54 protein-coding genes and 4 tRNA genes (1 of these 58 cut by a window edge) are annotated in these 55479 nt (G+C 64.1%); 33 read left to right on the top strand and 25 right to left on the bottom strand.

What is annotated here, in order from left to right; all coding sequences use genetic code 11:
- Positions 1-246 precede the first annotated feature (246 nt).
- Positions 247-906: a hypothetical protein gene (locus tag JOF47_RS21430; protein WP_210002712.1), complete on the bottom strand. Its 660-nt coding sequence runs from the start codon at positions 904-906 to the stop codon at positions 247-249.
- Positions 907-925: 19 nt separating this feature from the next.
- Complete coding sequence (locus tag JOF47_RS21425) at positions 926-1675, bottom strand: ABC transporter permease (protein ID WP_210002710.1); 750 nt, start codon at positions 1673-1675, stop codon at positions 926-928.
- Between the two features lie 71 nt (positions 1676-1746).
- On the opposite strand from JOF47_RS21425, the gene JOF47_RS21420 reads away from it, so the two are divergent.
- Both JOF47_RS21420 and JOF47_RS21415 read left to right on the top strand, forming a co-directional pair.
- A tRNA-Lys gene (locus JOF47_RS21420) sits at positions 1747-1819 on the top strand.
- 273 nt (positions 1820-2092) lie between these two features.
- Positions 2093-2902, top strand: coding sequence for a siderophore-interacting protein (locus JOF47_RS21415; protein WP_210002708.1), 810 nt, complete (start codon positions 2093-2095; stop codon positions 2900-2902).
- 336 nt (positions 2903-3238) lie between these two features.
- Here the strand turns inward: JOF47_RS21415 and helR are convergent, their stop codons facing one another.
- Positions 3239-5461: an RNA polymerase recycling motor ATPase HelR gene (gene helR, locus JOF47_RS21410; RefSeq protein ID WP_210002706.1), complete on the bottom strand. Its 2223-nt coding sequence runs from the start codon at positions 5459-5461 to the stop codon at positions 3239-3241.
- A 585-nt stretch (positions 5462-6046) separates the two neighbouring features.
- Between helR and JOF47_RS21405 the strand changes: the two genes are divergently transcribed.
- Positions 6047-7711, top strand: coding sequence for a thiamine pyrophosphate-binding protein (locus JOF47_RS21405; RefSeq protein WP_210002704.1), 1665 nt, complete (start codon positions 6047-6049; stop codon positions 7709-7711).
- Between the two features lie 137 nt (positions 7712-7848).
- A complete protein-coding gene (locus tag JOF47_RS21400; protein ID WP_210002702.1) occupies positions 7849-9054 on the top strand; it encodes an endonuclease/exonuclease/phosphatase family protein in 1206 nt (401 codons plus the stop codon).
- Between the two features lie 91 nt (positions 9055-9145).
- On the opposite strand, the gene JOF47_RS21395 is transcribed toward JOF47_RS21400, so the two are convergent.
- From JOF47_RS21395 to JOF47_RS21375, 5 genes are all read right to left on the bottom strand, one after another.
- A complete protein-coding gene (locus JOF47_RS21395) occupies positions 9146-10588 on the bottom strand; it encodes an amino acid permease (protein ID WP_210002700.1) in 1443 nt (480 codons plus the stop codon).
- A complete protein-coding gene (hisC, locus tag JOF47_RS21390; protein WP_210002698.1) occupies positions 10581-11660 on the bottom strand; it encodes a histidinol-phosphate transaminase in 1080 nt (359 codons plus the stop codon). The genes JOF47_RS21395 and hisC overlap by 8 nt, the downstream gene beginning before the upstream one ends.
- 138 nt (positions 11661-11798) lie before the next feature.
- Complete coding sequence (locus JOF47_RS21385; protein WP_210002696.1) at positions 11799-12371, bottom strand: Lrp/AsnC family transcriptional regulator; 573 nt, start codon at positions 12369-12371, stop codon at positions 11799-11801.
- Positions 12372-12447: 76 nt separating this feature from the next.
- Positions 12448-13782, bottom strand: coding sequence for a D-arabinono-1,4-lactone oxidase (locus JOF47_RS21380; protein WP_210002694.1), 1335 nt, complete (start codon positions 13780-13782; stop codon positions 12448-12450).
- The gene (locus tag JOF47_RS21375) at positions 13779-15011 is read right to left on the bottom strand and encodes an alanine racemase (protein WP_342592892.1); all 1233 of its coding nucleotides are present in this window, start codon (positions 15009-15011) and stop codon (positions 13779-13781) included. The genes JOF47_RS21380 and JOF47_RS21375 overlap by 4 nt, the downstream gene beginning before the upstream one ends.
- Before the next feature lie 114 nt (positions 15012-15125).
- Here JOF47_RS21375 and JOF47_RS21370 point away from each other — a divergent pair, with 114 nt between their 5' ends.
- Together JOF47_RS21370 and JOF47_RS21365 are read left to right on the top strand one after the other, a co-directional pair.
- Positions 15126-15749 carry an alpha/beta hydrolase gene (locus JOF47_RS21370; protein ID WP_210002692.1) on the top strand — a complete coding sequence of 208 codons (624 nt, stop codon included), beginning with the start codon at positions 15126-15128 and terminating at the stop codon, positions 15747-15749.
- Positions 15750-15922: 173 nt separating this feature from the next.
- Entirely contained in the window at positions 15923-16369 is a 447-nt protein-coding gene (locus tag JOF47_RS21365; protein ID WP_342592891.1) for a DUF2871 family protein, read from the top strand.
- 101 nt (positions 16370-16470) lie between these two features.
- On the opposite strand, the gene JOF47_RS21360 is transcribed toward JOF47_RS21365, so the two are convergent.
- Positions 16471-16848 carry an SHOCT domain-containing protein gene (locus tag JOF47_RS21360; RefSeq protein ID WP_210002688.1) on the bottom strand — a complete coding sequence of 126 codons (378 nt, stop codon included), beginning with the start codon at positions 16846-16848 and terminating at the stop codon, positions 16471-16473.
- Positions 16849-17183: 335 nt separating this feature from the next.
- On the opposite strand from JOF47_RS21360, the gene JOF47_RS21355 reads away from it, so the two are divergent.
- Positions 17184-18044: a hypothetical protein gene (locus tag JOF47_RS21355; protein ID WP_210002686.1), complete on the top strand. Its 861-nt coding sequence runs from the start codon at positions 17184-17186 to the stop codon at positions 18042-18044.
- A 3-nt stretch (positions 18045-18047) separates the two neighbouring features.
- On the opposite strand, the gene JOF47_RS21350 is transcribed toward JOF47_RS21355, so the two are convergent.
- The gene (locus tag JOF47_RS21350; RefSeq protein WP_210002684.1) at positions 18048-19319 is read right to left on the bottom strand and encodes a DUF445 domain-containing protein; all 1272 of its coding nucleotides are present in this window, start codon (positions 19317-19319) and stop codon (positions 18048-18050) included.
- A gap of 114 nt (positions 19320-19433) precedes the next feature.
- On the opposite strand from JOF47_RS21350, the gene JOF47_RS21345 reads away from it, so the two are divergent.
- Positions 19434-20294, top strand: a complete 861-nt coding sequence (locus JOF47_RS21345) for a glycerophosphodiester phosphodiesterase (protein ID WP_210002682.1) — start codon at positions 19434-19436, stop codon at positions 20292-20294.
- Between the two features lie 169 nt (positions 20295-20463).
- Here JOF47_RS21345 and JOF47_RS21340 read toward each other — a convergent pair whose 3' ends face one another.
- Positions 20464-21018, bottom strand: a complete 555-nt coding sequence (locus tag JOF47_RS21340; protein ID WP_210002680.1) for an HdeD family acid-resistance protein — start codon at positions 21016-21018, stop codon at positions 20464-20466.
- Positions 21019-21153: 135 nt separating this feature from the next.
- On the opposite strand from JOF47_RS21340, the gene JOF47_RS21335 reads away from it, so the two are divergent.
- Both JOF47_RS21335 and JOF47_RS21330 read left to right on the top strand, forming a co-directional pair.
- Positions 21154-21864 (top strand): AzlC family ABC transporter permease, encoded by a 711-nt coding sequence (locus JOF47_RS21335; protein ID WP_210002678.1) that lies wholly within the window; start codon positions 21154-21156, stop codon positions 21862-21864.
- On the top strand, positions 21861-22175 hold the full coding sequence (locus JOF47_RS21330; protein WP_210002676.1) for an AzlD domain-containing protein: 315 nt from the start codon (positions 21861-21863) through the stop codon (positions 22173-22175). Before JOF47_RS21335 ends, JOF47_RS21330 begins: the two co-directional genes overlap by 4 nt.
- Before the next feature lie 27 nt (positions 22176-22202).
- Here the strand turns inward: JOF47_RS21330 and JOF47_RS21325 are convergent, their stop codons facing one another.
- The gene (locus JOF47_RS21325) at positions 22203-22748 is read right to left on the bottom strand and encodes a hypothetical protein (protein ID WP_210002674.1); all 546 of its coding nucleotides are present in this window, start codon (positions 22746-22748) and stop codon (positions 22203-22205) included.
- Between the two features lie 127 nt (positions 22749-22875).
- Between JOF47_RS21325 and JOF47_RS21320 the strand changes: the two genes are divergently transcribed.
- The 5 genes from JOF47_RS21320 to JOF47_RS21300 all read left to right on the top strand — a co-directional run bounded on the left by JOF47_RS21320 (position 22876) and on the right by JOF47_RS21300 (position 26673).
- Positions 22876-23181: a thiamine-binding protein gene (locus JOF47_RS21320; RefSeq protein ID WP_210002672.1), complete on the top strand. Its 306-nt coding sequence runs from the start codon at positions 22876-22878 to the stop codon at positions 23179-23181.
- Positions 23182-23186: 5 nt separating this feature from the next.
- Positions 23187-23876 carry an O-methyltransferase gene (locus tag JOF47_RS21315; RefSeq protein WP_210002671.1) on the top strand — a complete coding sequence of 230 codons (690 nt, stop codon included), beginning with the start codon at positions 23187-23189 and terminating at the stop codon, positions 23874-23876.
- Between the two features lie 65 nt (positions 23877-23941).
- Entirely contained in the window at positions 23942-24463 is a 522-nt protein-coding gene (locus tag JOF47_RS21310; protein WP_210002669.1) for a GNAT family N-acetyltransferase, read from the top strand.
- Positions 24456-25331 (top strand): spermidine synthase, encoded by an 876-nt coding sequence (locus JOF47_RS21305; RefSeq protein ID WP_210002667.1) that lies wholly within the window; start codon positions 24456-24458, stop codon positions 25329-25331. The genes JOF47_RS21310 and JOF47_RS21305 overlap by 8 nt, the downstream gene beginning before the upstream one ends.
- A 184-nt stretch (positions 25332-25515) precedes the next feature.
- Positions 25516-26673, top strand: a complete 1158-nt coding sequence (locus JOF47_RS21300) for a methyltransferase (RefSeq protein WP_210002665.1) — start codon at positions 25516-25518, stop codon at positions 26671-26673.
- 92 nt (positions 26674-26765) lie between these two features.
- On the opposite strand, the gene JOF47_RS21295 is transcribed toward JOF47_RS21300, so the two are convergent.
- Positions 26766-28238 carry an NCS2 family permease gene (locus JOF47_RS21295; RefSeq protein WP_210002664.1) on the bottom strand — a complete coding sequence of 491 codons (1473 nt, stop codon included), beginning with the start codon at positions 28236-28238 and terminating at the stop codon, positions 26766-26768.
- Between the two features lie 169 nt (positions 28239-28407).
- Between JOF47_RS21295 and JOF47_RS21290 the strand changes: the two genes are divergently transcribed.
- Positions 28408-29379 (top strand): universal stress protein, encoded by a 972-nt coding sequence (locus JOF47_RS21290; protein ID WP_210002662.1) that lies wholly within the window; start codon positions 28408-28410, stop codon positions 29377-29379.
- A 135-nt stretch (positions 29380-29514) separates the two neighbouring features.
- Here the strand turns inward: JOF47_RS21290 and JOF47_RS21285 are convergent, their stop codons facing one another.
- The 3 genes from JOF47_RS21285 to JOF47_RS21275 form a co-directional block, all read right to left on the bottom strand.
- Complete coding sequence (locus tag JOF47_RS21285; RefSeq protein WP_210002661.1) at positions 29515-31077, bottom strand: C40 family peptidase; 1563 nt, start codon at positions 31075-31077, stop codon at positions 29515-29517.
- A gap of 300 nt (positions 31078-31377) precedes the next feature.
- Positions 31378-32490, bottom strand: coding sequence for a C40 family peptidase (locus JOF47_RS21280; protein WP_210002659.1), 1113 nt, complete (start codon positions 32488-32490; stop codon positions 31378-31380).
- Positions 32491-32839: 349 nt separating this feature from the next.
- A complete protein-coding gene (locus tag JOF47_RS21275) occupies positions 32840-33211 on the bottom strand; it encodes a metallopeptidase family protein (protein ID WP_210002657.1) in 372 nt (123 codons plus the stop codon).
- A 185-nt stretch (positions 33212-33396) separates the two neighbouring features.
- Between JOF47_RS21275 and JOF47_RS21270 the strand changes: the two genes are divergently transcribed.
- From JOF47_RS21270 to JOF47_RS21235, 8 genes are all read left to right on the top strand, one after another.
- Positions 33397-33469: transfer RNA gene (locus JOF47_RS21270), tRNA-Glu, on the top strand.
- An 80-nt stretch (positions 33470-33549) separates the two neighbouring features.
- Positions 33550-33623, top strand: a tRNA-Asp gene (locus tag JOF47_RS21265).
- Positions 33624-33678: 55 nt separating this feature from the next.
- Positions 33679-33754: transfer RNA gene (locus JOF47_RS21260), tRNA-Phe, on the top strand.
- A gap of 312 nt (positions 33755-34066) precedes the next feature.
- A complete protein-coding gene (locus JOF47_RS21255; protein WP_210002655.1) occupies positions 34067-34516 on the top strand; it encodes an Asp23/Gls24 family envelope stress response protein in 450 nt (149 codons plus the stop codon).
- On the top strand, positions 34513-34704 hold the full coding sequence (locus JOF47_RS21250) for a DUF2273 domain-containing protein (RefSeq protein WP_210002654.1): 192 nt from the start codon (positions 34513-34515) through the stop codon (positions 34702-34704). The genes JOF47_RS21255 and JOF47_RS21250 overlap by 4 nt, the downstream gene beginning before the upstream one ends.
- Positions 34705-34766: 62 nt before the next feature.
- A complete protein-coding gene (locus tag JOF47_RS21245) occupies positions 34767-35066 on the top strand; it encodes a hypothetical protein (RefSeq protein ID WP_210002652.1) in 300 nt (99 codons plus the stop codon).
- Positions 35063-35641, top strand: a complete 579-nt coding sequence (locus tag JOF47_RS21240) for a hypothetical protein (RefSeq protein ID WP_210002650.1) — start codon at positions 35063-35065, stop codon at positions 35639-35641. Before JOF47_RS21245 ends, JOF47_RS21240 begins: the two co-directional genes overlap by 4 nt.
- Positions 35638-36252, top strand: coding sequence for a hypothetical protein (locus tag JOF47_RS21235; protein ID WP_210002648.1), 615 nt, complete (start codon positions 35638-35640; stop codon positions 36250-36252). The genes JOF47_RS21240 and JOF47_RS21235 overlap by 4 nt, the downstream gene beginning before the upstream one ends.
- A gap of 25 nt (positions 36253-36277) precedes the next feature.
- Here JOF47_RS21235 and JOF47_RS21230 read toward each other — a convergent pair whose 3' ends face one another.
- Genes JOF47_RS21230 through JOF47_RS21220 form a run of 3 tightly spaced genes read right to left on the bottom strand, consistent with a single transcriptional unit; the run spans position 36278 to position 38988 of the window.
- The gene (locus JOF47_RS21230) at positions 36278-37276 is read right to left on the bottom strand and encodes a YdcF family protein (protein WP_342592890.1); all 999 of its coding nucleotides are present in this window, start codon (positions 37274-37276) and stop codon (positions 36278-36280) included.
- A gap of 54 nt (positions 37277-37330) precedes the next feature.
- Entirely contained in the window at positions 37331-38182 is an 852-nt protein-coding gene (locus JOF47_RS21225; protein ID WP_210002645.1) for a DUF8083 family protein, read from the bottom strand.
- Positions 38183-38184: 2 nt separating this feature from the next.
- Positions 38185-38988, bottom strand: a complete 804-nt coding sequence (locus JOF47_RS21220) for an exodeoxyribonuclease III (RefSeq protein ID WP_210002643.1) — start codon at positions 38986-38988, stop codon at positions 38185-38187.
- Between the two features lie 233 nt (positions 38989-39221).
- Here JOF47_RS21220 and JOF47_RS21215 point away from each other — a divergent pair, with 233 nt between their 5' ends.
- The 6 genes from JOF47_RS21215 to JOF47_RS21190 all read left to right on the top strand — a co-directional run bounded on the left by JOF47_RS21215 (position 39222) and on the right by JOF47_RS21190 (position 45729).
- Complete coding sequence (locus JOF47_RS21215) at positions 39222-40721, top strand: CoA-acylating methylmalonate-semialdehyde dehydrogenase (protein ID WP_210002641.1); 1500 nt, start codon at positions 39222-39224, stop codon at positions 40719-40721.
- 8 nt (positions 40722-40729) lie between these two features.
- Positions 40730-41803, top strand: a complete 1074-nt coding sequence (locus JOF47_RS21210) for an enoyl-CoA hydratase/isomerase family protein (RefSeq protein WP_210002639.1) — start codon at positions 40730-40732, stop codon at positions 41801-41803.
- 14 nt (positions 41804-41817) lie between these two features.
- Entirely contained in the window at positions 41818-42744 is a 927-nt protein-coding gene (gene mmsB / locus JOF47_RS21205; protein ID WP_210002637.1) for a 3-hydroxyisobutyrate dehydrogenase, read from the top strand.
- 136 nt (positions 42745-42880) lie between these two features.
- Complete coding sequence (locus tag JOF47_RS21200; RefSeq protein WP_210002635.1) at positions 42881-43696, top strand: hydrolase; 816 nt, start codon at positions 42881-42883, stop codon at positions 43694-43696.
- A gap of 122 nt (positions 43697-43818) precedes the next feature.
- Positions 43819-44934, top strand: a complete 1116-nt coding sequence (locus JOF47_RS21195; protein WP_210002633.1) for an ABC transporter permease — start codon at positions 43819-43821, stop codon at positions 44932-44934.
- Between the two features lie 66 nt (positions 44935-45000).
- The gene (locus JOF47_RS21190) at positions 45001-45729 is read left to right on the top strand and encodes an ABC transporter ATP-binding protein (RefSeq protein ID WP_210002632.1); all 729 of its coding nucleotides are present in this window, start codon (positions 45001-45003) and stop codon (positions 45727-45729) included.
- Between the two features lie 86 nt (positions 45730-45815).
- Here JOF47_RS21190 and JOF47_RS21185 read toward each other — a convergent pair whose 3' ends face one another.
- The 3 genes from JOF47_RS21185 to JOF47_RS21175 all read right to left on the bottom strand — a co-directional run bounded on the left by JOF47_RS21185 (position 45816) and on the right by JOF47_RS21175 (position 51209).
- Entirely contained in the window at positions 45816-48704 is a 2889-nt protein-coding gene (locus JOF47_RS21185) for an exo-alpha-sialidase (RefSeq protein WP_210002630.1), read from the bottom strand.
- A 212-nt stretch (positions 48705-48916) separates the two neighbouring features.
- The gene (locus tag JOF47_RS21180) at positions 48917-49444 is read right to left on the bottom strand and encodes a MarR family winged helix-turn-helix transcriptional regulator (RefSeq protein ID WP_210002629.1); all 528 of its coding nucleotides are present in this window, start codon (positions 49442-49444) and stop codon (positions 48917-48919) included.
- Between the two features lie 49 nt (positions 49445-49493).
- Positions 49494-51209: an AMP-binding protein gene (locus JOF47_RS21175; RefSeq protein WP_210002626.1), complete on the bottom strand. Its 1716-nt coding sequence runs from the start codon at positions 51207-51209 to the stop codon at positions 49494-49496.
- Positions 51210-51432: 223 nt separating this feature from the next.
- On the opposite strand from JOF47_RS21175, the gene JOF47_RS21170 reads away from it, so the two are divergent.
- Positions 51433-52566: an acyl-CoA dehydrogenase family protein gene (locus tag JOF47_RS21170; RefSeq protein WP_210002869.1), complete on the top strand. Its 1134-nt coding sequence runs from the start codon at positions 51433-51435 to the stop codon at positions 52564-52566.
- On the opposite strand, the gene JOF47_RS21165 is transcribed toward JOF47_RS21170, so the two are convergent.
- The 3 genes from JOF47_RS21165 to JOF47_RS21155 form a co-directional block, all read right to left on the bottom strand.
- Positions 52563-53261: a peptidyl-tRNA hydrolase gene (locus JOF47_RS21165; RefSeq protein WP_210002868.1), complete on the bottom strand. Its 699-nt coding sequence runs from the start codon at positions 53259-53261 to the stop codon at positions 52563-52565. The two genes, JOF47_RS21170 and JOF47_RS21165, sit on opposite strands and share 4 nt — an antisense overlap.
- A gap of 39 nt (positions 53262-53300) precedes the next feature.
- Positions 53301-54125 (bottom strand): ammonia-dependent NAD(+) synthetase, encoded by an 825-nt coding sequence (gene nadE, locus JOF47_RS21160; RefSeq protein WP_210002624.1) that lies wholly within the window; start codon positions 54123-54125, stop codon positions 53301-53303.
- Between the two features lie 81 nt (positions 54126-54206).
- Positions 54207-54659 (bottom strand): MarR family winged helix-turn-helix transcriptional regulator, encoded by a 453-nt coding sequence (locus JOF47_RS21155; protein ID WP_210002622.1) that lies wholly within the window; start codon positions 54657-54659, stop codon positions 54207-54209.
- A gap of 149 nt (positions 54660-54808) precedes the next feature.
- Here JOF47_RS21155 and pyrE point away from each other — a divergent pair, with 149 nt between their 5' ends.
- The gene (pyrE, locus tag JOF47_RS21150) at positions 54809-55366 is read left to right on the top strand and encodes an orotate phosphoribosyltransferase (RefSeq protein ID WP_210002620.1); all 558 of its coding nucleotides are present in this window, start codon (positions 54809-54811) and stop codon (positions 55364-55366) included.
- A 12-nt stretch (positions 55367-55378) separates the two neighbouring features.
- Positions 55379-55479, top strand: partial view of a hypothetical protein gene (locus JOF47_RS21145; protein WP_210002618.1) — the start only. Its footprint extends 304 nt past the window's final position; 101 of the gene's 405 nt are visible here — the first part of the coding sequence; the start codon lies at positions 55379-55381; its stop codon lies beyond the right edge, outside the window.

The raw sequence follows: 55479 nt of genomic DNA, 5'->3' as shown, positions 1-55479 counted from the left end.
ACGGGGCAAAGGTTAACAAGCCCGGTTTCGTTGGTGGAGGGTGCCTGGGGCAGATATCCGGGAGCCCGGATGGGTGAAGTTTAGTGGTGCCGAACCGGGAGCGCCTCTCGGCGGAAGGCCGCTCGTAGCGGCTGAAAGTTGGAGCCCGGGGCTGCCGCGATCCGGCACCATGAGTCAATTTTTCTCGTATCGGGCCCCTGCTGTCAACACGAAAGGTGTCAATACGCGCTTAGCGTGAAGGAACTCTCAGTCGAGTTCCCCACGCCGCCACAACTCGGCGGAGGCTTCCAGGTCCTCGGCCGTCTTTAGCAGCGAGTGGGCCCTGCGTGTCATCACCGAGGCGCGCGACTCGTGTGAAAGTTCGGCGGCATCCGCCTGTTCGGCCTGCCCCAGGGCAATGACCCGGCAGTAGGCAGCGGTGCGCTCCAATGCCACGTCGAAGTCGCCCTCGAAGGCTCCAGTGAGGATCGAAGTTGTCATTTCGCGCAGCTCATCCGCTCCCGGGGGCTCGGCGGCCCCGGCGATGGCCCGGGCGACCTCGGCTTTCCGGGCGCCCGCCGCAAAGAAGGAAGCCATGGCCTCGGCGTTGCCCAACGTCGCGGCACGAATCGCGTAGAGCCGCCAGAGTGCGCCGGGCAGCGACCGCGCCGGGGTCTTGGACCAGAGCTCGGCAACGATCTCCAGCCCTTCGTCCTCGGCAAGGGTCACGAGCCGTTCGCGCACCTGGGGATCGGCACTGACCTTGCCGGCACGCACCAACGCCTGGGCGGTCAGGTGCGCAGCCTCGGAAATCCGTGCGGGATCAACCCCGCCCTCGAATGGATCAAAGTCCATGGGGGCGAAAGGTTTGGGTTTGTGGTGGCGGAACGTGGTTACCGGGGGAGTCGTCGCTGGGTGGCCCTTCATGGCCTTGAGGATACTCTGTTCAGCTGGATGCTTGCTCATCGAGCGGAAGCCGGGACGACCCTGCTGCGATGTGGGTTGCGACCAATGCCGTCACGGTTCCGCCCAAGGCAAGGCCGGCGAGCACCACCAGCTGGAACTGGGCTGCCTCCAAAGCGGGGGCGCCGCCAAAGAGGGCGCCAACGAAGGCGCCGGGCAGCGTGACAAGTCCGGTTGACTTGGTTTGGTCGAGGTTCGGGATCAGGGCTTCGCGCACGGCCATGCTCCGTGCGGTCTTGGTGGATTCGCGAGGCCATGCACCGAGCGCGAGCCAGCCCTCGACCTCGCCGCGCTGTGCGCGCACATTCACCAGATAGTGGCGCAGCGCCATTGTTGAAGCGGTCATGCGTCCACCAATGATGATGCCGGCGACGGCAATGACCGATTGGGCCCCCAAACCGACCAGTCCGGTTCCCAGGATGACAGCGAGGGATAGCAATGCCCCGCAGACGGTCTCCGCTATGCCGGCGCGTGCGCCCAGAGGCAGGGATGCCGCTCGCCGGGCCGTGGTGAAAGACGCCGTCGAAAGCATAAGGATGACAAAGAGCACGGCCGTCCACGGGACGGATTCGACCCCGCGCAGCAGTAGGGTGATTGCGGCCAGCTGGACCCCGGCGCGAATGATTGCCACCAGCGGAAGCGCGCCCAGTCGGATGCCCGCATGGGGCAACAAGGCCGTCGCTGCAAGGACCATCGCAAGGATGACCACGGCAAACCTGATGTATTCAAACACTTCATGAATTTACCAAGGTTGTCCAAAACCTGCCCGATTATCAGCTAATATAGGTGTTGGCCTTGTGCCATGCGCCTTTAGCTCAGTTGGTAGAGCACTGGACTTTTAATCCATTGGTCGCGGGTTCGACCCCCGCAGGGCGCACAGAACCACCCCCGTTCCCCTTGTGGGAGCGGGGGTTTTCTGTTGCTAGGACGATGTGGCCAGTCGAAACGCCGATGCCCAAGGTCCACCAGTTCAGTTTTGAATCATGATCACCACAAGCCCTTTAACGCCCTTCCCCTTCCAGACATATGCTGTTCGCGATTGCCACCCCCGCTGTTCCGCTACATTGTTCGGGACGACCGCTACAGAGTATGGCCGCATGGAAACATGGATTGACCGCCTGGCAACAAAAGCCGTTGCTAGCGTGGAGAAATGCAGTTCTGCGAACCCGCCCGCGTGATTGACGCGCAATATCTCACTCCCCATATGATCCGCATCCGCCTGGAAATTCTGGGCAACTGGCGGTGGCCGACCCACGGGATTGGCGACGATAAGATCGACCTCGCATTCCCGCGAGCAGGGGAGACCAGGGCCGACGTCGAATATTTTAACCGCGACGACTATGGCTCGGGCGCATCCACGGGCGAGCCCCCATGGCGGCATTACACGGTGCGCCGCGTGCACGACGGCGGCGCCGTCCTCGACATCGACTTCGTGGTGCACGAGGGCGGATTCGCCTCCGAGTGGGCTGCTCGCGCGGAACCCGGGCAGGTGCTCGGCGTGTTCAGCACGGACGCACCCCGCGCCTACTTCGCTCCGCCCGGCAATATGCGGCAGCTGCTGCTCGTGGCCGACGCGACGGGACTGCCCGGACTAGGGCGCATCATCGAGGGTCTGCCGCCCGGAACGGCGGCGCACGCAATCGTCGAGGTGCCGTCCGAGGATGACCAGCAGCTGTTCGAAACCGCTGCGGAGGTCACCTTCGATTGGCTCATCGGCACCGGCCTTGGACGGACCCGCAGTGCGCTGCCCAAGGCCGTCGAGGCTTGGTCTGCACCGACCGAACTCGATTATGCCTGGGTGGCCTGCGAGGCGGCCGCGAGCCGTCGTATCCGTCGTCACCTGCGCGCAGGGCTCGGGCTTGATCGCCGCAGTCACATCGCCGTTGGGTACTGGACTGATGGGCACATTGGACACTTCGAGCAGGACGAGCACCAGCACCAGCACGACGCGGCGCACTGAGATGCCCGCAAGTATAGGAATGGAGCCGGTTCAGTTGCTGGTGGCCCAACCCAAGATGCCATTCGCCATCACCTTGCCGGTGGATTTCCCGCCAACTGGCCGGGGGGGGGAAGTTGTTTACCCGCCATGTGCGGATCTTGACTGCGCCGGGACCCTCATTTTTCGGTGTTCGAACCGTAGCGAAGAGTGGTCGGCAACCGGGAATCGTCGACAGGTCCAGGTCCGTCGGCAACGACCCCGACTTCATCTGGCGAGTCGGCTCCGATGCCCGGGGCACCCCAAAGAGCAAGGGGGATCGTTTGGGAAATGCGCGGATGGGGAACATATCCGGGCAAGCTACGGCGTTGAGTTGCGGGTTGCCACATTTCCTTGAGGCGCTGCCGGGGCACTGCGGCCGGAGAGCAGCACAAGCCTTTGGGTGGCCCGGGTCATCGAGACGTAGCGGTCGACGGCACCCTCGATGCTGGTCCCGAATTCCTCCGGGTCGACGAGGACAACGAGGTCGAACTCGAGGCCCTTGGCCAGTTCCGGGGTCAGCGACCTGATGCGTGAGGTAGATGTGAACGCGGGATCCCCGATGACACAGGCAATGCCGTCCTCGTGCGCGGCCAGCCATCGCTGCAGGATCGAATCCAGTTCCCTGACGTGTGCGTGGACCACAGGGATGCCGCTGCTGCGCACCGAGGTCGGCACGTTGGCATCGTGCAGGGCGGCCCGGATCGCCGGTTCTGCCTCCATCATGACCTCCGTCGGCGTGCGGTAATTGATGTTCAGGGAAGCCATGGCGATGTCGCGGAACCCTACGCGTTCCAGGCGTTGCCCCCACGACTCGGTGAATCCGTGCCTGGCCTGGGCCCTGTCCCCGACGATGGTGAAGCTCCGCGACGGGCAGCGGCTCAGCAGCATGTGCCACTGGGCATCGGTCAGTTCCTGTGCCTCGTCGACGACGATGTGCGCAAACGGGCCGGCCAGCCGGTCCGGGTTGTTCTCCGCCAGGGCGTCCTCGTCGATGATGACCGGCTGGAGGTCCGCCTGGCGCAACATTGTCACGAGGCCCGTGCCGTCGTCGTCCGCCGCGATCAACTCGTCAACGACCCTGGCCATCTGTTCCCGCTCGGCGGCGACGGCGGCCCGGTGCGCCTGCCGGCGCCGGGAGGCTTGCGGGTCGCCGAGGCGTTGCCGTGCCGCGTCCAGCAGCGGCAGGTCGGACACGGTCCAGGCCCGGGGGTCCGGGCGCTGCAGCAGGCGGACCTCCGCGTCGGTGAGCCAGGGTGCGCATGCGTGCAGGTACCCGGGTGCGGAGAACAGGTTCGCGACGAGGACCGTTGCGTCGAAAAGCGGCCACGCCCGGTTGAAGGCCCCGGCCAGTTCCGTGTTCTGCAGCAGGGCGCGGCGCAACAGTCCAGAGGGAACGCCACCGTCTTCGCTGGCTTCCCCGTCGTTGGCGAGCTTGCCGGCCAGGATCGACAGCAGCGCCTCCCAGACCTGGTCGCGGGCCTCGTTGTGGGGCGTTCCAGGTTCCGCGGCCCCGAACGCGTCCGCCCAGTCGGCGGGGCCCAGCCAGAGTTCCGCCCAGGGGGTCTCCACCAGCAGGCCCTCGGAGGGTGGCTGCTCATACATGGCAACGGCCGGTTCGATGGCCTTCACCATGGTGGCCAGGGACTTCAGTCGGGCAATCTCCGGGTCGGATTCGACGGCGGCGGTGCCGCCCTCGGCGACCAGGTCCCGCAGGGTGCAGGTCTGCACGCCCTCCTCGCCAAGGCTCGGCAGCACGTCCGCAACATAGGCCAGGTAGGGCTGGTGCGGACCGACGAACAGCACCGAACCCCGGCGCTCGCCGAGTCGCGGGTCCGAGTAGAGCAGGTAGGCGGCCCGGTGCAGGGCCACGACCGTCTTGCCGGTGCCGGGGCCGCCGTCGACAACCAGCGCCCCGCGGGATCCGGCACGGATGATTGCGTCCTGGTCCGCCTGGATGGTGCCGACAACGTCGCGCATCCTGGGCGACCGGCTGCCGCCGAGGCTCGCGATGAAAGCGGACTGGTCATCGAGCGCGGCGTTGGATTCCAGCCCGTCCCGCGTGAACGCCTCGTCCCAGTAGTCGCCGACCCGGCCGCGGGTCCAGCGGTACCGGCGGCGGCTCGCAAGGCCCATCGTGTTGGCGTGGGTTGCGGCGAAGAACGGTTCTGCGGCAGGTGCCCGCCAATCGACAAGAAGCCTGCGGCCGTCACCGTCGGTCAGGCCGATCCGCCCGATGTACACGGGTTCCGGATCGTCGGTCATGACAAGGCGACCCAGGCAGAGGTCCATGCCGTAGCGCTGCAGAAGGCCCAACCTGGAGCTGATCCGGCGGATTTCGGCGTCGCGTTCCACTCCCTCCTGGCCCTTGCCGCCCGGTGCCTTGCGCTGGGCATCGAGGTGCCGGGCAAGGTCGGCGATCTGCAGGTCCAGGCTCCGGGCGATCGCCGCGAAGTGCTGTTCGTCGCGGGCTATCAGCATCGGGTCGGCCTTGGCGGCCAGGTGGGCGGGGAGGTTGAACGCAGTGGTCTTGACCTGGGTCATGGGATCATCTCCGGTATCGATACGGGGCGCGTGAAACGGCCGAACAGCATCCTCGGCCGGGAGGGGGAGGCCCCGTGGCGTGGGCTGGTTTCGCTGCCCGCGGGCACAAGGACGCGTTTCCGAACATTGAGTATGCGCCTTGCAGGGGTCCTTGCGGCAAGGCCCCCCGTGCGTTATAAATTGGAAATGGAGAGGAACGTTTTCTCCTGTTTTGTGGCACGAAGCAATCCCTGTTTCCAGTATTGGAACGGGGATTTTCCTTTGGGTCCGCTGCATCGACCGCTATGGCTGAACCACGCGGAAGCTGGCTGATGACCAGGCATGTGAATCACGTGCGGCGGATGTAGGGGCGTGAACCTTGCGGTAGGACTGCGCTTCGGGCCGCCGACCCGTTCAGCGGGCACGAAAGATGCACGCGAAATGCCAAATGTTGCGTGGGGCACATTTTTCCCACTATGTTTAACGGGTCAGGCGAAACACTTCTGAAGTTTCTGCCGTCGCTCTAAAAATGGGCGAGATCCGGGTTCATTGCCCGAAGACGAATATGGCCCTCACAGTTGTTTGCTACATTCGAAAGTCACAAAAATGCCTACAATTTCTGCCGCGGTTTCCCGCGCCCTTTTAACCTGCACTTCCGAAATCTTCGGGGTCATGGGCAACGGAAATGCGCACTTCCTTGACGCCTCGGTTCGCACCGGATTCCGCTTCACCGCCGTCCGCCACGAATCGGCCGCAGTCACCGCCGCCGACGCCTACTTCCGGATCACCGGCAAGCCAGCGGTTGCCACAACCACCTACGGGGCCGGATTCACCAACGCCATCACCCCGCTGGCCGAAGCCGCAGCAGCAGGAATCCCCATGGTCCTGGTGACCGGCGACCAGCCAACCACCGGCGCCCGCCCCTGGGACGTGGACCAGACGGCAATCAACGCCGCAGTCGGCGCCACGACCTTTGTGGTTGACGCGCAAAACCCAGTGGCAATCACCCTCGCGGCGGTGGCCTATGCATTGCGAGAACGCGTACCCGTTGTCATCTCCCTGCCCTATGACATAGTGGCCGACGAAGCGGCAGACGAGCCGGACCTGACGCTCGCGGACTTCAACCTGGACCCCGGCTACCCCGTGGCGGCGCCGGAATTGCTGGCCCAGGCGGCAACGGCACTGAGCGCGGCCAAACGTCCACTGGTCCTCTACGGGCGCGGCGCACGCCTTTCCAACGCCGCCGAGGCAATCGGCGCGCTCGCCGACAAGCTCGGTGCCCTGAGCTCCAGCACCGTGCTGGCGGCAAACCTCTTGTCTTCCCGTCACGGCGACCTGGGCATCACCGGAGGCTTCTCCTCCGAAGAGACCGCGGCGCTGATCCACGAGGCAGACACCGTCCTGGTGCTTGGCGCAAAGCTGAACCAATTCACCATGCGCTTCGGCGACCTCTTCAACGATTCGGCGCAGGTCTTCCAGGTGGATGTCGCACCGGCCGCAACAAACCCGCGCGTCGATGCGTTCATCCGCGCCGACGCAGCCGCCGTGGCCGCGGCGCTGGCCGGCATGGTCGAGGAACGGACCGGTGAAGGATCCTGGCTCGGCCAGGTCGGCGACCGCCTCGGAAAGATCAACGAGCACGCCCGGGGCGACGAAACCGCCCCCGACGGGCTGCTGGACCCGCGCTCGGTGGCCCGGACCCTCAACTCGATCCTCCCGGCGCAGCGCCTGGTGGTCCAAGACGGCGGACACTTCATCGGATGGGGACCCATGTACTGGGACATCCCGGGTCCGCAGGCGCTGAACCTGGTCGGGACCGCCTACCAGAGCATCGGCATGGGCCTGGCCTCGGCGGTCGGTGCCGGCGCCGCGGCCGGGGAAGGCGAGACCGTGGTCCTTGCCTCCGGCGACGGGGGTTTCCTCATGGGCCTTGCCGACCTAGAATCGGTGGTCCGCTCGGTGCGCAGCGGCGTCATCGTGATCTACAACGATGCCAGCTACGGGGCCGAGGTGCACCAGTACGGCTCGATCGGCCTGCACGAGGAGCCGATGCTCATTCCCGAGGTTGATTTCGCCGCAGTTGCCCGCGGACTCGGCGCCGAAAGCACCAAGATCCGCTCGCTGGAAGACCTTGCGGAGTTGCGCCAGTGGGTTGCGGACGGCGCCAACGGGGTGTTCCTCGTTGACTGCCGCATCAGTGCGACGGTCAGGGCCCCGTACATGGAGGAAGTCCTCGAGGCCAACCGCAAGACCGCCCTGGCCCGCGGCTAGCGAACAATCCCTTGGGGAGGGTGCCCGGCTCGGCGCATGTATTTGGACTGATCCGGGCACCTTTTTGTTTCACGTGAAAACTTTTTGGGCGGTCCCGAAAAAACCTACCAAAAGGTAGGTTGGACGTTTAGTGTGGGATGGTGCGATACCTGAACCTGCTGGCGCTTGGCGCGGCAACCCTCACCGCGGCGGCGGCAATGGGGCTTGCCCCGGTTCATGCGCAATCCATTCCCGCAGTGAAGGCGGCCCACGTGAACCAAGTATCCACCAGACCAGCGCCGTACCCCGAGTCGCTCGAAACCCCGGCGCGCGGCCTGCGCGTTGCCACCTTCAACGCCTCGCTGAACCGCGGCAGCCAGGGGCAGCTGAAGCAGGACCTGGCGGGTCCCGAGGACCCCCAGGCGCGGGCAGTGGCGGAGATCGTGCAGCGCAACGCCCCCGACATCCTGCTGCTCAACGAATTCGACTACGACGCGGCGGGCAACGCGGCCGGGCTGTTCAAACAGAACTACCTGTCGGTTCCCCAGCGGGGCCAGCCCGCCATCGACTACCCCTACGTCTATCTGGCGCCATCCAACACCGGGATTCCCAGCGGAGCAGACCTGGACGGGGACGGGGTCGTGGGCGGAGCCGCCGACGCGCTGGGCTACGGCGACTTCGAGGGCCAGTTCGCCATGGTGCTCTATTCGAGGTACCCCATCGACACGGCAAACGTCCGGACCTTCCAGGAGTTCCTGTGGAAGGACATGCCGCACTCGCAATTGCCGACCACGTACTACGACAAGGTGGTGCAAGGCGTGTTGCGGTTGCCCAGCAAGTCAATGTGGGACGTTCCCGTGAAAGTCGGGAAGGACACCGTCCACATCGTTGCCGCGCACCCCACGCCCCCGGTCTTCGACGGCCCGGAGAAACGCAACAAGCGCCGCAACCACGACGAGATCCGGCTTCTCAACGACTACGTCGGCGGAGCGGCAGGGGCAGGCTACATCTACGACGACGAGGGCGTCCGCGGGCCGTTGAGGCCGGGAAGCAAGTTCGTGGTGATGGGCGACCTGAATTCGGATCCCGCCGCCGGCGACTCGGATCCGTCGTCGATCAACGCACTGCGGAAAAATCCGCTTCTAGTCGATCCCCTGCCCGCCTTGGACACCGCCGATTTCGGCCGCGGAGCCGACGGCATCATGCGTGTCGACTATGTGCTGCCCTCGACCGCGCTGCAGGTGAGTGACGCCGGGGTCTTCTGGCCCGGGCCCGGCCAAAGCGGCGCGGACCTGGTCGCCGGATGGCCCCCGCCGAGCAGCGACCACCGGCTTGTCTGGGTCGACCTGGACGTCCTCGGGTAAGCGGTCCGCATCCGGGCGGATGCCTCGATGAAACGCCGGAGGGGCGGCCGGATCGGCCGCCCCTCCGGCGTTTGCGTTGGTGCCCGCGGTGTCAGGCGCGCTGCCCCGCCTCGGCGGGTGCGGAGGCCCCGTCCGCAGGCAGGTCGCTGCCAGAATCCGGGCCGTCACCCTCGAGCCTTTTGCGCCGGCGCTGGGCCAGGGCGTTGAGCACGGCAATGGCGATGATCAATCCGGTGGTGGCGATCAGCTGGGTGCGGCTGGCCGGGTCAAAGAGTGCCAGCACCACAATGCCCGCGAGCATGGCCAGGGCCAGCAGCGACAAATATGGGAACCCGGGCATACGAACCGGAAGGACCACGCTCGGGTCCTTGTCGGCGCGCAGGCGCAGCACCAGCTGGGACACCGCAATGAATCCCCAGGTGACAAGCAGCGTGGAGCCCACCGCGTTGAGCAGCATCGGCATGACCAGGTCCGGCGCAAGGTAGTTCATGACAACCGCCACGATGCACAGGACGACCGAGCCGAGCACGGCGATGTACGGGGTCTTGTTCTTGTTCCGCACCATCACCACGCGCGGGGCAAGCTTGCGCTCGGAGAGTGAAAGAAGCATGCGCGATGCCGCATATATGTTTGCGTTCATCGCCGAAAGCAGTGCAACGACGACCACCAGTGCCATGATCGTGTCGATCCACGGAATGTGCGCGGCGCCCAGCACTGCCACAAACGGACCGGCCGCAAGCTCCGGTGAATCCCACGGCAGCACCGCGACCATGACCAGCGCCGAACCGATGTAGAAGACCAGCACGCGCACCAGCACGCCGCGAACGGCCTTGCGGATGCTCTTGCGCGGGTCGTTGCTTTCGGCCGCGGCGATCGCCACGATCTCGATGCCGCCAAAGGCGAAGACCACCATCAGCAGGCCCGCGCATAGTCCCACGATGCCGGTGGGCATGAACCCGCCGTGGGCCACGAGGTTGCTCAGCCCCTTGGCCTCAACGCCAGGCACCAGGCCGAGGACCAGGGCCGCGCCGACGGCAAGGAACACGACGATCGCCGCGACCTTCATGAAGGAGAACCAGAACTCGAACTGGCCGAACTTGGACACGTGGGCCAGGTTGATGGCCGTCAGCAGCCCCACGAAGATCAGCGACCAGGTTCCCTGCGAAACCCCGGGTATCCAGCCGCCGATGATCGCCGCGGCCCCGGTGGCTTCCGCCGAAATGACGATGACTGCCTGGATCCAATACAGCCAGCCGATCACCGCCCCGGCGTTCGGGCCCAGCGCCTTGGTGGCATACACGGAAAACGAGCCGGACGACGGGTTGGCTGCGGCCATTTCGCCGAGCATGTTCATGATCAGGATGACCAGGAAGCCGGCCAGCGCAAAGGCCAGGATGACGCTGGGTCCGGCCACCGCAACGGCCTGCCCCGACCCGATGAACAGGCCGGCCCCGATGGCGCCGCCAATGCCCATCATGGTGATTTGCCGGGTGGTGAGGTTGTTTCCGGAACCCGTGGTGGTGCTGTTAGACATGCGCTGGGGACTCCTGCAATGCGGCGATGACGGCGCTTGCAATCAGCGCGTTGGCAGGCTCCGAACCAATGGAAATGCGGATTCCCTCACCGACGAAGGCACGGGCCCAGATGCCCGCGGCGCGCAACGAGGCGTCGACGGCGGCTGTCCGCTCCCCGGTGTCGAGCCAGATGAAGTTCGCGTGCGAGTCCTCCAGCTCCACGCCCGCCTCGCGGAGGGCGGCGACCAGCTTTGTGCGCTCTTCGATCAACGTGTCGATGCGCACCTGCAGTTCCGGTTCGTTTTCCAGGCTCAGCACCGCTGCGCGCTGGGCCAGGGCCGTCACGCCGAACGGGACGGCGGTCTTGCGCAGGTTTTCCGCCACGGCGGGAGGCGCGATGGCGTATCCGATGCGCAGGCCGGCCAGGCCGTAGGCCTTGGAGAAGGTGTGCAGCACCGCAACGTTGGGGTAGCGGCGGAAGAAGTCCATGCCGATCGCGGATTCGCCGTGCACATTGAAGTGCACGTAGGCCTCGTCGATGACAACAAGCACGCGGGCCGGGACCTTGGCCATGAAGGCGTCGACCGCGGCGGAGTCCACCACGGTGCCGGTCGGGTTGTTGGGGTTGCAGATGAAGACCAGCGACGTGCGCTCGGTGATCGCAGCGGCCATGGCCTCGAGGTCGTGGGCGCCCGCGGCGTCCAGCGGAACCATCACGGGGACGGCGCCGGCAACGTGGGTGAGGATCGGGTAGGCCTCGAAGGAGCGCCAGGCGAACATGACTTCGTCGCCGGGGTTGGTCGTCGCGTGGATCAGCTGTCCCGCGACCTCCACGGATCCGGCACCCAGGGCGATGGTCCCCGGGTCTACGCCGAAGCGCTCGGCCAGCATGCCGACCAGTTCGGGGGCCGCGGCGTTGGGGTATTCGTTGATGCGTCCCAATTCGGCAGCGAGGGCGGTCGTGACGGCGGACAGCGGCGGGAACGGGTTCTCGTTCGAAGAGAGCTTGAACGCCTGTTCGTGCTCGCCGGGGGTGGCCCCCTGCTTGTATGCAGGGATCGCTTGGAGTGAAGTGCGCTGGGCGATTGTCATCGTGCCTCCGTGGAATATACCGGGGGCGCGTCGTCGGTGACGCGCCTCACATAAACTACGAAGCTGGTGTCCGCCGGTCAACTGCCCAGCGAAAGACCATACAAGATGTACACGAAGAGTAGCGATGGCAGTTAAATGTTAGGCATTGTGCCCAGCATTTTTCGTAGCCGAACTTAGCCTACCGCCATTGCGGGCCGAAGGTTCACGCGGTGCGGTTGGCGCTTCCTCGTCGTCCGCGGAGTTTTGCCGGACGGCCTCCCAAGCCAGGGGAAGGGTCCGGTTTTCAAAGTGCGTTTCCAGCACGATCGAGGACGAGGACCTGCTCATTCCCTCGGTAACCGAAATCGCATCCAGCACCCGCTGAAGGTCCTTGGTCGACCGGGCCACGATCTTCACCAGCATGTCGCTCGAACCGGACACCGTGTGCATTTCCAGGATCTCGGGGATCTTGGCCAGTTCCGCGGCGACCCCGACCTGCCCGCGCCTCTGTTGGATCTTCAGCGAGCAGAAGGCGGTCACGGGGTATCCCATGGCCGTGGGGTCGATTTGCGGTGCTATGCGGGTGATGACACCCGACTCGTGGAGCCTGTTCAAGCGGTTTTGCACCGTGCCGCGGGCAACGCCCAGCCGCTTGGAGCACTCCATGACCCCGATGCCCGGTTCGTCGGTGAGCAACTCGATCAAAGACACGTCCAGCGAATCGATTCTCATGCGCCCTAGTATGGGACGCTTCGCGCCGTTGACGCGAATTTGCGCCGACCGGAATCCGTGTTCCGCCCTTCTCGTCTCAGCGCCCCAGAATATGCCGCAGATGCTCGTTGAGCATGGTGCCCTGCGGGTCCGCGGCATCGCGCTGGGCCAGGAATTCATCGAAGCGCGGGTAGACGGATGAGAGGTAGGAGGAATCCCTGGTGTGCAGCTTGCCCCAGTGGGGCCGTCCGCCGTAGTGCACAAAGACCTGCTCCATCGCCTGAAAGAATTCCCGCGAGGGTTCGCCCGCGTAGCGATGCACGGCAATGTAGGCGCTTTGCCTTCCCGAGGCGGTGCCCAGCCAGGTGTCGTCGGCACCGGTGGCCCGCACCTCCAGCGGGAAAGAAATCTTTTGCGGGTGGGACTCGAGGGCCGTGCGGACGGCTGCGAACACCTCGGGCAGCGCGGCCAATTCGACCGAGTACTCCATTTCGCGGAAGCGCACGCGGCGGGGAGCGACGAAGACCCGCTCGGACTGGTCGGTGTAGCTGCGCACGGCCAGCGCCTTCGCCGCGAGTTTGTTGATCGGCGGAACCGTGGCGGGGATCTTGGCACCCACCTGGCACAGCGCGGCGAATGCCGCATTGCCCACCAGCTCGTCGCTGATCAGGCGGCCGTGCCAGGGCACGGGGTCCAGCGGCGCGTCATCGGGCAGGCGCATATTGGTCTTGGCCAGGGCCGTATCCGTGTAGGGGAACCAATAGAACTCCAGGTGGTCGCTCAGCACCACGCGGTCGACAAAGGATTCAAGCATCCCGGCCAGCGGCTCGGGTTCCTCGCGGGCATGGAGCTTGAAGCGGGGCACGCATTGCAGCGTGATCTCCGTCAGCACGCCCAAGGCGCCCAGGCCCACCCGGGCGGCCTGGAAAAGCCCGGGATTCAGGGTGGGGGAGCACTCGCGCGCCTCGCCGTCGGGCAGGATGATCCGCAGGGCGGTGACGGCCCCGGAGAAGCCGGTGAAGGCAAGGCCCGTTCCGTGGGTCGAGGTGTTGATCGCTCCGGCCAGCGACTGGTGGTCGATGTCGCCCATGTTGGCCAGGGCCAAGCCGTAGGGCTCCAGAAGGCGCCCGATGTCGCGCAGCCTGGTTCCCGCGCGAAAGCGCACCTGGTTGGTGGGCAGGTCAACGCGGATGATGCCGCTGAAATGATCAAGCGAGAGCAGCGTCCCGCTGGTTGCCGCGAGGGGCGTGAATGAATGCGCGCCGCCAACCACCTTCAGGGTGGAACCAGTGTCATTTGCGGCACCGAGAAGCTCCATGACTTCGGCTTCGTCTCGCGGCATGGCAACGGTGTCCGGGGTGGCCATCGCGCTTGATGCCCAATTGCGCCATGTCCCGGATTTCGACAGGCCCGGAATGCGTGGATTCCTCACAGGAATGCCTTCCCCTCTGCCCTGTAGGTCGGCCAGGAATCAACGATGTGCCCATGCGAGTACACGGCAATCTCCTCTAGCCGTTCGGCAACCTCGCCGGCCTTGGCGTGCCGGAAATACACGGTGTCGCCGAGTGCCAGCTCTCGTGCGGCATCGCCAACCAGGGGTGTCTGTACTTCGCCCGGCCCCTCGGTGCCGCGGTACTTCAGGCCCGGCGGCCACGCGGGGGTGGGCAGCCGGTCTTGCCCGGCGGGGCCCGAAGCCACCCAGCCGCCCCCGAGCACCGTGACGGTGGACGGGCCCGGCCGCCGGACCACATTCAGCCCGAAGTAGAGGGCGGGCTTCGGCCGGAAATGCCGGTAACCGTCGAAGAGCCCGGGGCCGACGAGTCCCGAACCGGCGGCCACCTCCGTCACCGCGGATTCCCGGGTCGTCGACTCCAGGGAACCCGTGCCTCCGCCATTGACGAATTCGAGGTCCACGAGCGTTTCCAGTGCGGCCACGGCTTCTGCGCGTCGGGTGCGGATGTCGGCCGCCGACGCCCGCTGCATGGCGCGCACGGCCGTACCCTTGGCTCCCGCTTCGCCGTTGCCCACGCCGGCTATCTGGCCCTCGTAGGCCATGAGTCCGACCAGCCGGAGGTTCTTGCGCCGCAGGATCTGGACGGCGAGTTTCGTGACATCCGCGGCGCTGCGCAAGGGGGAGCGCGCGGCGCCGATGGTGACGCCGCGGACCGGCCTGTAGGAGGCATCCATGTCGATGGCGACCCTGACGGGCGGGTGGCCGGGTGCCGCCCGTTCCAGCAGGTCTAGCTGCTCGATGTCGTCGACCATGAGCGTGACGGCCTCGCGCGCCACGTCGCTGGATGCCAGGGCTTGAAGCGCCGAGGCATCCGCGCACGGATAGCCCACCACCACATCGCCGATTCCGGATTCGGCAAGCCAGATGGCCTCGGGGACGGTGAATGCCAGGACGCCGGAGAAGCCGGGTTTGCCTAGGGTGTGCTCGAGGGCGCGGCGAATGCGCAAAGACTTGGAGGCGACCCGGATCGGCTTGCCCGTGGCGCGCTGCACCAGGTCCTTGGCGTTGGCCTCGAAATGTTCCAGGTCCAGCAGCCCCACCGGTCGCGAGACGAGGTTGGCCTCGGCCAGTGCCTCGTCGTACGCCGCAAAGCGGGCGTCAGCAGCCAGCTCGCCGGCCCGGTTCGCTGTTGGTTTTGCGTTGAACACAAACGCCTCCTTAGGCAACCCCTTGCGAGTGATCCCCGTCACCACGGGTTGACCTCAACTTACCGCATGTCCGGGGCGAAATGGCGAAGTGAAACAAGCGGTTACGCTGGGTGCATGGACGAGGCGATCTATTCCCGGGAGGCCGGCCAGCGGGGCAACACCGACCTGGTGGTCCTGCTGCACGGCTACGGGTCGAATCCCGAGCGCATGCTGCCGTGGTTTTCCGCGCTTCCCGCCGGCGCTACCGGTGCCGCGCTCCGCGGACCGTTGGATGTCGGGGGAGACGGGGGCTGGTTCCGGCTGGACTATTTCCTGGCAAACGATTTCGCCGAAGTGGTCTCCGCCGCCCATCGGGTCTTTGACTGGCAAGACAAGTACGCAATCGGCTACCGATCGATCAGCCTGCTGGGCCATTCCCAGGGGATGGCCATGGCAACCACGCTGCACAGGCTTCGCCCGGGGACCTACAAGTCGCTGGTCGGGCTTAGCGGGTTTGTGTTGTCCAACGAACTGTTGAACCTCACCGACAGCGAACCGGCCCCGGGGCGGGGCGCCCCCTTCTTTTGGGGGCGCGATCCGCAAGACCTGGTGATCAACACCGAAGCGGTGGACTTCACAGCGGACTGGCTGGAGAAGCACACGTCGCTGACTGCACGCAGCTACCCGGGAATGGGGCATGGTTTCGGGTCGGATGAGAACCGGGACGTGGCGAGTTTCCTGAGGCACTACCTGCGGTAGCCGGCGGGCGTTGGCCGGTTCGTGTTGGCAATCAACCGGATGGTTGATTCGCCGCCCGCCGTTTCGCGGCAGGGTGGAGCGTGAGGCGGTTGCGCTTTAAGCCCGAGAGCCAACCGGCTGATTGTTGAACTTGTCGGGCGCCACCGAATGGGAGTGTCACCAAGATGATGCGCATGTTGTACACGGCTTTTACCTTCGGGATCACCGGGGTCCTCTCCGGTCTCTACTACCGGGAGCTGACAAAGGGCAATGGCTTTGTGGACCGTTCGGCATCCCAGCTTCCGCTGGTGCATACGCATCTTTTGATCCTGGGGTTCATCTTCCTGCTGATCATCATGGCACTCGAAAAGATCTTCAGCATTTCGTCCATCGCGCCCCGGGCCTTCGCCTGGTTCTACTGGCTGTGGACTGTGGGGGTGGCGTTGACCGGCGGCATGATGCTGGTGAAGGGAACCCTGGTCGTTGTCGGTGCCGACGCGAGCTCTGCGGCGTTCGCCGGAATCGCAGGCCTGGGGCACATCGCCCTCACCGTCGCCATCGTACTGCTCTTCGTGGCGATGCGTGCGGCGGTCAAAAGGGACGTTTCCGTTGTAGCGCAAAAGGCTGCGCAAGCCGCATAGGTTTCGGCCGACCAAGCAAGGCGGGGCGTGGGTGTTTTCAAGACACCCAGGCCCCGCCCTGTTTGGTGCCGAAGGGGCCGGTAGGCCCATTGCTTAGAGATCTAGGCCAGGGCCTTCGCCTTCAACGTGGCGAATTCATCGGAGGTGATGGCTCCGTCATCGAACAACGCCTTGGCTTCCGCGATCTGCTGGCTTGGAGACGTGGCGGTCGCCAGCGAACGGATGTGGGCTTCGGCGCTGTTCGCGGAATCCTGGGCGCGAATCTCCTGTCGAGCCGCCATGCCTTGGCCGCGAATGATGAGGTAAACCAGCGAGGCGAGGATCGGAAGCACGATGAGCAGGAGTGTCCAGAGCGCCTTGAACCAGCCATTGAGATTGCCATCGCGGAAGAGATCGGTAACGATATGGAATAGAACAATCAGGTATGACAAAAGCAAGAAAATAATGACCAAGGACCATAGTGTTTCAGCGAAATTCATGATATTTCCATCCATAGATATCGATGGGAGCAATCAAAATATCGCACCCAGAAATTTCGGGGTAACCGGAGATTCTACAAAGGTTGGAATTATGTGAAGCGTGAAAATTTATTAACTGCGCATTGATTGTTCCAATAATTTTATGCGACCTTTCGTGATGTATCTAGGTGTGTCGGTCGCCGGTGGATTTCTGGAGGGCAATTAGGTTGATGGCGATGGGGTTTCCGGTTGCCGGCAAAGCCAGGCGATTGCCCCTCCAAAAACTGTCTGCGCTTTCGCCCTGCGAATAACACCCGTGCCCGGAAGGCGCTGCTGCCCCTAGAGTTGATCCCAGAATGAAAAAGAACCCGATCACCTCCAGCGTTATTGGCCCCGACGGCAAGCCCGTGGCTGGAATCCAGGGTGCCATCATGAAAGCCGTGGGTGTTCAGCGACCACTCGTCCTGGCTTACCTGCGCCGATTGCGCCGCAAACACCCCAATTACACCGCTGCGGAACTCGCAAAGCTGGTGGAACGCGACTACTTGTTGGCAATCACCGGTTCGGGCGCGGCAGTAGGAGCCACCGCGGCGCTCCCTGCGGTGGGGACCGCCGCCGCCCTGGGTTTTTCCGCCGCGGCGACCGTGGGGTTCCTCGAAGCCAGTGCTCTCTACGGGCAGTCACTGGCCGAACTCCACGGAATCGCGATCGAGAACCCGGACAAGGCGCGCCTGCTCGTCATGGCGATCCTGTTGGGTGACGAGGGCAGTTCCATGATTTCCGCGCTGACCCACCAAGCTGTCGGGCGCGGTGCGGGCCCCGTCAAGGGGTGGGCCGCCATGTTTGGTGCCAACAAGCCCGCCAGCCTCTGGAGCACCATGCAGGGGGCCATGCAAAAAACCTTCATGAAGAAGATGCTGACAACACAGGGCGCCTCGATGCTGGGCCGCATCGTGCCTTTCGGGATTGGTGCGGCCATCGGCGGGGTGGGCAACCGCTACCTGGGCAAACGGGTTGTTGAAGCGGCCTCACTTGCGTTTGGCACGTTGCCCACGACGATTCCCAAACAACTGCTCAGCGATCGCGATCGGGAATCCGGAGTGGTCGTCGTGCCCCCGCGCACCCACGCCACTGAAGCCGATGCGGCCGCGGAAGTCGAGGCAGCGATCGAAGCCGAGCGTTCCCGTCGCATTCAAAATGCAGGTCAACAACCGTAAGGACTAGCCCAGCAGGGCGTTGGCCAAGGTGAATATCGCCAGCCCGGCCAGCGACCCGACAACGGTGCCGTTGATGCGGATGAATTGCAGGTCCCTGCCAACCTGAAGCTCGATCTTGTCGCTGGTCTCCTTGCCATCCCATCGGGCCACGGTGTCGGTGATCAGCGATGTGATTTGTCCACGGTAGTTGTCAATGAAGTAGCCTGCGGCATTGGAAACCCACAAGTTCACCTTCGCCGCAAGCTGTTCGTCCTCACTGAGCCTGCGGCCGAGATCGCGGATTCCGGCAACCATCGACCGGCGCAATTCGGATTCGGGGTTGTTCATTGCATCCACCAGGGCGGCCTTGACCGATGACCAGGTCGTGGCCGCCAACTCACGCAATTGCGGATCGCCCAAGAGCGATTGCTTCAGCGCTTCGACCTTTTCGACCATCAACGGGTCGTTCTGCATGTCAGTGGCGAAGGTCTTGAGCCAGACATCGATACTCAAGCGCATGGGATGGGTCGGATTGGCTCGAACGCCTGCAACGAATTTGGTCAATTCCCGGTGGATTTTTTCGCCAAGCAACGCATCCACCAGCGAGGGAACCCACGACGGTGAGTGTTGGGACACCGTGGAGATGAGCATGGCGCGGTTGCTGGCGACCCATTTTTCCGCGCGCTCTGCGAGCAGGTCGATGGCGGGTTTGTGGTGCCCGTCCTCGATGACACGCTGCATGATTCGACCCAAGGTGGAAGACCATTCCGGGGCGAGCATATGTTTCTTGGCCAGGGATTCAATCAGCACCAGGACATCCCGGTCGTCAAGCACCTCAAGGACCGCGCCGATGACAGTTGCCGCTTCCTGGGCGACCCGCGTGGCCGATTCTTCCTTCGCCAACCAGCGGCCGGCGCTACCGGCCACGTCAAGCTGCTGCAGCTTCACGTCGACAACCTCCCGCGACAGGAAATTCTCCTGGACGAATTCGCCGAGGCTTTCGCCGATCTGGTCCTTTTTGCGTTCAATGATTGCCGTGTGCGGAATCTTCAGGCCCATGGGGTGGCGGAACAGCGCGGTGACGGCGAACCAGTCGGCCAATGCGCCGACCATTCCGCCCTCGGCGGCGGCCCGCACATACTCAAGCCACGGGTATTGGGGTTGCAATGCGAAGGCCACGGCAAAGATGACTGCCATGACGATAAGCAGACCGGTGGCCAGCCGTTTCATGTGGCGCAGCGACGCGGCTTTGGCCGCATTGTTTTCCGCTGCAAGGGACGGTCTGGTGGTTGACATTGGACGTGGCTCCCGCGCCTGAAAGATGGATGGAACAGGATTCCACGATAGTTCACCTGCCGGTTGGAGCGGACGGGTACGCGCCAACCCGGAGCAGGTTGTAGCGTGAACGTCATGCGCACCCTCGTCTATGCCCACCGCGGATCATCGAAGGCCTATGCCGAAAATACCCGGGCGGCCTACATGCAGGCGCTGGTCGACGGCGCCGACGGAATCGAATGCGACGTGCACCTGAGTTCCGACGGGTTTGTGGTGTGCCACCATGACCCCACCGTCGACCGCACCTCCGATTCCACCGGAAGGGTCGGCGAAAAAACGCTGGACCAACTGAGAAACCTGGATTTCTCGTCTTGGAAGAACCCCTCGATCCCGGAGGAATTCGGTGCGATCAACGAACAGCTTGTCACCCTGCGGGAGCTCGTGCTGCTCATGCAAAAGGCGGATCGGGATGTTGGCTTGGCGGTGGAAATCAAGCATCCCAGCCCCTTCGGGCGGAGGCTCGAGGATGCAACGCTGGCCGAACTCACGGACCTGGGCTGGAACGCCAAGGACTCGATGCTCGGAAAGATCTATGTCACGTTCATGAGTTTTGATCCGGGGTCCGTGCGTTACCTGCTGGAACGGATCCCCGCGCGGCACCTGTGCCAGTTGGTCACCGAGGTCGACGAGGAATGGATCGACGAACTGGTGCGCTCGGGTGAAACCGATCGCGCGGGAGTCGCAGCAGTCCTTGCACAGGCAATGACCCAAGGTGTTGAGCTGCTGGATTCAGGTGTTCCACAGTTGGCGGGACCCGGTGTTGCCTATGTGCGCAAGCATCCGTCAGTCATCGCCGCCTGGATGCGCCGGGGTGCAACATTCCGGGTCTGGACAGTTGATGATCCGGAAGATGCGGGTTTCCTTGTAGACCTGGGTGTCGAGCAATTGACCAGCAATGTCCCGGCGTTCATCAAGTCACATCTGGGGATTTCCTGAACACGCAGCGAGCCTGAAATCCCCGGGACTGCCCGAGCCCGTAGACCCGGGCGACCGCTGCCCGCGGACTTCTGGAATGGCTGGACGAACTGATTGCCACGACGGAAACGGTGAATTCCTGGACAAATTCGGCCAAGTCCGCAGCCAGATACCTGTCTAGGTTCGGCGTCTAGGCGGAGGCAGTGCGAAGTGTCTTGAATCCTTCGAACAACATTGCCACGCCGGCAAGGATCAGGAACGTCGCAATGACCACGAGCATCGCCAAGATGCCCGTGCCCGGAGCAATCACCAGCCACAACCCGAGCGCCAGGGTGATACCGCCACTGATCAGCCCCACCCACCAGAACGGGAACATCTTGCGGGCGGCCAGTGCCGAAACAAGCTGGAGAACACCGAGGATCAAGGCCCACCAGCCGATGATCAGTACGACGATAATCGCGGTCTTGTTGGGCCAGATCATGGCAAAAAGGCCGGCAAGTACCGAAACGATGCCCAATGCCAGTAGCCATGGGTTCTTGGTGCCCTTGCTGGAAGCGAACCACAGGCCAAGGCTCAGCGCCCCGTCCAGCAGGGTGAAGAGCCCGAAGATGAAGACTACTGCGGCGACGGTGATGTCGGACCAGATAAGAATGACCAGCGCGAAAATCACGGCAAGCGCTCCGCGGAGGATCAGGGACCATCCAGTTGGTTTCGTCGGGACAACCACAATCGTTCCTTCAAGCATTGATATTCCTTGTCTTTGGATACATCCAGTTCAAGCTTCGGTTTTCCAGTCTATGACCGGTGAACTCCCTCGAGTTGCGTCCGTGCCTAATGAAAACCCATTTGCCATGGCTAAGCTTGGTCTGTGTTCCCTAAAATGACTCCCGCGACCAAGGTTGGCCTGTCCATCGCCGTCGCCACGGGCCTCTACGCCATTTCCTATGGCGCATTGGGAGTTGCCGCAGGACTTAGCGTTTGGCAGGTATCCGCCTTGAGCCTGCTGATGTTCACTGGCGGTTCGCAGTTCGCGTTTATTGGTGTTGTTGCAGGAGGCGGCGCCCCCGGCGCGGCGTTTGGCGCTGCAACACTGCTCGGGGTGCGCAATGCCGTGTATGGCATGCAGATCAAGTCGATGATCAAGCCCCGCGGCTGGCGCAGGCTTGTTGCGGCACAGGTAACCATCGATGAATCGGTTGCCACGGCCGCGGGACAAACCGATCCCGCGGAACAAAAGCGCGGATTCTGGGTTGCCGGCATTGGCATATACGTGATGTGGAATATCTTTACGATCGTGGGCGCACTCCTCGGTGATGCGCTTGGAGACCCCAAAATGTGGGGTCTCGACGGGGCTGCCGTCGCGGCATTCCTGGGCCTGCTGTGGCCACGGTTGAAGTCGGCCGAACCTATTGCCATCGCCTCGGTTTGCGCCTTGGCGACGATTCTTGTGATTCCGTTGGTGCCGCCGGGCATGCCCATCTTGGTTGCCGCGGTTGTCGCGGGCGTCTGGGGCTACTTCGGCAAGGGGCCTTCGGATGAAGGTCTTGAACCCGATGTTGAACCGCATGCCAGTGAAGGGAAGACGCTATGAGCGAGATGTGGTGGTGGATCCTTGCCGGATGCGCTGCAGCCTACGGGATCAAAATGCTGGGCTTCCTGGTCCCCGAAAAGCTGCTGGAGAACGAGAAGGTGACGCGGGCTGCAGGCGCGCTGACCATCGGCCTGTTGGCCTCACTCACGACGGTGAACACCGTGGCCAGCGGCGGCAACGTGGTGTTTGATGCGCGGATCGGAGCCCTGGTCGCAGCGGGTATTGCATTGCTTCTGCGCGCGCCGTTCCTGGTGGTAGTGATCGCCGGCGCGGCCGCCGCAGCCTTGTTGCGGTGGCTGGGCTGGGGCTAAGCGCGGAAACCGGAGTGACCGGCTCGGCTAGTCGATAATGGTTTCGGTGTTTGCTTCCTGGTAGGCGGCTACGGAGTACGAAGTGCCGGCGGAAACCGTCAGTTCCATTTTCAGGGACTTGAAACCCTGCACGATCTCAAATGAATACCCCTGTGATGACCCGTCACATTGGGTGCCGAGGCTGCCGAGCGTGTCATTGCCGAGGGTTATCTCCCCGTCGACACATACAAATTCCACCGTCAAGATTCCGTCTTTGACCGGTTTTGGCAAACGCAGGGAGCGCTGAGTCTTGGTGGCCTCAAGGTCGCCCAGCGAATCCGCATTGATGACTCCTTCGGGGACAAGCTCCGCAGGATCCGGCAGCGATTCCTTGGTGACGGGTTCTTGGGTTTCCTCGGGAAGACCGAATCCATATTCCGCTGAGCTTTCCAGCCATGCATTTGCCGTCGCACTTGGCGCCGTTGAGGGGGTCGGCGTGGGCGTGAAGCCGTCCGCATTGGTCAGCTGAGTGCATCCCGTGAGCGCGAACAACAGCACCGGCGCAACCGCCCAGCGAATGAAGCGTAGTGTCATGGCCTTCATCCTATGGAAGCGATGGACCAGGGAATGCACGCGACATGGGCGAATCGAGGATGAATGGAGGTGCGTCATTCTGACGGGCCGCCGTGACATGCAAGGTGCGCAGTGGCACAGTTGAACCATGATTGTTGCCTTCTCTCTTGCCCCCAGTACCGACAACGCCGACGGTTCGGTCCACGATGCAGTGGCCGCGGCCGTCAAGGTCGTTCGCGATTCGGGACTGCCAAACTCCACCTCCTCGATGTTCACCGAGATCGAAGGGGAATGGGATGAAGTCATGGACGTCATCAAGCGAGCGACGGAGGCCGTTGCGGCTTACGGGTCGCGGGTTTCCCTCGTGCTCAAGGCGGATATCCGTCCCGGCTACAGCGGGGAATTGACAGGAAAAATCGAGCGCCTGGAAAGGGCTCTTGACGCACAGGAGTAGTTCCCATGGATAGTGCAGCCAAGCCGGTCACGCCAGCCGAGGTAGATGCGTATTTCGTCGAAAAGCTTCTTGACTCGGAGCCCGAAATGGATGCCGCCCGCCGGCGGGCGCATGAGGCGGGGCTGCCACGCATAGAAGTCAGCGAGGTCCAAGGCAAATTCCTGATGTTGCTGGCCCAAATCGCCTCGGCCAAACGTGTCCTGGAAATCGGAACCCTCGGCGGCTACTCAACCACCTGGCTTGCCCGCGGTGTGGGGGTCGATGGATACGTGGTGACCTGCGAATTCGAACCCTTGCATGCCAGGGTTGCCGCGGACAACCTTGCCGCGGCGGGGGTTGAGGACCGGGTGGATATCCGCATTGGGGCCGCGCTCGATACCCTCGACGCGCTGTTGGCCGAGGGTGGTGAGCCCTTTGACCTGATATTCATCGATGCCGACAAGGAAAACAACGCACACTACATCCAGTCCGCAATCACCCTGGGCCATCCCGGCAGCGTCATTGTTGTGGACAATGTGGTCCGCGAAGGCGGGGTGCTGCGCCCGGGGGAACCCATTGATGAGAACGGCCGCATGCTCAAGGGAGTCCGCGACGGCATAGACATGCTGGGTGGGAATCCCCGGCTTGATGCCACGGCCTTGCAGACAGTGGGAGTCAAGGGTTGGGACGGATTCGCCCTGGCCGTGGTGCGCTGAAGCAGCGATTAGACGCCCAACGTGCCGCGTTGGGCCGGTTGCCACAAAACACATAGGCTTGCAGCGTGACTACCGAGACCTACACCATCCGCCTTGCCACCCCCGAGGACGTCAAAGCTACCCTGGACATGAAGCTCCGGGCCTGGCGCGAAGCCTACAAGGAACAGCGCCCCGAGTCCTTCTTTGCCGATGCCGAAGCGCGCCTGGAAATGGAAGCCGACTGGTGGGCCCGCGGATTGGCGCAGGGAGCCGAACTCTGGATCGCCACCGACGGGCAGTCCAACGTCATCGGCGTGGCGGGCGGCGGCCCGGTGGCCGATGAGGACTCGGATTCCGGGGTCGGCATCGAATTGCAGGTGCTCTACGTCTTGGCTGAACACCACGGTACCGGCCTCGGGGAAAAACTCCTCGAAACCGTGCTCAACGGCCGCGAAGCCGTGCTCTGGGTTCTGGAAGACAATCCACGCGCCCAGGCGTTCTACGTCAAGCACGGCTTTGCCGCCGACGGCCGCATCGAGGCACTCGCGGACGCCTGGGCCGGCCTGAACGAAATCCGCATGGTCCGCCGGGGCGCCAACCGTGGCTAAGGGACGCGGTAAACGCACCAAAAACACCGGCGAGCAGCCGGCCACCGCCGAGTCCGCCGACACCGGACCGGTCGAGGGAGACTACCCGATCGACACCGGCACGGCCAAGCTGGAACGCGACCACTATTCGCCCGAGGGCTGGGTCCTCAAGGTCAATGGCGTTCCCTCCTCCCACGTGGATCTCGCCGAACCCGAGCGGCTGGACTTCGAGTACATGCGCTGGATCGCCGCACTGATTCGTTCGCGCTTCGCCCCGGCGGTCTTTGACGGGAACGAGTCCAAGCTGAGGGCGCTGCACTTGGGCGGTGGAGCCTGCTCGATGGCCCGTTGGGCCGCCGCAACCTACCCGAACGCCCGCCAGGTGGTGGTGGAACTCGACGGGAAACTCGCCGAACTCGTGCGTGCCTGGTTCGACCTGCCGCGCGCCCCGTTGCTGCGCTTGCGCGTGGGGGAGGCCGGGGATGTGCTTCGAAGCCTGACCGATGCCACCCGCGACCTGGTCATCCGCGACGTGTTCGCCGGAGACCAGACGCCCAAGGACCTGACAACCCTCGAATTCACGGCGCATGCGGCACGGGTACTGGTCACCGACGGCCTCTACGTGGTCAATTGCGGGGACACCCCGGCGTTGGACAACGCCAAGCGTGAGGCCGCAACCATCGGATCGGTCTTCAAGCACGTGGCGATCATCGCCGACCCGCCCATGCTCAAGGGCCGGCGCTACGGCAACGTCATCATCGCCGGTTCCAACGCGCCGATCCCGACGGGTCCCGAATTCACCCGGGAACTGCTCGGCGGCGGGGTTCCGGCCCAGCACTGGGAGGATGCCACGGTCCGGGCCTTCGCCCGCCACGCAACCGCCATATAGTCCGCGTTCTCCCCGAATCCGGTTCGGGGACGCAGGGGGTTTCCGGAGCCGGCGCACCTATAGGCTTGGAGTGCGTCGAACATTCCTGTTCGATGCGGCCGGCCGGGCCGGCGGATCCGCAACAGGATTCCGCAGATTCCGGGCGCAGGGTCGATTTTCAACAGCAGGAGCACCCCCGAACCCCATGAAGACGCCAACACTTGTTTCCTGGGAACAGGACGGCCAAACCCGTACCGCACTCTGGTCTTCCTCCAGCGGGGCCAAGCCGCCGGCGCGCATCGTTCCTGTCGATGACACCCTCACGGCCCACGACGCCCACAAGATGGCATCGCAGGGCATCGGAATGCTCTGGACCGGCGACTACCACAACGCCCGCCAGCTGCTCAGCGCCATGGGACGGCGCGCGCCCGATGCCGGCAAGCCAAAGCGCAAGGCCGAATCGGCAAGCACCGCCGAACGCTTCTACAAGTACCGCCAGGCCCGCACGCAGCGCTCCCGCATGCTTTCGATGCTGCTGGTCCCCGTCGAACCCGGGCCCGTAGTGGCTTTGCGCCGGGCACCGGACATCGCAGAGGCCTGGGTGAACGCCTTCGGCGCGGTCGGCGAAACGACGCTTGTCACCCTGCAGGAGCTGCTCGGCGCCATCGGCGCCCAGCAGTGGCGGTCTACCGGCCTGCAGGTGCCTGCGCTCGGGGCGAAGATCCACCCGCACTACGGGACCTTCGCCCCGGTTCGCGGGGAATACCTGGACCTGGTGGCCGAGGCTGAGCTTCCCGGCATGGACCGCGCCTTCGACATCGGCACCGGAACGGGTGTGCTGGCGGCGATCCTGGCCAAGCGCGGGGTGGCCGAGGTGATCGGCACCGACTCTCAGGAACGCGCGGTGGCCTGCGCCCGGGCGACCTTTGCGGAGCTGGGTCTGGACGACCGGGCCAAGGCCATAGTGTGTGACATGTTCCCGGAAGGGCGTGCCTCGCTGGTCGTCTGCAACCCGCCATGGCTGCCCGGCACGCCGCAGACGCTGCTCGACTACGCGGTCTATGACCCCAAGTCGCGCATGCTGCGCGAATTCCTCAACGGGCTGCCCGGCCACCTGAGTCCGGGCGGCGAAGGCTGGCTTGTCATTTCCGACCTGGCCGAACGCCTCGGGTTGCGCAGCCGCGAGGAGCTGCTTGGGTGGATCGACACCGCGGGGCTGGAAGTCGCCGGGCGCGCGGACACTGTCCCGACCCACGGCCGCAGCGCGGACACCACCGATCCGTTCCACGCCGAACGCTCGGCGGAGATCACCTCGCTGTGGAAACTGCGCGTGCGCCAGGCCGCAGCCGGCCTTGCCGGTTAAACGGCAAGGCCGGGGCCTGCCGCCCCGTTCCACCCCCGTCTGCGGGAGTGGAACGGGACCGCGCGGTCCCCGGCCTGCATGGCCCGGCCGGGCTAGATGCCCACGGCCTGCTCGATCACGCCGATGCCGAAGAAGAGCACGAACGCCCCGGCAACGACCCACATCAGCGGGTGCACCTCGCGGGCGCGGCCCTGGATCGCGCGGATGAAGACGAAGACAATGAAGCCGGCGCCGATGCCGTTGGCGATCGAGTAGGTGAACGGCATCAGGACAAAGGTGAGGAACGACGGAATGGCGACGCCCCAGTCGTTCCAGTCGATCTTGCCGACCTGGGAAACCATCATGAAACCGACGACCACCAGGGCCGGGGCGACGGCCTCGAACGGCACCAGGTAGATCAGCGGGGTCAGGAACATCGCGGCGATGAACAGCAGGCCGGTCACGATGGAGGCCAGACCGGTGCGCGCACCCTCGCCGATGCCGGCACCGGATTCAACATAGATCTGGTTGGAAGAGGTCGAAGCGGCGCCGCCGACAATGGCGCCGAGAGCGTCCACCAGCAGGACCTTGTCCACGTCCGGGATATTGCCGTCCTTGTCAACGGTGCCGGCCTCGTTGGCCAGGCCCACCATGGTGCCCATGGCGTCGAAGAAGATCGAGAGCAGGATGACGAAGGCCAGCAGCAGGGCCGCCGTCACGCCGAGGTGCTCGAAGGCGCCGAAGACATTGACCTGGCCCAGCAGGGAAAGGTCGGGCGCCTTCCACTCGGGCAGCGACGGGACGACCAGGGACCAGCCCTGCGGGTTGACGTTTCCGGTGGCTGCGTCGAATGACGGGCCGATCTTGAAGACGATTTCGAGGATGTTTGCAAGGATGGCCGATGCCACGATGCCGATGAGGATCGCTCCCTTGACCTTGCGAACCACCAGGGCGATGGTGAGCAGCAGGCCAAAGACGAACACCAGGATCGGCCATCCGGCCAGCGTGCCGTCGGAGCCCAGGCCCACCGGGACGGTGGTGCCCGCGGCATCAGGGATGCGTCGCACGAACCCGGCATTGACCAAGCCAATCAGGGCGATGAACATGCCGATGCCGACCACGATCGCTGTCTTGAGGCTCGACGGAACGGCGTTGAAGACCGCGGTGCGGAATCCGGTCAGCACCAAAATCAACATGGTGATACCGGAAATAACGACTAGGCCCATGACATCAGGCCAAGTGAGCGAGGGGTTTGTGGCCACGGTGATCGCGACGAAAGCGTTGACGCCGAGCCCTGTTGCCATTGCGAACGGGTGGCGGGCCCAAGCGCCCATCAGGATGGTCATGATGCCTGCCACCAGTGCCGTCACGGCGGCCACCCGGGAGAAACCAAGCTCGTTGCCATTGGCATCGGCACCGGCCAGGATTAGCGGGTTGAGGACCACGATGTAACTCATGGCAAAGAACGTGGCAAAGCCGCCACGGATTTCTCGCGAGTAGTTGGAGCCACGCTCGGTGACTTTGAAATAACGGTCAAGACGTGAAACTTCCGTCTTGAAAGTGAGGGAGTGATCCTGTTTGGGCATGGGGGAATTATAGTTCGGCATTAAGCCTTTAGGCGAAAGTTCTGTCGAGAATTGAGCCACACGCAACTGTGGATAGACCCACGTCACACTGTGGTGAACAATGGAAGATACGGGCCCCGCACGGGAAAACCCGTGTTGTCTCAGGCCGTGACACGTAGGAGTGAAGACGATGAGCGAAAAATCCGTGCCTCAAGAAGACACCGAGGTCATCGAGGGAATCGTCGTTGGCGTCGACGGTTCGGACCAGGGACTGTGCGCACTGAAATGGGCGGCCCAGGAAGCCAAGCGGCGTGGCAGCATCCTGAACATTGTCACCGCCTACACGATCCCGGTATTCGCTGCTTCCTCCATGGATGCGGGCTATGCCACATTGGACGACCAGCTGATTCGCAACGGTGCAGAAGAAGTCGTCCGGCAAGCCAGGGCGGCCATCACCGAGGAAGGCCTGACGGTTCGTACCTACATCGAATCGGGGGATCCCTCGGGTGTCCTGCTGGACCTCAGCCGCCAAGCCGAACTCATTGTGGTCGGCACCCGCGGGCGCGGCGGTTTCGTCGGACGTCTGCTCGGGTCGGTTTCCAGCGCGCTTCCGGCCCATGCCAAGTGCCCAACGGTTGTTGTGCCACTCTGTGTCGCCAAACGCCCCGAAGACGACCCGGAAATCCAGGACAGGATTGTCGTGGGCGTGGACGGTTCCGACCGTGCTCGCTTGGCCGTGTTGGTTGCAGCCGAAATGGCAGCTTCCCGCGGGTTGTCCATGCGCATTGTTTGCGCCTTGGCTCCGGTCAGCGGCGCATTGGCTTGGATGCCTGCGACGGTCGACCAGGAAGCCGTCACTGCGGACGTGCGCCATCAAATGGGAATCGGCAAGGCCTGGCTGCAAAGCTACTTCCCCGAGCTGAAGATCGAGACCGATGTCATCGAGGGCTCTCCGGTTGAGATCCTGATTCGCGAATCGCAGACCGCGCGACTGTTGGTGACCGGTTCGCGTGGACGCGGCGGATTCGCCGGCATGCTGCTGGGATCCACCAGCCAGGGCGTTTTGCACCACTCAAAGGGCCCCGTGATGGTCGTTCCGGATGGGAAAGACCCGCGTCTGGAAACCCGCCAGCAGTTCGAGGACAGGGCCAACGGGCTGTAGACCCCACGGGGCCGGTGGCTCCCGGGCTCGACGGGACGAAGCGAAACCGCCTGGAAAACAAAAGTGAAGTCGGCTGCACCGGTAAATTCCGGTGCAGCCGACTTCACTTAACGCTAAGGGCCGGTGGCGAGCTGACTAGTAGCGGCCTGCGTACGGATGAATGTTGTTGACCCACGACAAGGGGGTCACCGAAATTCCGCTGGAGGGGTTCCGCGCATGGATGACCTGGCCATTCCCAAGGTAGATGGCCACGTGATAAAACGAGCTGCCGCCGTTGCTCGAAGAGAACACGAGGTCGCCGCGGCGAAGCTGGCTCAACGGCACCTTTTTGGGGGCCGCGGCGTACTGTTGCGACGAGGTGCGGGGCAGGTAAACGCCGGACTTGGCGAAGGCTGCTCCCGTGTAGCTCGAGCAGTCGTAGAGGTCCGGCCCGTTCGCACCCAACTTGTAACCCTTGGAATCGTCGTTTGCGATCACCTGCGCCCAGGAGATGGCGGCGTTGAAGCTGTTCGACGAGGGGGGAACCACCTCATCCACCGGTGGTTTGGGCTTCTCCGGCGTCGGTGTCGGGGTCGGCTTGGGCTTTTCCGGCGTGGGCGTCGGCTTTGGCTTTGGCGCTTCCGGTGTCGGCTTGGGCTTTTCCGGCGTGGGCGTCGGCTTCGGCGCTTCCGGCGTCGGTTCGGGTTTTACCGGCGGGTCTTCCGGTTCGGGGACAACGGCAATGTTCTCGGGCGGCTTGGGTTTTGTTGGCTTGGGAACCAGCGAATCGCCCTGCGGCCGTTCCGTAGGAACCTTCGGCGGAGTGGCCAGGGGTTTGATGTCCGCAGGTTCGCTGGAATTTTCCCGGACAGGCGGAGCCGGTGGGGTGTTGTCGATCAGCTCCTGCAGACGTGCCGACTCGGCCGCTTCTTCCTTGGCCGCGATTCGTGCAGCTTCTTCCTTGGCATCGACATCACGCAGGAATGCCAGCTGGTCGATGAGTTCGGAGCGGAGCTTTTCCTGCGGGGCAATTGAGCCCTCGTAGGTTGACATGGTGGAGGAGGCTTTGCCTGCTGCGGCCAGCTGGGCCGCGGTGGCTTCGTTCGCAGCGGTTTCCGCCGCATCTGCATAATCCTGCCACGCCTTCCACAGGGCGACGGCTTCTTCCGCGGTGCTTACGGTGCGCGCACGGTTTGCGCTCAACGCGCCCATGGTTGATGCCTTGTAAAGGACGTCACTGTCGTCATCGCTGTCGAGCAGGTTGACCACACCGGGGTTGATTCCGCCATTGCGGTAGAGGTCGGAGGCGAGCGCCCCCACGTTTTTCTTGCTTGAATCCAGATACTCCGAGGCCTTTTCAGCCTCGGAACGTGCTTCCGTGGCGGTCCGGGCGCGTTCTTGAAGCAATTCGTCGGCGGCCAGCAGGCCATCTTGTGCGTCAAGGGCCAGGGCCTCGGCGTTTACGAGCCGCGAGCGTGCTTGCTCAATGGTGGCTTCAAGTTGGTCCACCATGGCCCGGAGCTGTTCCGGATTGGACTTGGCCGCCTGCAACTGGGCCTTGGTCGGCAGGGGTGATTCGGCAGGGCCGGGTTCGAACGGAAGCATGATGCCGCTCAGGGGCGATGCCGATGCCGCTGTCGCTGGAATTGCACCAGTGAGGCAGGTGACAGTCAGCGCGATTGCGCAGGCGGTCACGCCCAGGGTTTCCCGGAAAACCATGCCGTGTGTTCCTTACCGCGGCGATCCGCTGAAGAATCTCCCGACATACGCGGGAAAAACGGCCTGAAAATACGGCCTGATCGCTGCTTCTCTTTAGCACCATATGGGATATCCATTCCCACTGGCAACATCAGTCTCACAAGTAACAGCAATTACAGCAGTGTAATTATTCGAAGCTTGGGCATGGCATTTTGAAAACTATTCCGGGCATGCGAAGGCCGCGCTGACGTGGATGATCCGGAGTCAGCGCGGCCTTGGTTCTGCCAAACGGAATTGCGTAGAGGCGTACGGGATAATTTCTTAGTAGCGTCCCGCGTACTTGTAGATATTTCTCATTCCTGCATAGTTCAGGTTGTTTACGGAAATACCGGCGCTTGGGTTGCGTGCATGAGCGATCTTGCCGCCGCCAATGTAAATGGCTACATGGTAGAAGGACCGGCCGCTGTTGGAGCTCCAGAAGACCAGGTCGCCCTTCTGCATTTTTGAGAGCTTGACCTTCTTGGGTGCTGCCTTGTACTGGGATCCCGAGGATCGCTGCAGCTTCTTGCCACCCGTGGAAAATGCCTTGCCGGTGAAGCCGGAGCAATCGAAGTACATCGGGCCACGGGCGCCATAGCGGTACTTGTACTTGTTGTTGCCCGCCACCTTTTTGGCCCACTTGATCGAGGTATCGATGCGCTTCGCGCGGGAAATCGCGGTTGGGAGCTTGACTGTTGACCCAGCAATGGACGCAGCGCCCAGGGCGCCGGTCGACATGGCGGCTTTGTCAAGGGTTTCCGGGTCGAGGCGCGGGTCATTAACAGGATCGGGAACCGTGGATTCGGACTCCGCCAATGCGGCCATGAGTTCTGCTTCGCCGCGGCTTTCCGATTCCTTCTGCAGGCGGGCGGTTTCAACGGCTACGGATGTGTTGTGTGCTTTCGCGGAGGCGGCTATAAGTTCCGTGCGCTTGGCGGTCAACTGCTTATCGGCCTGCGAGTACAGCGACTGCGCTGAGGCGGAGAGCTCAGTGGCCTTTTGCCGATCGAGTTCGGCTGAACTGGTAGCGAACTTGGAAAGCGAGGTGCCGGACAGTGATGCGGTGTCTGTTTTGGCCTGCGCGGCCACTTCGCCGGCAACAACAACGTTCCCGGCGGCTTCAAGCGCGGCGGCTTCGGCGTTCTGAAGCGCAATGTCGATCCGGGCTATTTCGGAGTCTAGTGATTTTGCGGATTTGGCCGGCGAAATTGAGGCAACAGCCAAGCTTGCGGTGATGTTTTCGATCAATTTTGGATTGATCGCGGAATCGATCGAGGTCTCTGTGGACGCCACTGACGGTGTTGGTGCAGGGGCCGCCGTTGCGGCGGACGCCAGTACGGAACTGGCTACGAGCGCGGTGCTGGTCGCAATGACCATGTGTTTAAGAATTGACATGGATTTCCCTAACTGCCTTGCAACACAACCGGGTTTTGGAATCGTGGCCGGGCGAACCCTATTAGCAGCATGGGCCTGCTGAGTCGCCGATCGTTCTTGGTCACGGGTTGAGTTACTTCCCCAAGAAGTAGGAGTGGTGGGGTGGCTAATGCAACGAATGCATAACGATCATGCAAGACGAATTGGGCGCTTGTCGAGGTTTAGATCTCGAAAAGGTCTCGAACAGTACAATTTTCGTGATCGTTTCGTGACCTTCTCCATTTTGCGAATCGTGGTCTCATGTGGGGGTATGCGCTGAATTGTCAGGTGGGGCGCGGATCACAAAAATTTTTTTCGGATTTAATGCGATTCAGCCCCAGCCGAGCTCATGGAGACGCTGATCGTCGATTCCGAAGTGGTGGGCGATTTCGTGGACGACGGTGATTCCCACTTCCTCGACAACCTGTTTTTCAGATGAGCAGATCTCCAGGATCGCGTCCTTGTAAATGGTGATTCGATCGGGAAGGGCCCCCGCGTCCCATCCTCCGTCCCGGTCCGTCAGGGAGGTTCCTTCGTAGAGGCCCAGCAATTTGGTGTCCGGGGCCTCGCCGGGCATCGGGGTGTAGGAGTCCTCGATGAAAATGACGACGTTGTCCATCAGGGCCAGGAGGTTGTCCGGGATTTCATCCAAGGCCTGTTCGGTGAGCTGTTCAAATTCATCGTCAGTCATTTCGAATGCCATGATTTGAACTCTATCCGTAGGCCCCATGTGGAGCCGGAGGGGTTGATTGACGTGAAAATCCTTGAGTTGTCGGGGTTTTCATGGTTTTTTGGCCCACAAGGAACTCTCGTTTTGCGCGATCGGATTTTTACCTCTATAGTTATTGGAGTCCGCTGCGGCGAAGAAATTCAACGCAGAGGTTCCTGGCCCCCATCGTCTAGCGGCCTAGGACACTGCCCTTTCACGGCAGCGGCACGGGTTCGAATCCCGTTGGGGGTACGCATGAAATGCGGATTTTACAAGAGCGAAAAGCTCTGGTAGAGTTCTTGTCTTGTGAGCGAGGGAGACTTCGCAAGTAAGGCCCTGTAGCGCAGTTGGTTAGCGCGCCGCCCTGTCACGGCGGAGGTCGCGGGTTCAAGTCCCGTCAGGGTCGCTTTGATTTTCTGGTTCGCCGGAAGATCGGGTGATCATCTAGCCTGATGATGCCAGGCTCTGTAGCTCAGTTGGTAGAGCGTTCGACTGAAAATCGAAAGGTCACCGGATCGACGCCGGTCGGAGCCACCATCTAAAACCCCCTTGGAAACAAGGGGGTTTTTGCTTTAACTAGTCGCGCCGGAATCCGGGAGCGCCACCGTGAAGGCTGCCGGGATTTCGATTTACCTGGCTCTGGAAGCTCGCGCCGAAAATCCCTTCCGCGCCGATCCCGGGATCGCCGGCCGGCTTTCGCGACACTGCGCCCCATTTTGTTCCTATATATAGGCATCTATATGAGCAACGTCAGCCCCCCAATTCTTGCCGAGCACCCATCTTGCGACGCGGATCACATTCGGTTGTAGGCTGGGGATAGGCAACCGGATGACCGTGAGGAGCGCAAACATGGTTGAACCACTCGACCACGACCTACCGCTGCGTGGTGCGCAGCCAGCGGGAGCTAGTGGAACAACCAAGTTAACGGATTTGGCCATCGCCAAGGTCGCGGCAGGAGCCGCACGCGATATTCCCGGCGTGCATGCGCTGGGGCTTGGAACCTCGCGTGCGCTGGGGGCGATCCGCGACGCCGTTGGCTCAACTTACGAACCTGCCCACGGGGTCAGTGTGGAAGTCGGGACGACGCAAGTAGCCATCGATATCGTGCTTACCGCCAGCTTCGGCGTTCCGTTGCACGAACTGGCCTCGAAGGTACGTGAGTCGGTTTTTGCCGCAGTGCAGGAACTCACCGGGTTGCAGGTCATCGAAGTGAACATCGAGATTGGTGACGTGCACATCCCCGTCCCGGACGAACGCACGGCCAAGCAACATGAGCCAAGGCGGGTGGAACACGAATGAAACCGACATTGATTGGTGCACTTTTAGGGGCAGTCCTGGCGTGGGCTGCACTTTCATATGGTTTTGGCGGATTTTTGTTCATGGCGTTGTTCATGGCCGTTGGGGCCCTTGTCGCACGTGTCCTGGAAGGACGTTTGGACATTCGAGCATTGAGGGACGCCCTGACAGGTCGGCGATCCTCGTCATGAATGCCCGTGTCGAAGAAGTAGCTCCGCGTCAAAAGTCCGAACTGCGTCCCGGATACACAAGGGTGAGCGCGCAGGCACTGAACAGTACCGCTAGGGTAGTCGCAGGCGACCTATTCGGCGTTGACCCCTATCTGGTTCGGGTGTTCATGAGGGACGACGCGGGATTCCTGGCGTTGGGAATCAACTTGCCCTTGCCCATCGTGGCGGTTGCGGGCCGGACCACCGGTTCGCTGATGGACAGGGCGCGGGCACAACGCACATTGCTGGGTGAGAAATTCACGGAACTGACCGGAGCCGTGGTGAGCAGGGTGGACGTCCGTATCACCGGCGTGGTGAATGCGCACCCCAAGGAATCCCCATGACCCTTGAGGAATATGCGAAAATCCGCGAACGCGAACTGACCAGTGGCCGTTCGCCGGCGGCAATCGTGATCGCCAGCCTGGTCATGCTCGTTGGCATCTACGCACTTTTTGAAGCGGTGCTCAAGGCCATCGGCCAAAAGCCCCTTCTGGCCATGCCCGAAATCTGGTGGCGCTGGATTGCGACCCTGCCCGGAATCGTGGATCCAGTTGTCGTGGCGTTGGCGGGGTTGGCAAGCGTGTTTCTCGGTGTGCTTTTCCTTGCACATGCATTCAGAAGGGGCCGTTTGGCGAAGCACTCGATGCGGTGCGAAGATGCCGTGTTGATCATGGACGACCAAGTGCTTGCCGCGACCTTGGCGCGCAGGGCCCGACTGGAAGCCGCGGTCGGCCCGGGGCAGGTTCTGGTGGTGGTCAAGGGCGAACAAATCGACGTGCAAGTGCGCCCGACGTCCGGGACCCCTCTGGGCCCCTCGGCGATCGTGGCGGGCTTGGAGGATGAATTGCGGATCAACGCCGTGGAGCCGACGCCGCACATCAGCGTACGGATTGCCGAAAGCGGGGTGATCGGACAGTGAACCAGACGCCGCGACTGCTCAACCGGATCCTGATCGGGATCTTCGGGGTGTTTTTACTGGCCCTGGGCATCCAGCTGCTGCTCATCGCCACGATGCCCGACTATGCCCGCGGGTGGCAGGGCCAGGCCGAAACATTTGGCGGAGACTTCCAGCGGCTTCTGCTGGCCACCACGCTTTCCGGGCAGAAGGACTCCTGGCTGTGGATCATCGTGGCAGCACTGTTGCTTGTTGTCATCCTGCTCATGATCTGGTGGATTTCCGTCCAGGGCCGGGGACGCACCAATGAATACGTCAGCGCCTACTTCGACGACGAGCCAATGCCCGGCCGGGTGGAAATATCGGGCGAGGCGGTGGAGCAGGCGATTCGTGCCATGCTGGGCCACCGCGCCGACGTCGTTTCCATCAGTGTGAGCATCTGGGAGCGGGTTCCCGTGCCCGGCCTGAAAATCAAGGTGCAGCCGCGCAAGGGCGTGGAACCTGGGCGACTGGGGCGTGAAATCATCGACGCGGCACGGGCGACGCAGGAATTGATGGGTGCCCGGGGCCCGGTTGTTGTCTATCTGGCGGCCGGGGCAAGATCGCGGTTTGCGCGCAGCGAACGGGTCCAGTGACCGTCGGCGGGGATGCCCGGGCGACTCAGCCTTGGGCCAACATGGCCATGATGAGCATCGCGGTGAAGGCGACAAAGGGGATGCAGAGGATCAGGTGCAGCCATTTGTGCTCAACCAGCACCGCCACGAATTCCCGCAGGAACGCGCTCGGAAGGTAGTATCTGGCGGTCGGGGCGCCGACCACTTCTGCGTCCAATTTCAGACTTCGGGCCAATAGTGCGGCGCGCAGCACGTGGTAGTTGTTGGTTACCGCAACAAGCGCCCCGGAACGGCCCGACGCGGCAAAAAGTTCGGATGACAACCGCAGGTTTTCCTCGGTGTTCACGGCCTTGTCTTCGACCAATATGTCGGCCGGGACGACTCCGGCCCCGAGCAGGTATTCGGCCATGGCCGTGCCCTCAGCGCGGGATTCGTCGTGCCCCTGGCCGCCGGAGGGAATCATCACCGGCCGCGGCGTGGTCGACCTGTAGATTTCAAGCGCACGGTCCAGGCGGCTGCGCAGCAACGGCGGGACCTGGCCGTCCAGCAACCGGGAACCCAGCACCACGATTCCCGCCGGTTTGTGCAGGCCCGGCATCCGGCCGTAGGCGATGGCGTAGGAAAGGAAAACGACAAAGACCACGCCGAAATAGCTGCACAGGAAGAAGAGTAGCGCGGCCAGGCCGATCGCCCATGCCTTCATGCTAAAGACCAGGACTGCGGCGAGGATGGGCAATGCGATCAGCAGCAAGCCCAAGGCAAGCGACATGAGATTGCCCAGGCTCCGGCCCTCGGAACGCATCATCACCACGCCGTTGCGGATCAACGTCGCCGCCAGCACCATGATTGCCAACGGGACCAGGGCCAGCAGCACCAGGAAAACCATCGAGAATCCCGGGAACCATGCGGCCAGGAGACTGCTGAGGGCGGTCAGGGCGAAGTAGCATGCGGCAACCAGCACCACCCCGTTGCGCAGCATCCGCCGGTCCTTGCGACGCAGGTAAAAATACAGGGCAAAGAGGAGGATTGCTGGAATCAATGACACGCCTAGAGCCTACCAACGCCTGCGGTCTGCCCAGTGGTCCGGGAGGCGCGGTTCCTAGTTCGCGCGTGCGAGCTGCCGCACCGCTAGCCAGCGGTTTGAAAGCCGGCGATAGGCGGCGGCTGCACCCGCCATGTCTGAGTCGGCCAGGGATTCGATGCCCAGGCGCAGGTCATGCGGGGAGTCGTCGGGCCACACCAGTGCCGCGATGCGGCCGTAGTCGAGTTCGACCATCGAATCCTTGTCGAAGAGCAGCAGCCATTCGCTCAGGGCGGTGAGTTCGTCAAGCAGGTCCATCTCCGGGGCATGGATCGCCAGGGTTGCCGCCGCATAGCGCGCCCGGTTCAGGGCCTGGTGCAACGGCGTGTAGATCCTGCTGGAAAGCAGCTCTTCCTCGTCCTCGATGACCTCATACTCGTCGTCCTCGTGCACCAGCACAAACCAGCCAAAGGGGATGCCCCAGGTTGCCGTGCGGGTGTGCAGGTGCGCAAGGTCGTCGGTGAATTGCTGCTCGTCGACGCGCAACGCGTTCGCCGCGCGCGCCGCGTTGGGAACCAGCAATTCAAGCAATTGCGGGCGCATCGAGCCGTCGAGTTGTTCCGATGCCAGGATGGCCCGCGTTGCCAGCTGGTCGGGGCAATACAGTGTGTGGGGCGCCCCGTCCCAGCCGGTGATGCTCAGCTTGCGAAACACCTCGTGGTGCTGGTGCGGGAAGGGGTCGGAAAGCTGTCGGGTGAGTCGCTTGAGTGCGTTGGAGGCCGTTTCGTCCTCCAGCGTTTCACGGTCGCCGTGCCGTGTGCCGGTGATCAGCAGCTGGTCTTCGTCGGAGAACGCGCTCAGCGGTTCGTAGACGCGCAGGTAGGAGGTCGGCGGAAGGGCCCGTCGGTTTCCTCCGTTGACCTGTTGCATTCCTAGTCCAGCTCCACGATGACGGGGGTGTGGTCCGACGCGCCCTTGCCCTTGCGCTCTTCGCGGTCGATGCTCGCCCCGGTAACCCGTGCGGCCAGGGCGGGGGAGGCGAGGGTGAAGTCGATGCGCATGCCTTCGTTCTTGGGGAAGCGCAGCTGGGTGTAGTCCCAGTAAGTGTAGGTCTTCGGGGTGTCGGTGTACGGGCGGACCACCTCGACGAAGCCCGTCTCGATGAACGCCTCGAAGGCGGCGCGTTCCGGGGCCGTAACGTGGGTCATGTTGTTGTCCCGGAAGAAGTCGATGTCCCAGACGTCCTCGTCCCGCGGGGCGATGTTCCAGTCGCCCATCAACGCGACCTGGGCCTCGGGGTTCTCGGCGATCCAGCCGGCGGCCTGCTTGTTCAGGGTGTCGAGCCAGGAGAGCTTATAGGGCATGTGCTCGTCCTCCAATGCCCGGCCGTTCGGGACGTAGAGGCTCCAGATTCTCACGCCGCCGCAGGTCGCAGCGATGGCGCGGGCCTCTTGGACGGGGTCCTTGCCGCCCTTGCCGAACGCCGGCTGGTCGGTGAAGGTGCGCTGCACATCGTCAAGCCCCACGCGCGATGCGATGGCCACGCCGTTCCACTGGCTGAGGCCAAAGTGGGCCACCTCGTAGTCGTTGTTTTCAAACAATTCCCACGGGAAATTCTCGTCCTTGCATTTGGTTTCCTGGATGGCCAAGACATCGACGTCGGAGCGGCGGAGCCAGTCCTCGACGCGATCGGCGCGGGCACGAAGGGAGTTCACGTTCCAAGTAGCAATCTTCACCTCTCCAACCTATCAACTCTGGCTCCGGCGGTCAGGTTTGCAAGCCCGATTCCCGGGTCCGGCTTTGCCGTGCGGCGGGTTGCCCGCTTCCGAAAGGCCAAGGGCGGGGACGCGCAGCCGGCGGGCAACACCTAGCAATTTAGTAGGAAGTCCGAGTACATTTTTGTCTATCGAGTGGCGCGCATCACAGGGCGCGGCTGTGGCTAGGCGTTTTGCGAAGGAGCAACAACCTCATGACCCGTGAACTTACTCATTACGTGGGCGGTGCCCATGTAACCGGTGCCTCGGGGCGTTTTTCGGACGTTTACAACCCGTCGACCGGCACCGTGCAGTCGCGTCTTCCCCTTGCCTCCGCGCAGGAGGTGCGCGACGCGATCACGGTGGCCGAGGCCGCGCAGGTCGAGTGGGAGGCCACCAACCCGCAGCGCAGGGCCCGCATCCTGAACAAGTTCGTGGACCTGGTCTACGAGAACATGGATGAGCTCGCCGCCTTGCTCACCAGCGAACACGGCAAGACCTTCGCCGATTCCAAGGGTGACATCCAGCGCGGACTCGAGGTTGTCGAATTCTGCGCGGCTGCCCCGCACCTGCTCAAGGGCGAATTCTCCGACAGCGCGGGCACGGGCATCGACATTCATTCCATGCGCCAGCCGCTCGGCGTGGTTGCGGGGATCACGCCGTTCAACTTCCCCGCGATGATCCCGTTGTGGAAGGCCGGGCCTGCCATCGCCGCAGGCAACGCCTTCATCCTCAAGCCCTCCGAGCGCGACCCTTCCGTCCCGCTGCGCCTGGCCGAGCTCTTCACCGAGGCGGGCCTGCCCGACGGCATCTTCAACGTCGTCAACGGGGACAAGGAGGCCGTCGACGCGCTGCTGGAAGACCCGCGCGTCAAGGCCGTCGGCTTCGTGGGATCCACCCCCATCGCCCAGAGCATCTACGCCACCGCGGCGGCGCACGGCAAGCGCGCCCAGTGCTTCGGCGGAGCCAAGAACCACATGGTCATCATGCCCGACGCGGACCTGGAGATGGTTGCCGACGCCCTGATGGGTGCCGGCTACGGGTCCGCGGGCGAACGCTGCATGGCGATCTCGGTGGCCATCCCGGTCGGCGACGAAACCGCCGACGCCCTGGTCGCCAAGCTCACCGAACGCATCGCGCAGCTGAAGGTGGGCGACGGCATGGACGAAAACGCCGACTTCGGCCCCGTCGTGGCGCAAATCGCCAAGGAACGCATCGAGAACTACATCCAGACGGGCGTCGAGGAGGGTGCCTCGCTGCTGGTCGACGGTCGCGGGCTCAGCGTGCCGGGCCACGAGGGTGGCTACTGGGTGGGCCCGACCTTGTTCGACCATGTCACCGACGATATGCGGATCTACAAGGAAGAAATCTTCGGTCCCGTGCTGTGCGTGGTCCGGGCCAAGGACTACGAGGAAGCGCTGCGGCTTCCCTCCGAGCACGAGTTCGGCAACGGCGTCTCGATCTTCACCCGCGACGGGGACACTGCGCAGAACTTCTCCTCCCGGGTGCAGGTGGGCATGGTCGGGGTGAACGTCCCCATTCCCGTGCCCATCGCCTACTACACCTTCGGCGGCTGGAAGGCCTCCGGCTTCGGGGACCTGAACCAGCACGGCGCGGACGCATTCCGTTTCTACACCAAGACCAAGACCGTCACGACGCGCTGGCCCTCGGGCATCCGCGAGGGCGCCAGCTTCATCATGCCGGCGGGAAGCTGACAGCCCCCATGAATGAACCTGAAGTCATCTTCGAGGTCCGCGGCAGCCTGGGCCTGGTCACGCTGAACCGGCCCCGGGCGGTGAACGCATTGAACCGCGCCATGGTCGAGGCCATGCTTGAGCGGCTCTCCGCCTGGGCGACCGACCCGTCGGTGTCACAGGTGCTGGTGCGGGGGGCGGGGGAGCGCGGGCTGTGCGCCGGCGGGGACATCGTCGCGATCTACCGCGACCTGCTTTCCGGCGGCGGTGAAACGGCCGGGTTCTGGGAGGTCGAATACCGGCTCAACGCGCTGATCAACTCCTATCCCAAGCCCTACATCGCCTACATGGACGGGCTGGTCCTCGGCGGGGGCGTGGGGATCTCGGCCCACGGTAGCCACCGCCTGGTCACCGAACGAACCCGCAGCGGCATGCCGGAAACGACGATCGGCTTTGTCCCGGACGTCGGGGGAACCTACCTGCTCTCCCGCGCGCCGGGCCAAAGCGGCGTCCACGCGGCGCTCACCGGCGCACACCTGGGTGCTGCCGAGGCCATCTACCTGGGGCTGGCGGACCACCTTATCGATTCGGGCAGGTCCGCGGCGCTCTTCGAGGCCCTCGAAACCACCCCCGTCGACGAGGTTCTTCCGGACTTCATCCGGCCCGCGCCGGAATCGGCGCTGGCCGCTTGGCGGCCCTGGCTGGACGAGTCCTACGGCCGGCCGCGGGTGCAGGACATCGTGGCCCGTCTGCGGGAACTGGCGGCGGACGGCAACATCGATGCGGCAAGGACGGCCGAAACCCTGGCCGGGAAGTCGCCCACGGCCCTGGCCGTCACCCTCGAATCGCTGCGCCGCGCCACGGCGCTGGGTTCGCTGGAGGCCGCCCTCGGGCAGGAATACCGTGTGGGCTTGCGCTTCCTTGAATCCGCGGACTTCCCCGAGGGCATCCGGGCGCAGGTCATCGACAAGGACTACGAGCCGGCATGGCAGCCCGCAACGCCGTCGGAGGTCGGCGACGAACTTGTCGCGGGGTTCTTTGCGCCGCTCGGCGACCATGAATTGAAGCTCGGCCCAAGCGCCCTCAGCGACGCGATCGATTGAAAGTGGAGGACACCATGACAGAGACAAGCCCCTCGGATTCCGGCCGCATTGCATTCCTGGGCCTCGGCCACATGGGCGAGCCGATGGCCGTGAACCTCATCAAGGCCGGATTCGACGTCGTCGGATTCGACGTGGTGCCCGCGGCCGTGGAAGCCGCGAGGGGCGCCGGGGTTCCGTGCGTGGACACCGCGGTCGAGGCGGCCACCGGGGCCGAGATCGTGCTGACGATGTTCCCCTCCGGGGAGATCCTGCTCGACGCCTACCGCGGGGTCGACGGGCCAGGGCTGCTGGAAAGCGCGCCCGCCAACACCATGTTCCTGGATTGCTCGACGATCGACGTGGCCCAGGCCCGCGAGGCCGCGGAACTCGCGCTGGCCGCCGGGCACCGATCGGCCGACGCCCCGGTGTCCGGCGGGGTGGTCGGCGCCGAGGCGGGGACCCTGACGTTCATGATCGGCGCCGAGGACGCGGACCTGGAGCACATCATGCCGCTGCTTGAGGTCATGGGCAGGAAGCTTGTCCACTGCGGCGGGCATGGCGCGGGGCAGGCGGCGAAGGTCTGCAACAACATGCTGCTTGGCATCTCCATGATCGGTGCCGCGGAGGCCTTCGTGCTCGGCGAGAAGCTCGGGCTGAGCCACCAGGCGCTCTTCGACGTGATCTCCACGGCGTCCGGGCAGTGCTGGTCGGTCACCACCAACTGCCCCGTCCCCGGACCTGTTCCGACCTCCCCGGCCAACCGCGACTACACCCCCGGATTTGCCGGGGCGCTCATGGCCAAGGACCTCGGGCTGGCGCTCAACGCGCTTGAGCATACGGGCGTCGCCGCGCAGCTGGGCCCGCTGGCCGCGCAGATCTACCGGAAGTTCGCCGACGAGGGCGGTGCCGGGAGGGATTTCTCCGGCATCATCACCGACATCAGGGGGCGTTCGCAGGACTAGTCCTGCCACAAAGTACCAAGTCGCACCCGGTGTTCGCGTTTGTGACGCGAACACCGGGCGGCGGCTTGACCGCAACCGTTGTTGAGGTTTGTAGGATGTTGCCGACCGCCCGCACCCCGACGAAAATGGAAACACCGTGACCATCTTCAGCTGTTCCACCTGCGCCATCGAGCACGCCGATGCGCCCCGCCCGCCCAGCAGCTGCGAAATCTGCAGCGACGAACGCCAATTCGTGCCCCGGAGTGGACAGTCCTGGACCACCCGCGACGAACTCGAAGCACGCGGCTTCCGTCTGGTTGTCCGGGAGCTGGAACCCGACCTTTACTCAATCACCACGGAGCCGGAACTGGGCATCGGACAGCGCGGGCGGCTGGTCTGCACGCCGCACGGCAATGTCCTGTGGGAGCCGCCGGGATTCATCGACGAGGCCGGAGCCGCCCGGATCGAGGCGCTTGGCGGGGTCGCCGCCATCGCCTCAAGCCACCCTCACCTGACCGGCTCCTCGATCCAATACAGCCACCGGTTCGGGCGGGCGCCCGTATACGTGGCGCGCGCGGACAGGGAGTGGATACGCCGACCCGATGCGGTGATTCGACTCTGGGAAGGGGAACTCGAATTGCTGCCGGGCTTGGTGATGCACCAGTGCGGAGGGCACTTTGCGGGCAGCAGCGTGCTCCACTGGCCCGCGGGAAATGCCGGCCAGGGCGCGCTGCTGACCGGGGACACGCTCGGGGTCGGGGCGGACAGGAAGTCTGTGAACTCCATGCGCAGCTTCGTGAACAACATTCCGCTGCCCGAACGGGCAATCCAGCGCATCCTGGACACGGTGCTGCCCCTGGACTTCGACCGCCTGTATTCCGCGTTCGGGGAACTGCCCGGGGACGCGCACGTCATCGTGGAGCGCTCGCTGCGACGCTACATGTCCTGGGTGCGCGGGGACGAGCCGGAATAGTTGACACCAATCGACCAAATGGTTGATGTGCGGGTGGACCCGAAAACGGAGGATGGGAGATAAGAAGGGGGATCGTGCCTGTGGCAGGAGCCCCGATCATCCACCGAAAGTGAACCTCCCACGTGTTTCTCGCCATCCGCGACATCCGCTTCGCCAAGGGCCGCTTTGCCCTCATGGGCGGGGTCGTTGCCCTCATTTCCCTCCTGCTTGTCATGCTCTCGGGGCTGACCGCGGGCCTGGGAGACCAGTCCACCTCGGCGCTGAAGAACCTGGGCTCCGCGAACCAACTGGTCGACAACGTCGCCTTCGGCGCGGCCACGGGCAACGCCCCCAAGGCCTCCTTCACCGAAAGCCAGGTGACCAACGAGCAGGTCGACGCCTGGAAGAAGCAGCCGGGCGTGGCCTCGGCCGAGCCGCTGGGCATCAGCCAGACCCGATTCCAGGGCGGCGCCGCCGGATCCGACACAAGCACGGGCACCACCAACGTTGCGGTCTTCGGTGTTCCGGCGGGCAGCGGATTGGCGCCGCTGCCTGTCTCGGAGGGCGAGGCCGTCATCGGTGAATCCGTGGCGAAGGACCTGTCACTGAGCATCGGCGACACCGTTTCCATGGCCGGCGTCGACCTCAAGGTGAGCGGGATCGCGGCGGACAGCTGGTACTCGCACACCTCGGTCGTCTACACCGCCCTGGACTCCTGGGCGAAGCTCGCCCACCTGGGTGAAACCACGCAGGTCGGCACCGTCATCGCCGTGACCAACGAACCGGGGGCAACGGTTGACCAGGACGCAGCCAACGCCGCGGCCAACACGGTGAGCACCACCCGCACCGGCTCCTTCGCCGCACTGGGCTCCTACAAGAGCGAAAACGGATCGCTGCTGATGATGCAGGCCTTCCTCTACGGCATCTCGGCCCTGGTGATCGTGGCGTTCCTGACGGTCTGGACCGTACAGCGCACCCGCGACATCGCAGTGCTCAAGGCCCTGGGTGCCTCCGGGAACTACGTGCTCCGCGATGCGATGACCCAGGCCGGCATCGTGCTGCTGCTGGGCGCGGGCGTCGGCGGCGGCATCGGATTCATCGGCGGCAGCTTCGCCGCCAAGGCGGCGCCGTTCATGATCAGCCCGGCCACCACGCTGGTGCCGATAGTTGGCGTCGTCGTCCTGGGCCTGGCCGGGGCAGCGCTCGCCGTTTCCCGAGTGACCAAGGTCGATGCGCTCATCGCCCTCGGCGGAAACTGATTTCCGAGCCTCCCTCCCGGCCCCGCGCCCTCCCTATCTTTCCCGTCTGAAAGGACACAGCGCACCATGACCTCCTACACCAGCGACAGCGACAGCGCCACCGGCGCCAAGGCCCTGCAATTGATCGACGTGACACTCGAGTACCCGGATGGCCAGGAAACCATCAAGGCGCTGGACTCCGTGAACCTCGCCGTGGGCGCGGGCGAAATGCTCTCGCTCATCGGCCCGTCGGGCTCCGGCAAGTCCTCGCTGCTGGTGGCCGCCGCAACGCTGATCCGCCCCACCCACGGCCTGGTCATCATCGACGGGACCACCGCCAGCGACCTGAACGACAAGGAAATGACAACACTGCGCCGCGAAACGGTGGGCATCATTTTCCAGCAGCCCAACCTGCTGGCCTCGCTCACGTCCGCCGAGCAGCTCATGGTCTCCGACCACCTGCGCGGCAAGCCGTTGAAGGAAGCCAAGGCCCGCGCCCTGGAACTGCTGGACGTGGTGGGTCTCGCCGACAGCGCCAAGAAGCGCCCGCACCAGCTTTCCGGCGGCCAGCGCCAGCGCGTGAACATCGCCCGCGCGCTGATGGGCCAGCCCAAGGTGCTACTGATCGACGAGCCGACGGCCGCCCTTGACCACGAACGCAGCGAGTCGATCGTGCGCCTGCTGGCCCAGGTGACCCGGGAGTTCGCCGTGGCCACCGTGATGGTCACGCACGACACCGAGTTCATCTCGCTCACCGACGCGGTGGCCACCATGCGCGACGGCGTGTTGGGGGCAACCGAGCTCGTCGCGGCCTAGTTCCGGGGAACCGGAAGCACGACGCCCGGTGCCAGGAAGGTTAAATCCTCCCCGGCACCGGGCTTCACTTGTTGTGAGGGGTCCGGCTACTTGACCTTCACCACGAGGGTCTTGCTCTCGGTGGATCCTGCCGCGTTGCCGAGTACCGCGGTGTACCTGTAGGTGCCCGGGGCCTTGTCCGCGAAGGACGTGCTGGCCTTCTGGGCCGCCGGGGTGGCGGCGGCCAGGGTCTGCTGGTCAACGACCGTGCCGTTTTCATGGAGCGTGTATTCGGTGGCGTTGGTGCCCCACCACAGGTTGGTGGTGAGCGTGTAGTCCTTGGCGAACTTCGCGCCCTCGAGGGTCAGGTCCGGCTTGGCGGGATTCGCGTCCTTCACCTTCACGACAAGCGTGGCGGTCTTGGTGGTTCCGGCGGCGTTGGCCAGTTCCCCGCGGTAGCGGTAGGTGCCGTTTGTCTTGCCGGAGACCTTGACCGTGGCCTTTTGGGCCGCGGGGGTGTTTGCGGTGAGCTTCTGCGTGGAGATCTTCACGTCGTTCTCGTACAGCGTGAAGGTGCTGGCGTTGCTGCCGCTGGCGAGGTCCATGGTGACCTTGTAGTCGCCGTCCGCCAGACCGGTGTCCCGCCCGTTGTCGTGCGAGAGCACGGCCTTGGCCGGGGCGCTGGTTGCAGTGTCTTCCGGGGCGACAGGGAGCTTGTATACGCCGAGTGCGGCTGTTGCCTCGAGGGCGGTGGCGCCGTTGGCCGCGCTGAACGCGAGCGAACGCCCGGCCAGCTTGCCGGCGGCCAGATCGTCCGCCGTGAGCGTGTGCTTGACGGTGTAGTCGGTGGATGAACCCACGGCCAGTTGGCCGGCGATGAGTCCGGCATCGGAAATGCCGGTGAGCCGGACGTTGCCCGCGTTCTTCAGGTTGACCACGTGTGTCACGACGTCGCCGACGGAGGCGTAGGAGTCGGCGTCGACGTCCTGAAGGGCCGGCGCGCCGGCCGATGCCTCGAGCCGGGGTGCGCGCACCAGCAGGTCGACCTCGTCGCCCACGATGTCGTAGCCGTTGACCACGTCGTAGTTGGCGTTGATGCGCCCGACCGTCCACTTGGTGGTGGGGACGAAGAAGCCGTCTGCCACCTCGTCGGCGGTCACGGTGTGGCGCGGCGTGGCGCAGGTGTAGGAGGTGCCGGCACCCAGGTTGCCGTAGCGGCAGTTGCCGGCGGGGCTCGCCTCGCCGACGGGCTTGGCCGCGAACGGTGTGAAGTTGCCTTCGGTCGGGACGACCCATTGTGCAATGTTCGAGGCGCTGGTGACCTTGAAGGAGTAGGGCAGCGCATCGCCCGCGGCGTAGGGGCTGACCGCGAGGTCGCGGCCAGTGTCGTTGCGGTTGCCCTGGACCTCGATGCCGGTGACTTCCTTGCCGGCGATGGTGGCACGGAGGTTGCCCTGGGCGGTAGTTCCGTCCGCGGCGGTGAAGATCGTCTGCAGCAGGTACTTGCCGTTGGCCGTGACGGGAACCTTGACGTCGAGTTCGACGGTGCGCGATTCGCCGGCCGGAAGGTTGGCGATGTCCACGCTGTTTGAGGCGAACTTCTGGCTGGCCGCCAGCGCGAGCGCACCGTTGAGCACGGTGTCTTCCTGGTTGGTGACTGTCACCGAAAGCTTGTGCGTGGCGCCGGCGTCGGCGGTGAAGTCCTTGGAGGCCTGCGGGGCGCAGACGTAGTTGAGCCATTCCTCGTCGAAGGACGCGAACGGCATGGAGTCGGTGTAGTTGCCCTCGTAGAGCACGCCGAACTTGCCGTCGGCCAGGGCCGCGGCCGAGGAGTAGGCGGAGAAGCCGTGGCGGATGGTGCGCAGGCCGGGCCAGCTGGCGCCGTCGTCGCAGGAGACGCGGGCCGAGACGTTTTCGCGTCCGGTCTGCGAGTTGGCGCCGGTGTAGAGAAGCTTCTTGGCGTCCTTGCTGCCGGCCGCGGCGCCCGGGTTCAGCTGGGTGATGTGGGCGTTGTTGGTGGGGTCGGGCAGGTTCGTGTCCTGCTTGACCTCCGAGTAGCTTTCGCCGCCGTTGGTGGAGATCGCGACCTTGCGGTAGCCGCCGTTGCCCGAATCGCGGGAGTTGAGCATGACGCGGCCGTCGGAGAGTTCCACGACCTTGTTCTCGTCCATGGCGCTGCCGGTGAATTGGCCGCGCTGCCACGTGGCACCGTGGTCATCCGAGTACACCGAGTAGGACTGGTAGGTGCGCGATCCGTTGGCCAGCTGCACGTCGCCCGCGTACTGCTGGATGAGCCGGCCCGCATACTCGCCGCGGGTGAGCTGGATGCCCTGGCCGGAGGTGGCGAACATGCTGCGCACGGCGCCGGCGGTGGGTGTCGAGCCGGAGCCCGGCTTGACGACGTCGGTGATCAATCGCGGTTGACTCCAGGTGAGGCCGCCGTCGGTTGACTCGACGACCGCGGCGCTGATGACCTGGCGGTTGGCGTCGTCGTTGCCCCAGGCGCTTCCGTGGAAGCCCTGGTCCTTCGAGTAGACGAAGAAGGCGAAGACCTTGCCGGATTCGGCATCGACCACGTAGCTGGGGTCGGAGTAGCCGTACTTGGGTCCGCTGGCATCGCCAATGTGGCCCGCTGCGATGGTGGTCAGTGGGCCCCAGGTCTTGCCGTTGTCGGTGCTGCGGCGCTGCACGATGGTGTTGGGGTTCGGTGAATCGGCCGCGTTGCCGGGACGCGCGTCCCAGGACGACAGCACGACGCCGTCGCCCAGGTGGGCCAGCGCGGGGATGCGGTAGAACCAGTTGTTTTCGGTGCGGTCGGCAGCGAGGTTCTGCTCGGTGAAGCTTCCCGGGGCGGCCTTGGGGTCGGCGCCGGGGATTGCTGTCGATGCGAACGCGGCGCCAGCGGTCGAAACCGGGACGATCAGGCTGAGCGCGGCCAGCGAGCCGAGCCAGAAGGCCTTTCTGGGCGCGCGCGAACGACGGGTGGAATGTGTCATGGTGTGCGGATTCCTTTCACACAGAATCATCTTGGGGCTGATTCGATCAGGACATACGACATGGGATGTCCTATGTAAAAGTATGTGAGCACCATCACTGAACGAGGTGGATGTGGCGTTTTCTCGGCGCGTCGCGTTAAGCCATCAGGTTGCATAAATACAGGTCAAGACCACCAGGGGAGGACGTATCGGGATGCCGGCGACCGCCGGGGCTATGCTCCTGCGGTTTCCCCGGGCTGGCCGAAGTCGCCTGCGTCGCGGCGGAACTTCGCAAAGATGCGGATCAACGTTCCGATGTCCCGATCGGAGAATCCCGAGTCGGCAAAGACGCGGCCGTTGAGCTCCTCGGTTGCCGCCGCGGCCAGCTCCCGTCCTTTGCTGGACAGGGCGATCAGCGTGGTGCGCTTGTCGGTCGGGTGCTTGGTGCGGGCCACGAGCCCGGCGCTTTCAAGCCGGTCCACCGCGTTGGTCACCGACGTGGCGTGAACCTGAAGTAGTGCGCTGGCCTTGCTCATGGCCAGTGAGCCGTCCCTGGCGAAACTCAGCAGGGCCAGCAGTTCGTAGCGCGCAAAGGTCAGCCCGAAGGGCTTGAGCACCGCTTCCGCGCGCTGCAAAATGATCTGCTGCGTTCGCATCAGCGCGGTGATCGCCGCCATGGGTTCTGCCACATCGCCCCACCCACGACGCTCCCAGTTGAGCTGGGCGTCCAAGATGGGGTCGCGCGGTAACGGCTGGCTCATGTTCCCTCCGGGTGAAAGTGTTGCCCAAGTTTACCGAAACCGGCAACGGCTAGGACTTTAGTGACGGGAAATCGCTTTCGTCGTACTCGATCCCGGGGAAGTTCCGCGACGCATCGGCGCCGTGCCGTGCCTCCTCGTTGCGGCGCAATTCCACGCGGCGGATCTTGCCGGAAATGGTCTTGGGAAGCTGGGCAAACTCGAGCCGACGGATCCGCTTGAACGGGGCGAGGTGCTCCCTGCAATGGCGCAGGATGCTTTCGGCCAGGGCGGCGGATGGCTCGTACCCCTCGGCCGTCACCACGAAGGCCTTGGGCACCGAGAGCTTGAGCGGGTCGGGGGAGGGGACGACCGCGGCCTCGGCCACCGCCGGGTGCTGGATGAGCACCGATTCCAGCTCGAACGGGCTCAGCCGGTAATCGCTGGACTTGAAGACGTCGTCCCCGCGGCCCACGTAGGTGATGATTCCCTGCTCGTCCTTTTCGGCCAGGTCCCCGGTGTGGTAGTAGCCGTCCCTGAGGGCGTCCGCGGTCTTTTTCGGGTCGCCGTAGTAGGACTTCAGGAGCCCCAGCGGGCGCGGATCCAGGCGCAGGCAGATTTCGCCTTCGTTCCCTTCCTGGCCGGTGTTCGGGTCTACGAGGACCACGTCGTAGCCGGGCATCGGCCTGCCCATGGCGCCGATCTTGATGGGCATGCCCGGCGGGTTGGCCGTCTGCACCGTGGATTCGGTCTGGCCGAACCCGTCGCGGATCGTCTGCCCCCAAGCGCGCTGGACCTGGTCGATGACCTCGGCGTTCAGGGGTTCGCCCGCCGAAACCAGCTTGGCGGGCGGGTTTTTCAGGGCCGTCAGGTCGGCCTGGATGAGCAGTCTCCACACGGTGGGAGGGGCGCAGAAGCTGGTGACGGACTCGGCGTCCATCTGGGCCATCAGCGCCGTGGCGTCGAAGCGGTCGTAGTTGTAGATGAAAACCGTTGCCTCGGCGATCCAGGGGGCGAAGAAGTTGCTCCATGCGTGTTTGGCCCAACCCGGGGATGCGACGTTGAGGTGCACGTCGCCGGGTTCCAGTCCGATCCAGAACATGGTGCTCAGGTGCCCTGCCGGGTAGGAAGTGTGGGTGTGCTCGACAAGCTTGGCCTTCGAGGTGGTCCCCGAGGTGAAATACAGCAACAGGGTTTCATCCGCCAGCGTGGGCTCCCCGGGAACGAACTCGACGTCCGCCCGGTGGCTGTCGGAGTAGTTGAATCCGGCCTCCGGGGCGCCCCCGTCAACGTGCACGATCCGGTAGTCGCCCGCGACGCCGTCGAATTTTGCCGTATCGGCAGCTCCGGCAATGACCCAGCGGGCGTTTCCGCGGTCGATCCGGTCCTGCAGGTCCGGCCGGTTCATCTGCGTGGTGGTGGGAATCATGACCATGCCCAGCTTGATTCCGGCCAGCATGATTTCCCACAGCTCCACGCGGTTTCCGAGCATGACGATGGTCTTTTCACCGCGGACCATGCCGATTGACCTCATCCAGTTGGCGAGCTGGTTCGAGCGCAGGGAGAGTTCGGCCCACGTCCGCCGTGTTGAGCTTCCGTCCTTTTCGACAATGATCAGGGCGTTGGCGTCGGAGCGTGCCGGATCGGCGGCGACGGCGTCGAACCAGTCGAGGCCGAAATTGAACGCGGTGAAGCGGGGCCACCGGAATTCCGTGCGGGCCAGCTCGTAGTTGGTGCGCAGCCCAAGGAGCTGATCGCGTGCGGCGCGGAATTCTTCGGTAGTCGTCATTGCTGCCTTTCGCGCGGAAACCAGTTAGTAGGAAGCCCTAGTGATTCAAGTCACTCGCAAATATACTTGGATATCCAAGCGTTTGGAAGTGTGCGTTGCAGCCTCCGAACAGGAAGACAAGCGAGGGAGTCCCACCGTGCCATGGAGCAAAGACCGCGGCTATGACGAAGGCGGCATCGACACGATCCGCACCCGACCGCAGCCCTACCCCGAAGCCGATCTGATGCATACCTGGCAGCTGTTGGGAGATGCCGAACGCGAACGGCTCGAGGGAATCCGCGCCTTTCTCCAAAACAGGGTGCGCCCGGAGAGCATCGGCTATTGGAACCGCGAGGAATTCCCGCACCACTTGTTGCCGGAAATGGCCGCATTCGGGCTCGGTGGCATCCAGACCGACGGAAGCAGCGACCTGTTCAAGGGGCTGGTCTACGTCGAGGCGGCACGCGCGGACGTCTCGCTCTCGGCACTGGTCGGCATCCACAACGAACTGATTGTCGGCATGATCCACGAGTTTGGGTCGGCGGCGCAGAAGGCGCGGTGGCTTCCCCGTCTCACGAATTTCGCGGCGCTTGGCGCTTTCGCCCTCACCGAGCCCGACCACGGATCAGACATAGCCGGTGGCCTGTCAACCACTGCAACGCGCGAGGGCGGGGAATGGGTGATCAGCGGCTCCAAGCGGTGGATCGGGTCGGGCACCATCGCCGACTTCGCACTGGTCTGGGCTCGGGACACCGGCGACGGCCAGATCAAGGCATTCATTGTCGAATCGGACCGCCCCGGTTTTTCCGCGACCAAGATCGGCAACAAGATCGGCCTGCGCATCATGCAGAACGCCGACATCGAGCTGGATTCCGTCCGCATTCCGGAGGCCAACAGGCTCCCCGGCGCGACAAGCTTTGCCAAGGCCAATGAATTGCTGATGCATTCGCGGGCGTGGGTAGGCTGGCAGGCTGCCGGCGTCCAACTGGGGATCTTCGACATCGCCAGGGACTACGCCCTGGAACGCGAGCAATTCGGTCGGCAGATCGCCAAGTTCCAGTTGGTGCAGTTGCCGCTGGCGGAAATCCTGGGCAATGCCATGGCCAGCCTTTCCCTGATGGTGGACGTGGCACGCCTGCAGGAAAGGGGCCAGCTGGAAATGGTCCAAGCGGCAATGGCCAAGTCAACGACCACCCGGCTGGCCAGGGAATCGGCAGCCAAGGGACGCGCACTGCTGGGCGGAAATGGTGTCACCACTGATCACGAAATGGCCAAGCTGTTCGGCGACGTCGAAATCCTCCACACCTATGAGGGAACCTACGAAATCAATTCACTGATTGTGGGCAGGGCCGTGACCGGGGTTTCGGCCTTCGTCTAGCCGATTTTCACGAACGCGGTGGCCGAGCCGGGAGTGATCTCGGTTCGGCCCGCATCGTGGATCACCGGGCCGTTCGCTTCGCGGGCCTGGCGCCGGAATTCCGCTGCGCCGAGGCGCTCAACCGACAACCCGCAGCCGTCGCCGCGCCATTTGTCGACGTCGCGCGGTTCCCCCTCCAGCACCCAGGCGAAAAGTGCATGGGCGGCCTGGGCCGCGGCCTTGCCGGTGCTCATGCCCAGTGAGTCATTGAGTACGATCCGCACGTTCGTTGATTCACCCGTGGCTCCTGCCGGGAGCGTTGTCCCCGAAACCTGCAGCTTTGCCAAGCGCTTCGGCAAGGAATCCGCCTGCATCGGGGCAAAACCCAGGGCCTTGGCGTCCCCGATCTCGGCCAATGCATGGTCGGGGAATTCGCTGGCAACCTTCGCGAACATCTTGGCGTCTGCCCGGCGGACGCTCTTGGCAAATGCCCCCTGGGCCCAAGGCTTCCAGTAGGGGTGGCGTGGATTCGCAAGCAACGCAGTGACCGAGGCGAGGGCGGCAACCGCAATTCCCCGGTCTTCGGCACACGGATCCTCGCGGTCCACCAGCAAGATGATCGGCTGAACCAGCTCCCCGGTCGGAACGGGACAATCCGGTTCCGGCGCTTGCCGGGTTTCCTCCGGCGAGGTCACGGGGGCTGCTGCGTTATCCATGTTTTCCACGCTTCTAGCCTAGGCGTGATTCGAGATGGCTCAGGCCTTCCACCACGAATCGAAGATGGTGACGGGCGTCGTCCGCTTGTGCCGCGAACGCAGGAATTTGCGCTCCAGGTTCTGGGCGGCGTCCTCCGGGATGTCCCGGCCCTCAAGATAGTCGTCGATGTTGTCGTAGGAGATGCCGAGCTCGTCCTCGTCGGTGCGCAACGGCCGTCCGTCGAGCAGGTCCGCTGTGGGAACCTTTTCCCACAGGAATCGCGGAGAGTCGAGGTGGCGCAGCAGTTCGCGGTTCTGCCGCTTGTTCAGCCCAAAGAGCGGGAGGATGTCCGCCCCGCCGTCGCCGAATTTCGTGAAGAACCCGGTGACGGATTCGGCCCCGTGGTCGGTGCCGAGCACCAGCAGGTTTTCTTCCCCGGCCAGCGCATACTGGGCAATCATGCGCATGCGTGCCTTGATGTTGCCCTTGTTGAAATCGGAAATCTGCGCGCCCGTCGCGGAGAGGAAAGCATCCTCGAGACCGTCGACACCGGCTTGCACGTTTAGGGTGCGTTCAATGTCCGCGGCCACGAAATCCATGGCGGCCTGCGCGTCTGCCTCGTCGAGTTGTTGTCCATAGGGCAGCCGCACGGCCACGAACTTGGCACTGGCGCCCGAGTCGCGCAGTTCTTCGGCGGCAAGCTGCGCCAGACGCCCGGCGAGCGTTGAATCAAGTCCGCCGGAGATGCCCAAGACAAATCCTTTGGTGCCGGTGGCAAGCAGGTACTCCTTCAGGAAATCGATGCGGGCGCGCACCTCTGCCGCCGGGTCGATGTGGGGCTTGACGCCCATTTCCTTGATGATCAGGGCCTGTAATTCGCGCATTCACCTAGCCTAGCGTGCTCGGCTTCGGGCGCGGCGGAACGACCGGCAACGTGACGCAACAGGGGGTTTGGGAAGCCGTTTTCAGGCGTCGGCCGGGGGCTTGTCCGGGTCCCAGCCAAGGTTTGTTGCCATCTGCTGCAGGGAACGCACGGTGATTGCGTAGTCTTCGGCACTGATGCCGGCGCTTGATTCCTCGCGCATCCCGTCGACGATCTCCTTCAGGCGGTCCAGTGACACCGCGCCGCGCTCGGTCAGGGCAAAGGTGTGGCCCTGTTCCGAAACCCAGCCGGAATCCACCAGCTCGGCCAAATGCTCTGAGGGACTCGTGGGTTCATCTTCCGCCTGGGCCTCACCGAAGAAGGGGGCAAGCGCCGCAGTGAGTTCCCCGCCGGTGGCGGGGCCGCGGGACAGCACATTGAGCAGCTGCCATTGGCGGCGCGTGACGCCGTGCTCTTCGAGGGAGTTGGCGAACTGCTCAGAAATGAGCGAGTCAACCAATTTGAGCCAGTAACCCAAGGGGCGAAGATCGTTCATGGCCTCAGCCTATCCCTGCAACCGCTCGCCTGTCTGTAGCGAGTTTCCGGATCGCCTCCCGGTGCCGAAGAATCGCGTGAAGTGCCCGGACGCGGCGTGCGTCCGCGGCGGGATGCAAGCACCGTTGCCCACAAACTAGAATTGAAGCTATGACCAACACTGCCGCTCGCGCCCGCTTGCTTGAACTCGTTAAGGAACTCGCCGTAGTACACGGCAAGGTGATCCTCTCCTCCGGCAAGGAGGCCGACTACTACATTGACCTTCGCCGCATCACGCTGCACCACGAGGCTGCACCGCTGGTGGGCTCCGTCATGCTGGAAATGCTCGACGAGGCAGGCATCGAATTCACCAATGCCGGCGGCCTGACCATGGGTGCCGACCCGGTGGGCACCGCGCTGATGCACGCCGCGGGCCAAGCCGGCCGCGCCATCGACGCGTTCGTGGTCCGCAAGGCACAGAAGTCCTACGGCATGGGACGCCAGGTCGAGGGTCCGGAGGTGTCCGGCCGCAACGTCGTGGTCCTCGAAGACACCTCCACCACCGGCGGCTCGGCGCTGACCGCGGTCGAAGGCGTGCGCAAGGCCGGCGGCAACGTCGTTGCCGTTGCAGTCATCGTTGACCGCGACACCGGATCCAAGGAACGCATCGAAGAAGAGGCCGGCGTGCCGTACCTATACATCTTCGGCAAGGAAGAACTGGGCCTCTAGGCCCCGAGCTTCATGAATCATTCGGATGCGCCCGTCATTGTGGCCATCCGGCGCGGGGACCTCGAAGTGGTGATCGGACTCATCGAGTCCGACCGCTCCGGGGTCCTTGCCGT

This window comes from Paeniglutamicibacter kerguelensis (assembly GCF_017876535.1).
Lineage (GTDB): Bacteria > Actinomycetota > Actinomycetes > Actinomycetales > Micrococcaceae > Paeniglutamicibacter > Paeniglutamicibacter kerguelensis.
The sequence above is the reverse complement of the archived record's forward strand: the minus strand, read 5'-3'. Positions and strand labels throughout refer to the sequence as shown.

Excerpts from the sequence above, each read along its gene's own strand:
- JOF47_RS21355 (WP_210002686.1), top strand. The coding sequence starts at position 17,184 with ATGAAAAAGAACCCGATCACCTCCAGCGTTATTGGCCCCGACGGCAAG.
- JOF47_RS21360 (WP_210002688.1), bottom strand. The coding sequence starts at position 16,848 with ATGAATTTCGCTGAAACACTATGGTCCTTGGTCATTATTTTCTTGCTT.
- JOF47_RS21280 (WP_210002659.1), bottom strand. The coding sequence starts at position 32,490 with ATGTCAATTCTTAAACACATGGTCATTGCGACCAGCACCGCGCTCGTA.
- JOF47_RS21285 (WP_210002661.1), bottom strand. The coding sequence starts at position 31,077 with ATGGTTTTCCGGGAAACCCTGGGCGTGACCGCCTGCGCAATCGCGCTG.
- JOF47_RS21290 (WP_210002662.1), top strand. The coding sequence starts at position 28,408 with ATGAGCGAAAAATCCGTGCCTCAAGAAGACACCGAGGTCATCGAGGGA.
- JOF47_RS21165 (WP_210002868.1), bottom strand. The coding sequence starts at position 53,261 with ATGGATAACGCAGCAGCCCCCGTGACCTCGCCGGAGGAAACCCGGCAA.
- JOF47_RS21385 (WP_210002696.1), bottom strand. The coding sequence starts at position 12,371 with ATGAGAATCGATTCGCTGGACGTGTCTTTGATCGAGTTGCTCACCGAC.
- JOF47_RS21240 (WP_210002650.1), top strand. The coding sequence starts at position 35,063 with ATGACCCTTGAGGAATATGCGAAAATCCGCGAACGCGAACTGACCAGT.
- JOF47_RS21340 (WP_210002680.1), bottom strand. The coding sequence starts at position 21,018 with ATGCTTGAAGGAACGATTGTGGTTGTCCCGACGAAACCAACTGGATGG.
- JOF47_RS21350 (WP_210002684.1), bottom strand. The coding sequence starts at position 19,319 with ATGTCAACCACCAGACCGTCCCTTGCAGCGGAAAACAATGCGGCCAAA.
- mmsB (WP_210002637.1), top strand. The coding sequence starts at position 41,818 with ATGACAGAGACAAGCCCCTCGGATTCCGGCCGCATTGCATTCCTGGGC.
- JOF47_RS21185 (WP_210002630.1), bottom strand. The coding sequence starts at position 48,704 with ATGACACATTCCACCCGTCGTTCGCGCGCGCCCAGAAAGGCCTTCTGG.
- hisC (WP_210002698.1), bottom strand. The coding sequence starts at position 11,660 with ATGACAATCGCCCAGCGCACTTCACTCCAAGCGATCCCTGCATACAAG.
- JOF47_RS21370 (WP_210002692.1), top strand. The coding sequence starts at position 15,126 with ATGGACGAGGCGATCTATTCCCGGGAGGCCGGCCAGCGGGGCAACACC.
- JOF47_RS21365 (WP_342592891.1), top strand. The coding sequence starts at position 15,923 with ATGTTGTACACGGCTTTTACCTTCGGGATCACCGGGGTCCTCTCCGGT.
- nadE (WP_210002624.1), bottom strand. The coding sequence starts at position 54,125 with ATGCGCGAATTACAGGCCCTGATCATCAAGGAAATGGGCGTCAAGCCC.
- JOF47_RS21415 (WP_210002708.1), top strand. The coding sequence starts at position 2,093 with ATGCAGTTCTGCGAACCCGCCCGCGTGATTGACGCGCAATATCTCACT.
- JOF47_RS21225 (WP_210002645.1), bottom strand. The coding sequence starts at position 38,182 with ATGCAACAGGTCAACGGAGGAAACCGACGGGCCCTTCCGCCGACCTCC.
- JOF47_RS21405 (WP_210002704.1), top strand. The coding sequence starts at position 6,047 with ATGCCTACAATTTCTGCCGCGGTTTCCCGCGCCCTTTTAACCTGCACT.
- JOF47_RS21190 (WP_210002632.1), top strand. The coding sequence starts at position 45,001 with ATGACCTCCTACACCAGCGACAGCGACAGCGCCACCGGCGCCAAGGCC.
- JOF47_RS21215 (WP_210002641.1), top strand. The coding sequence starts at position 39,222 with ATGACCCGTGAACTTACTCATTACGTGGGCGGTGCCCATGTAACCGGT.
- JOF47_RS21210 (WP_210002639.1), top strand. The coding sequence starts at position 40,730 with ATGAATGAACCTGAAGTCATCTTCGAGGTCCGCGGCAGCCTGGGCCTG.
- JOF47_RS21320 (WP_210002672.1), top strand. The coding sequence starts at position 22,876 with ATGATTGTTGCCTTCTCTCTTGCCCCCAGTACCGACAACGCCGACGGT.
- JOF47_RS21255 (WP_210002655.1), top strand. The coding sequence starts at position 34,067 with ATGGTTGAACCACTCGACCACGACCTACCGCTGCGTGGTGCGCAGCCA.
- JOF47_RS21175 (WP_210002626.1), bottom strand. The coding sequence starts at position 51,209 with ATGACGACTACCGAAGAATTCCGCGCCGCACGCGATCAGCTCCTTGGG.
- JOF47_RS21295 (WP_210002664.1), bottom strand. The coding sequence starts at position 28,238 with ATGCCCAAACAGGATCACTCCCTCACTTTCAAGACGGAAGTTTCACGT.
- helR (WP_210002706.1), bottom strand. The coding sequence starts at position 5,461 with ATGACCCAGGTCAAGACCACTGCGTTCAACCTCCCCGCCCACCTGGCC.
- JOF47_RS21250 (WP_210002654.1), top strand. The coding sequence starts at position 34,513 with ATGAAACCGACATTGATTGGTGCACTTTTAGGGGCAGTCCTGGCGTGG.
- pyrE (WP_210002620.1), top strand. The coding sequence starts at position 54,809 with ATGACCAACACTGCCGCTCGCGCCCGCTTGCTTGAACTCGTTAAGGAA.
- JOF47_RS21345 (WP_210002682.1), top strand. The coding sequence starts at position 19,434 with ATGCGCACCCTCGTCTATGCCCACCGCGGATCATCGAAGGCCTATGCC.
- JOF47_RS21400 (WP_210002702.1), top strand. The coding sequence starts at position 7,849 with ATGGTGCGATACCTGAACCTGCTGGCGCTTGGCGCGGCAACCCTCACC.
- JOF47_RS21315 (WP_210002671.1), top strand. The coding sequence starts at position 23,187 with ATGGATAGTGCAGCCAAGCCGGTCACGCCAGCCGAGGTAGATGCGTAT.
- JOF47_RS21170 (WP_210002869.1), top strand. The coding sequence starts at position 51,433 with ATGCATACCTGGCAGCTGTTGGGAGATGCCGAACGCGAACGGCTCGAG.
- JOF47_RS21300 (WP_210002665.1), top strand. The coding sequence starts at position 25,516 with ATGAAGACGCCAACACTTGTTTCCTGGGAACAGGACGGCCAAACCCGT.
- JOF47_RS21395 (WP_210002700.1), bottom strand. The coding sequence starts at position 10,588 with ATGTCTAACAGCACCACCACGGGTTCCGGAAACAACCTCACCACCCGG.
- JOF47_RS21330 (WP_210002676.1), top strand. The coding sequence starts at position 21,861 with ATGAGCGAGATGTGGTGGTGGATCCTTGCCGGATGCGCTGCAGCCTAC.
- JOF47_RS21275 (WP_210002657.1), bottom strand. The coding sequence starts at position 33,211 with ATGGCATTCGAAATGACTGACGATGAATTTGAACAGCTCACCGAACAG.
- JOF47_RS21430 (WP_210002712.1), bottom strand. The coding sequence starts at position 906 with ATGAAGGGCCACCCAGCGACGACTCCCCCGGTAACCACGTTCCGCCAC.
- JOF47_RS21155 (WP_210002622.1), bottom strand. The coding sequence starts at position 54,659 with ATGAACGATCTTCGCCCCTTGGGTTACTGGCTCAAATTGGTTGACTCG.
- JOF47_RS21325 (WP_210002674.1), bottom strand. The coding sequence starts at position 22,748 with ATGACACTACGCTTCATTCGCTGGGCGGTTGCGCCGGTGCTGTTGTTC.
- JOF47_RS21335 (WP_210002678.1), top strand. The coding sequence starts at position 21,154 with ATGACTCCCGCGACCAAGGTTGGCCTGTCCATCGCCGTCGCCACGGGC.
- JOF47_RS21180 (WP_210002629.1), bottom strand. The coding sequence starts at position 49,444 with ATGAGCCAGCCGTTACCGCGCGACCCCATCTTGGACGCCCAGCTCAAC.